General features: G+C 62.0%; 49 protein-coding genes and 1 pseudogene (1 of these 50 only partly in view). 27 read left to right on the plus strand and 23 right to left on the minus strand.

What is annotated here, in order from left to right:
* The 3 genes in view from lepB to RCO24_RS06465 are tightly spaced (at most 52 nt apart) and all read right to left on the minus strand, a layout consistent with a single transcriptional unit that may run on beyond the window.
* A protein-coding gene (gene lepB, locus RCO24_RS06455; protein WP_374990915.1) for a signal peptidase I crosses the window boundary here: on the minus strand, window positions 1-818 show its 5' portion. Its footprint begins 436 nt before the window's first position; only the first 818 of its 1,254 coding nucleotides appear in the window; it begins with the start codon at window positions 816-818; its stop codon lies beyond the left edge, outside the window.
* 40 nt (window positions 819-858) lie between these two features.
* Entirely contained in the window at window positions 859-1,302 is a 444-nt protein-coding gene (locus RCO24_RS06460) for a lipocalin family protein (RefSeq protein WP_308960772.1), read from the minus strand.
* A 52-nt stretch (window positions 1,303-1,354) separates the two neighbouring features.
* Window positions 1,355-2,206 carry a YihY/virulence factor BrkB family protein gene (locus RCO24_RS06465; protein WP_308960774.1) on the minus strand — a complete coding sequence of 284 codons (852 nt, stop codon included), beginning with the start codon at window positions 2,204-2,206 and terminating at the stop codon, window positions 1,355-1,357.
* 325 nt (window positions 2,207-2,531) lie between these two features.
* Between RCO24_RS06465 and RCO24_RS06470 the strand changes: the two genes are divergently transcribed.
* The 5 genes from RCO24_RS06470 (at window position 2,532) to RCO24_RS06490 (ending at window position 6,785) form a co-directional block, all read left to right on the plus strand.
* Window positions 2,532-4,211, plus strand: coding sequence for an acyl-CoA dehydrogenase family protein (locus tag RCO24_RS06470; RefSeq protein ID WP_308960776.1), 1,680 nt, complete (start codon window positions 2,532-2,534; stop codon window positions 4,209-4,211).
* A gap of 193 nt (window positions 4,212-4,404) precedes the next feature.
* Window positions 4,405-4,842, plus strand: coding sequence for a hypothetical protein (locus RCO24_RS06475; protein ID WP_308960778.1), 438 nt, complete (start codon window positions 4,405-4,407; stop codon window positions 4,840-4,842).
* A 62-nt stretch (window positions 4,843-4,904) separates the two neighbouring features.
* Complete coding sequence (locus tag RCO24_RS06480; RefSeq protein ID WP_308960780.1) at window positions 4,905-5,732, plus strand: SDR family NAD(P)-dependent oxidoreductase; 828 nt, start codon at window positions 4,905-4,907, stop codon at window positions 5,730-5,732.
* A gap of 195 nt (window positions 5,733-5,927) precedes the next feature.
* Window positions 5,928-6,251 carry a PilZ domain-containing protein gene (locus RCO24_RS06485; RefSeq protein WP_308960782.1) on the plus strand — a complete coding sequence of 108 codons (324 nt, stop codon included), beginning with the start codon at window positions 5,928-5,930 and terminating at the stop codon, window positions 6,249-6,251.
* Between the two features lie 249 nt (window positions 6,252-6,500).
* Complete coding sequence (locus RCO24_RS06490) at window positions 6,501-6,785, plus strand: hypothetical protein (RefSeq protein ID WP_308960784.1); 285 nt, start codon at window positions 6,501-6,503, stop codon at window positions 6,783-6,785.
* 60 nt (window positions 6,786-6,845) lie between these two features.
* Here the strand turns inward: RCO24_RS06490 and ychF are convergent, their stop codons facing one another.
* From ychF to RCO24_RS06515, 5 genes are all read right to left on the minus strand, one after another.
* Window positions 6,846-7,943 carry a redox-regulated ATPase YchF gene (gene ychF, locus RCO24_RS06495; protein ID WP_308960786.1) on the minus strand — a complete coding sequence of 366 codons (1,098 nt, stop codon included), beginning with the start codon at window positions 7,941-7,943 and terminating at the stop codon, window positions 6,846-6,848.
* Window positions 7,944-8,217: 274 nt separating this feature from the next.
* Window positions 8,218-8,799: an HdeA/HdeB family chaperone gene (locus RCO24_RS06500; RefSeq protein ID WP_308960788.1), complete on the minus strand. Its 582-nt coding sequence runs from the start codon at window positions 8,797-8,799 to the stop codon at window positions 8,218-8,220.
* Window positions 8,800-8,942: 143 nt separating this feature from the next.
* Window positions 8,943-9,776, minus strand: a complete 834-nt coding sequence (locus RCO24_RS06505) for a hypothetical protein (RefSeq protein WP_308960789.1) — start codon at window positions 9,774-9,776, stop codon at window positions 8,943-8,945.
* A 233-nt stretch (window positions 9,777-10,009) separates the two neighbouring features.
* Complete coding sequence (gene pth, locus RCO24_RS06510; RefSeq protein ID WP_308960791.1) at window positions 10,010-10,753, minus strand: aminoacyl-tRNA hydrolase; 744 nt, start codon at window positions 10,751-10,753, stop codon at window positions 10,010-10,012.
* A gap of 78 nt (window positions 10,754-10,831) precedes the next feature.
* The gene (locus RCO24_RS06515; RefSeq protein ID WP_308960792.1) at window positions 10,832-11,581 is read right to left on the minus strand and encodes a 50S ribosomal protein L25/general stress protein Ctc; all 750 of its coding nucleotides are present in this window, start codon (window positions 11,579-11,581) and stop codon (window positions 10,832-10,834) included.
* Between the two features lie 304 nt (window positions 11,582-11,885).
* Here RCO24_RS06515 and RCO24_RS06520 point away from each other — a divergent pair, with 304 nt between their 5' ends.
* Window positions 11,886-12,296, plus strand: a complete 411-nt coding sequence (locus RCO24_RS06520; RefSeq protein ID WP_308960794.1) for a Fur family transcriptional regulator — start codon at window positions 11,886-11,888, stop codon at window positions 12,294-12,296.
* A 323-nt stretch (window positions 12,297-12,619) separates the two neighbouring features.
* On the opposite strand, the gene speD is transcribed toward RCO24_RS06520, so the two are convergent.
* Together speD and RCO24_RS06530 are read right to left on the minus strand one after the other, a co-directional pair.
* Window positions 12,620-13,180, minus strand: a complete 561-nt coding sequence (gene speD / locus RCO24_RS06525; protein WP_308960796.1) for an adenosylmethionine decarboxylase — start codon at window positions 13,178-13,180, stop codon at window positions 12,620-12,622.
* Window positions 13,181-13,416: 236 nt separating this feature from the next.
* The gene (locus RCO24_RS06530; protein WP_308960797.1) at window positions 13,417-15,621 is read right to left on the minus strand and encodes an AsmA family protein; all 2,205 of its coding nucleotides are present in this window, start codon (window positions 15,619-15,621) and stop codon (window positions 13,417-13,419) included.
* 668 nt (window positions 15,622-16,289) lie between these two features.
* Between RCO24_RS06530 and RCO24_RS06535 the strand changes: the two genes are divergently transcribed.
* From RCO24_RS06535 to RCO24_RS06550, 4 genes are all read left to right on the plus strand, one after another.
* On the plus strand, window positions 16,290-17,003 hold the full coding sequence (locus RCO24_RS06535) for a thermonuclease family protein (protein ID WP_308960799.1): 714 nt from the start codon (window positions 16,290-16,292) through the stop codon (window positions 17,001-17,003).
* 209 nt (window positions 17,004-17,212) lie between these two features.
* Entirely contained in the window at window positions 17,213-18,052 is an 840-nt protein-coding gene (locus RCO24_RS06540) for a quinoprotein dehydrogenase-associated SoxYZ-like carrier (RefSeq protein WP_308960801.1), read from the plus strand.
* A 124-nt stretch (window positions 18,053-18,176) separates the two neighbouring features.
* Window positions 18,177-18,350: a DUF1328 domain-containing protein gene (locus RCO24_RS06545; RefSeq protein ID WP_020084680.1), complete on the plus strand. Its 174-nt coding sequence runs from the start codon at window positions 18,177-18,179 to the stop codon at window positions 18,348-18,350.
* A gap of 160 nt (window positions 18,351-18,510) precedes the next feature.
* A complete protein-coding gene (locus RCO24_RS06550) occupies window positions 18,511-18,708 on the plus strand; it encodes a CsbD family protein (protein ID WP_308960803.1) in 198 nt (65 codons plus the stop codon).
* A 92-nt stretch (window positions 18,709-18,800) separates the two neighbouring features.
* Here RCO24_RS06550 and RCO24_RS06555 read toward each other — a convergent pair whose 3' ends face one another.
* Entirely contained in the window at window positions 18,801-19,214 is a 414-nt protein-coding gene (locus tag RCO24_RS06555) for a hypothetical protein (protein ID WP_308960805.1), read from the minus strand.
* A gap of 185 nt (window positions 19,215-19,399) precedes the next feature.
* Here RCO24_RS06555 and RCO24_RS06560 point away from each other — a divergent pair, with 185 nt between their 5' ends.
* From RCO24_RS06560 to RCO24_RS06575, 4 genes are read left to right on the plus strand one after another with little or no spacing between them, the layout of a single operon-like run.
* Window positions 19,400-19,930, plus strand: coding sequence for an adenine phosphoribosyltransferase (locus RCO24_RS06560; protein ID WP_308960807.1), 531 nt, complete (start codon window positions 19,400-19,402; stop codon window positions 19,928-19,930).
* The gene (locus RCO24_RS06565) at window positions 19,931-20,173 is read left to right on the plus strand and encodes a hypothetical protein (protein WP_308960809.1); all 243 of its coding nucleotides are present in this window, start codon (window positions 19,931-19,933) and stop codon (window positions 20,171-20,173) included. It begins immediately after the preceding gene.
* A 37-nt stretch (window positions 20,174-20,210) separates the two neighbouring features.
* Window positions 20,211-21,314 carry an S-methyl-5-thioribose-1-phosphate isomerase gene (gene mtnA, locus RCO24_RS06570; RefSeq protein WP_308960810.1) on the plus strand — a complete coding sequence of 368 codons (1,104 nt, stop codon included), beginning with the start codon at window positions 20,211-20,213 and terminating at the stop codon, window positions 21,312-21,314.
* Window positions 21,311-22,021 (plus strand): class II aldolase/adducin family protein, encoded by a 711-nt coding sequence (locus tag RCO24_RS06575; protein WP_308960812.1) that lies wholly within the window; start codon window positions 21,311-21,313, stop codon window positions 22,019-22,021. The genes mtnA and RCO24_RS06575 overlap by 4 nt, the downstream gene beginning before the upstream one ends.
* A 24-nt stretch (window positions 22,022-22,045) precedes the next feature.
* On the opposite strand, the gene RCO24_RS06580 is transcribed toward RCO24_RS06575, so the two are convergent.
* Window positions 22,046-22,456, minus strand: a complete 411-nt coding sequence (locus RCO24_RS06580; RefSeq protein WP_308960813.1) for a thioredoxin family protein — start codon at window positions 22,454-22,456, stop codon at window positions 22,046-22,048.
* Window positions 22,457-22,877: 421 nt separating this feature from the next.
* Between RCO24_RS06580 and RCO24_RS06585 the strand changes: the two genes are divergently transcribed.
* The 3 genes from RCO24_RS06585 (at window position 22,878) to RCO24_RS06595 (ending at window position 24,065) form a co-directional block, all read left to right on the plus strand.
* On the plus strand, window positions 22,878-23,192 hold the full coding sequence (locus tag RCO24_RS06585; RefSeq protein WP_308960814.1) for a hypothetical protein: 315 nt from the start codon (window positions 22,878-22,880) through the stop codon (window positions 23,190-23,192).
* A gap of 180 nt (window positions 23,193-23,372) precedes the next feature.
* Window positions 23,373-23,573, plus strand: coding sequence for a hypothetical protein (locus RCO24_RS06590; RefSeq protein ID WP_308960816.1), 201 nt, complete (start codon window positions 23,373-23,375; stop codon window positions 23,571-23,573).
* 117 nt (window positions 23,574-23,690) lie between these two features.
* Window positions 23,691-24,065: a DUF962 domain-containing protein gene (locus RCO24_RS06595; RefSeq protein WP_308960817.1), complete on the plus strand. Its 375-nt coding sequence runs from the start codon at window positions 23,691-23,693 to the stop codon at window positions 24,063-24,065.
* A gap of 196 nt (window positions 24,066-24,261) precedes the next feature.
* Here RCO24_RS06595 and RCO24_RS06600 read toward each other — a convergent pair whose 3' ends face one another.
* From RCO24_RS06600 to RCO24_RS06610, 3 genes are all read right to left on the minus strand, one after another.
* Window positions 24,262-24,516 carry a hypothetical protein gene (locus tag RCO24_RS06600; protein ID WP_308960818.1) on the minus strand — a complete coding sequence of 85 codons (255 nt, stop codon included), beginning with the start codon at window positions 24,514-24,516 and terminating at the stop codon, window positions 24,262-24,264.
* A 189-nt stretch (window positions 24,517-24,705) separates the two neighbouring features.
* A complete protein-coding gene (locus RCO24_RS06605) occupies window positions 24,706-26,109 on the minus strand; it encodes an AtzE family amidohydrolase (RefSeq protein ID WP_308960820.1) in 1,404 nt (467 codons plus the stop codon).
* Window positions 26,106-26,315 carry a DUF4089 domain-containing protein gene (locus tag RCO24_RS06610; protein ID WP_308960821.1) on the minus strand — a complete coding sequence of 70 codons (210 nt, stop codon included), beginning with the start codon at window positions 26,313-26,315 and terminating at the stop codon, window positions 26,106-26,108. The genes RCO24_RS06605 and RCO24_RS06610 overlap by 4 nt, the downstream gene beginning before the upstream one ends.
* Window positions 26,316-26,519: 204 nt before the next feature.
* Between RCO24_RS06610 and RCO24_RS06615 the strand changes: the two genes are divergently transcribed.
* Window positions 26,520-26,984, plus strand: coding sequence for a hypothetical protein (locus tag RCO24_RS06615; protein WP_308960822.1), 465 nt, complete (start codon window positions 26,520-26,522; stop codon window positions 26,982-26,984).
* A 91-nt stretch (window positions 26,985-27,075) separates the two neighbouring features.
* On the opposite strand, the gene RCO24_RS06620 is transcribed toward RCO24_RS06615, so the two are convergent.
* A complete protein-coding gene (locus RCO24_RS06620; RefSeq protein ID WP_308960823.1) occupies window positions 27,076-27,456 on the minus strand; it encodes a LuxR C-terminal-related transcriptional regulator in 381 nt (126 codons plus the stop codon).
* A 335-nt stretch (window positions 27,457-27,791) separates the two neighbouring features.
* Window positions 27,792-29,105 carry a porin gene (locus RCO24_RS06625; RefSeq protein WP_308960824.1) on the minus strand — a complete coding sequence of 438 codons (1,314 nt, stop codon included), beginning with the start codon at window positions 29,103-29,105 and terminating at the stop codon, window positions 27,792-27,794.
* 1,003 nt (window positions 29,106-30,108) lie between these two features.
* On the opposite strand from RCO24_RS06625, the gene RCO24_RS06630 reads away from it, so the two are divergent.
* The 7 genes from RCO24_RS06630 (at window position 30,109) to RCO24_RS06660 (ending at window position 39,208) form a co-directional block, all read left to right on the plus strand.
* Complete coding sequence (locus RCO24_RS06630) at window positions 30,109-31,791, plus strand: PQQ-binding-like beta-propeller repeat protein (RefSeq protein ID WP_308960826.1); 1,683 nt, start codon at window positions 30,109-30,111, stop codon at window positions 31,789-31,791.
* Window positions 31,792-31,870: 79 nt separating this feature from the next.
* Window positions 31,871-32,248, plus strand: coding sequence for a cytochrome c (locus tag RCO24_RS06635; RefSeq protein ID WP_308960828.1), 378 nt, complete (start codon window positions 31,871-31,873; stop codon window positions 32,246-32,248).
* Window positions 32,249-32,521: 273 nt separating this feature from the next.
* Window positions 32,522-33,067 carry a Twin-arginine translocation pathway signal gene (locus tag RCO24_RS06640; protein ID WP_308960830.1) on the plus strand — a complete coding sequence of 182 codons (546 nt, stop codon included), beginning with the start codon at window positions 32,522-32,524 and terminating at the stop codon, window positions 33,065-33,067.
* Window positions 33,068-33,097: 30 nt separating this feature from the next.
* The gene (locus tag RCO24_RS06645; protein WP_308960832.1) at window positions 33,098-34,678 is read left to right on the plus strand and encodes a GMC family oxidoreductase; all 1,581 of its coding nucleotides are present in this window, start codon (window positions 33,098-33,100) and stop codon (window positions 34,676-34,678) included.
* 116 nt (window positions 34,679-34,794) lie between these two features.
* On the plus strand, window positions 34,795-36,249 hold the full coding sequence (lpdA, locus tag RCO24_RS06650) for a dihydrolipoyl dehydrogenase (protein WP_308960834.1): 1,455 nt from the start codon (window positions 34,795-34,797) through the stop codon (window positions 36,247-36,249).
* A 19-nt stretch (window positions 36,250-36,268) separates the two neighbouring features.
* Complete coding sequence (locus RCO24_RS06655; RefSeq protein ID WP_308960836.1) at window positions 36,269-36,850, plus strand: YbhB/YbcL family Raf kinase inhibitor-like protein; 582 nt, start codon at window positions 36,269-36,271, stop codon at window positions 36,848-36,850.
* Between the two features lie 411 nt (window positions 36,851-37,261).
* On the plus strand, window positions 37,262-39,208 hold the full coding sequence (locus RCO24_RS06660) for a sigma-54-dependent Fis family transcriptional regulator (protein ID WP_308960838.1): 1,947 nt from the start codon (window positions 37,262-37,264) through the stop codon (window positions 39,206-39,208).
* Here the strand turns inward: RCO24_RS06660 and RCO24_RS06665 are convergent.
* Genes RCO24_RS06665 through RCO24_RS06685 form a run of 5 tightly spaced genes read right to left on the minus strand, consistent with a single transcriptional unit; the run spans window position 39,192 to window position 43,000 of the window.
* Window positions 39,192-39,950, minus strand: coding sequence for a hypothetical protein (locus RCO24_RS06665; protein ID WP_308960840.1), 759 nt, complete (start codon window positions 39,948-39,950; stop codon window positions 39,192-39,194). The genes RCO24_RS06660 and RCO24_RS06665 overlap by 17 nt on opposite strands.
* Before the next feature lie 3 nt (window positions 39,951-39,953).
* Complete coding sequence (locus RCO24_RS06670) at window positions 39,954-40,667, minus strand: 2-oxo acid dehydrogenase subunit E2 (RefSeq protein ID WP_308960841.1); 714 nt, start codon at window positions 40,665-40,667, stop codon at window positions 39,954-39,956.
* Window positions 40,668-40,686: 19 nt separating this feature from the next.
* A complete protein-coding gene (locus RCO24_RS06675; protein ID WP_308960842.1) occupies window positions 40,687-40,920 on the minus strand; it encodes a lipoyl domain-containing protein in 234 nt (77 codons plus the stop codon).
* Window positions 40,905-41,957: an alpha-ketoacid dehydrogenase subunit beta gene (locus RCO24_RS06680; RefSeq protein ID WP_308960844.1), complete on the minus strand. Its 1,053-nt coding sequence runs from the start codon at window positions 41,955-41,957 to the stop codon at window positions 40,905-40,907. Before RCO24_RS06680 ends, RCO24_RS06675 begins: the two co-directional genes overlap by 16 nt.
* Before the next feature lie 56 nt (window positions 41,958-42,013).
* A complete protein-coding gene (locus RCO24_RS06685) occupies window positions 42,014-43,000 on the minus strand; it encodes a thiamine pyrophosphate-dependent dehydrogenase E1 component subunit alpha (protein WP_308960846.1) in 987 nt (328 codons plus the stop codon).
* Window positions 43,001-43,839: 839 nt separating this feature from the next.
* On the opposite strand from RCO24_RS06685, the gene RCO24_RS06690 reads away from it, so the two are divergent.
* Window positions 43,840-45,966, plus strand: a complete 2,127-nt coding sequence (locus tag RCO24_RS06690) for a PQQ-dependent dehydrogenase, methanol/ethanol family (RefSeq protein ID WP_308960849.1) — start codon at window positions 43,840-43,842, stop codon at window positions 45,964-45,966.
* Window positions 45,967-46,161: 195 nt separating this feature from the next.
* Window positions 46,162-47,130 carry a PQQ-dependent catabolism-associated beta-propeller protein gene (locus tag RCO24_RS06695; RefSeq protein WP_308960851.1) on the plus strand — a complete coding sequence of 323 codons (969 nt, stop codon included), beginning with the start codon at window positions 46,162-46,164 and terminating at the stop codon, window positions 47,128-47,130.
* A gap of 28 nt (window positions 47,131-47,158) precedes the next feature.
* Here RCO24_RS06695 and RCO24_RS06700 read toward each other — a convergent pair.
* Window positions 47,159-47,388, minus strand: a pseudogene (locus RCO24_RS06700) (phosphomethylpyrimidine synthase); the annotation flags it as partial.

The following is a 47,388-nucleotide window of genomic DNA, read 5'->3' on the forward strand; positions in this document are numbered from 1 at the left end:
CGCTTGATATAATCGAATTTTCGGTCGGTCGGCAGCTTGAAGACGACAATGTCGCCGCGCAGGGGTGCCGCCGCGCCGAAGCGCCCCTCGAAGCCTGCATCGAACGGGAAAGAGTAGCGGCTCAAGCCGTAGCTGCGCTTGTCTGCGAAAAAGTTATCGCCGACGCGTAGGGTCGGCTCCATCGAAGTCGATGGGACCGAGAAGGGCTGGAACAGAAAGATCCGGATCGCGGCCGCAACAGCCAGGATCACGACAAGGGATGCTGCGACGCTTGCCGTGGCGCGCAGGATGCCAAAACGCTGCACCGCGCCGATGGTGCGGATCCTCAGGAAAATTGCCCACAACGGCAGAAGCGCGGCAACCAGGGCCAAGGGAAGAAGTACTGGATCGTCCACACTCTCCGGTGCCGCGAAGGCGCGCAGAAAGTCCTGCCGAAAGACAGCGATCCCTCCCAGCATGATCAGCAAGGCTGCGATGTTCGGCAGCGCGGCCCAGGCAATGGCGGTGCGCAGCGTACTCTGACTTGCCGAACCTCCGAGCGGGCGGCCGATCCAGGATAAAAGAGCTCCGTCGATGTAAAGCGCGAGCAAGCCAGCTAGAGGACCAATCAGGAGCGCGACGACAACGACTGCAAGCCAATGGAGATTGGGGATCAGGGCGGCGAAGCCGATGACCGTCGCGACCCCCATCAATGCGGCCAGGAGCAGCGCGTACGATCTGCCCCCGCGCTGCACGACGGCGTCGATCGCCGCCTGCGGCTTCCACCAGATCGCAGTCCAGGGGTTCAATCTCGCAGGGGGCTGCGCTTCGGCATCCATGCGGTTTCCTTCACGATCGCATCAAACCGTATTGGCGCAGCTATTTCTTGCGGACGAGCTCGGCGCAACCAGCCGTCGCGTCCTCGCCGGATTCGACGTAGCAGGCGCCGATGCGATCAGGCCCCAGAATGCGGCCGTGATTGTAGCCTTTGCTGTTCGAGGCGACCCAGGTGAAGGATATGTTGTCCGGGTAGATCACGCCGAAGAAATTCTTGGTGCCGTCGGGATAGGTGAACGTGCCCCGAAACCGGCGATCCTGCTGCTCGGTAATCTGGACGGTCTTCTCACCCCAGATCTTGTATCCCTTCTTGTCGGATACGGTCCGGTTTTCACCCACCCAGGTTCCGACGAGATTGGGGATGTCCTTATCGTCTTGAGCAAATGCCGGATGCGCTGCTCCGGCGAAAAACAGGAGCGCCGCGCAGGCTGCTTTCGATGCGCAAATCGTGGGTCGTGAGCCTTGCGTGGTCGAGCGTTTGGACATCATCGTCTCCGTTCCCTGCCCTGTCCGAGGAACGGCGCGCCCGCACCCCGGATCAGTGATTGCCGTTGGTGAGTTTCTTCAATTCCATGATACCGCGGTTCAACTCGGCGCCGAGGAGGATGATGATTGCCGTCACCTGGAAGAAAATCATCGCCACCATCAGCTGCGAAAGACCGGCATAGAAGCGCGCATAGTTGCTGATCGAAAGGTAGTAGGAATAGAAGCCGGCGATCACGAGCCACAGCACGACGGACAAAGCGACACCCGGCCACACGTCGGCGAGGCGGCGCTTGCCGGCCGCAAGCCAGAGATGAAACGCGAGAAGCTGCGTGCCGATGACCGCTGCGCCGAGCGTGTAGCGCACGGCCGGCGCCAGCCAAGTCGAATCGAGGAGCGACCTGATCAAAGACGGCTCCACCCAGGAAGGCCCGAATTGGGCGGCGAACGCGGGACCGACGACCACCGCCCAGGTCAGCACGAGCATCGAAGCGCCGCTGATCAAGACGAGAAGCATGCTGAGCCCGAGACAAACCGGGTAGGAGCGGGTTTCGACCACGCGATAGGCGCCGTTGAGCGCGGCCCGCAGCGTTTCGACCGCGCTCGTCGCGAAGAACAGCGCGAGGAAGCCGCCGAAAGTCAGAAGATCGATGCGGGTCTGCCCCATGATGGCGTCGACCTGCGGCGCCAGCGCCTGGGCCACGGCCTGCGGCAGGTTGTGGAACAGCTGCGAGACGGCTTCCGCCGCCAGTTCCCGGCCACCGAACAGGCCCGCCAGTCCGCCTAGGAAGATGCAGAAGGGAAACAGCGACACGACGAACGCGAACGCCACGGCGCTCGCCATGGCGAAGCCCGAGTGCTCGTAGAGCCGGAAAATGGCAGACAGTAAAGTGCGGTAACGCTTCATTGGCGGGCAGTCTGGCGGCAGTTTGTGCGAATGTCGAGGCGGACCGTAGTCGATGGACTATGCCGAGGTCCATGCCTTACGCGCAACGCGCGACACGAAATGCCCCCCCGTGATTAACGATCGGGCCGGGCCGGCGGGAAACGCGCCCGCTCACCCCGCGGCCCCCCGTGCGTTGCTGTCGCTGGGGCGCGAGTTTGTCTTGACGGCAGGGCTCGGAAATTTGCAGATGGCGTCCTGAAATAGCGGGCCCCAAAGGGGGCCAAGGGACGCGGAGCATAATCAGGCTCCGGTGTCCCCATGCGCGGGTCAGGGAGGAGCCGAATTCATGTCGACTGTTGAGCTCAAGTCAGGGAACGACCTTCTCGCGGCAGGCCCGGAGCGCCTGATCGCCAGAACCGCCGAGGTCGTCGAGGCCGCCGATGTCGTGCTCGGCCTCGCCAAGACCGGCGTGCGTGCCCGGATCAAGGAGGTCGGCGGTGTCGACGAAGCCCAGCACGTCGCGCATGGCCTGGCCTGGCTCGCAACCACCGTCGAGGCACTTCGGCAGATGAACCTGTGGGCCGCACGGCTCCAGGCGGAAGGCGCGTTCGGCGAGTTCGAGCAGCTGCTCCTGATCGCGGCTTTCGGCGAATACGGCGCGCAGATCGCCGGCGGCATCCCGATGAGCCAGCTCGAGATCATCCGCCCTGAAGCGCTCGGCGTCTCGAAGGCCGAGATCCGCAAGTACGAGGATGCGGTTGCTGACGTCGTCGCGGCCGGCGGCTCCGAGGGCGTGAAGGCGAAGCTCGCCAAGCTGATCGAGCACGCGCAAGGCGCGACCACGTTCGGCAATTCCGGCCTCGACGAGACGATGGCCGCGATCCACGAGCAGATGCGCAGCTTCTCGGAAGCCGAGGTGGTGCCGCACGCTCATGAATGGCATCTCGCGAACGAATACATTCCGATCGAGATCATCCAGAAGGTCGCAGAGCTCGGCGTATTCGGACTCACGCTACCGGAGGAGTACGGCGGTCTCGGGCTCGGCAAGCTCGCGATGTGCGTCGTCTCGGAAGAGCTGTCGCGCGGATACATCGGCGTCGGATCGCTCGGCACACGCGCCGAGATCGCAGGCGAACTGATCCTGCACAACGGCACGCCCGAGCAGAAGGAAAAGTATCTGCCGAAGATTGCGACCGGCGAGATCCTGCCGACGGCCGTCTTTACCGAGCCGAACACGGGCTCGGATCTTGCCTCGCTCAAGACGCGCGCGGTCCGCGACGGCAACGTCTACAAGATCACCGGTCAGAAGACTTGGATCACGCATCCCGTGCGCGCCGACATCATGACCGTGCTGACGCGCACCAATCCGGACGAGAAGGGCTACAAGGGCCTCTCGATGCTCCTCGCCGAAAAGCCGCGCGGCAACGACGACGAGCCGTTCCCCGCCAAGGGCATGACCGGCGGCGAGATCGAGGTTCTCGGTTATCGCGGCATGAAGGAATACGACATCTCCTTCGACGGCTTCGAAGTGCCGGCCGAAAACCTGCTCGGCGGCGTCGAGGGGCAGGGCTTCAAGCAGCTCATGAACACGTTCGAGGGCGCGCGCATCCAGACGGCTGCCCGCGCCGTCGGCGTCGCGCAGTGCGCGATGGACCTCGCGCTCAAGTACGGCCTCGAGCGCGTGCAGTTCGGCAAGCCGATCTACTCGTTCCCGCGCGTTTACAACAAGGTCGTCATGATGGCGGTCGAGACCATGATCGCGCGCCAACTTTCCTATTTCGCCGCACGCGAAAAAGACGAGGGACATCGCTGCGACCTCGAAGCCGGCATGGCAAAGCTGCTCGGCGCGCGTGTTGCCTGGGCCAACGCCGACAACGCGCTGCAGATCCATGGCGGCAACGGCTTCGCGCTCGAATACCCGGTCTCCCGCGTGCTGTGCGACGCGCGCATCCTGAACATCTTCGAGGGTGCGGCCGAAATCCAGGCGCAGGTCATCGCCCGCCGCCTACTCGAAGAGAAAGCCTGATCCGGCTTATAAGGGCTTCGTTCCATGAGGGGTCGGATCTTTGGATCTGGCCCCTTTTTTCATTGGCGACACGCCTCGCGCCAAGGGCTCCCAAACAGTTGATTTTCTTTTGCCTAAGGGGTGCTTAGTGTCGCGAGCATCGGTTGCACGCCAGCTTTCCGTTCCATCCCGATCAACCAGGAAATTTCCGCCTATGCGTCGCTTTCTCTTCAGTCTCGTGGTCGCCCTGCCGTTTGCCGCTGCCTCTACCTTTGCTCAGGACATTCCCGGCAAGGATGCTTTCGAGGCGGGCTCGGGACGCGTGTGGTTCTCGGGCTGCCAGTTCGAAGCGGATCGCTACGTTACGTGCAAAAACGCAGCGCCGGGCATTCTCGAAGCGATCGCAAATCCTGGCGACGGCACGCCGGGCCTCGCGCTGCAAACCTACGTGAGTGATGTCTTCATCGAGAAGGGATGCGCATTCGAAGCTCCACCCGAGAGCTTCCGGGTCAATGGCGTGTTCCTGTCCTTCGATTCGAAAGCCGCGAGCCAGATCCGCTGCAAGGGCAAGCCGTCGAAGCTCGTCTTCGGGCCGGACGCCATCACGCTCCTCGACACGCTCTACTTCCTTGCCGGCGATCCGCCGCAATGAGAGACAATCGATAGAACGAGAAGCGGCTTCCAATTTTCATGAAGCCGGCTATTGATCGGCCGATGACGCAGAAATCCATTCTCATCACGGGGTGCTCATCCGGCATCGGGCTCGCCTCCGCCCGCCTGCTTCGCGGTCGTGGCTGGCGCGTGCTCGCGACCGCGCGCACCGAGCCGGATGCTGCTCGGCTGGTTCACGAGGTCGGCGTCGAAGCGCTCCATCTCGATCTCGCCGATCCCAAGTCGATCGCTGCCTGCGCCGAGGAAGCGCTGCGGCTGACCAATGGCCGTCTCGACGCCGTTTTCAACAACGGCGCCTACGGGCAGGTGGGCGCGGTAGAGGATCTCTCGCCGGAGGTTCTGCGCCGGCAATTCGAGGTGAACGTGATCGGCACGCACGATCTCACCCGGCGGCTCATTCCCTCGATGCGAGCCAATGGTCACGGGCGCATCGTGCAATGCTCCTCGGTGCTCGGCTTCGTGTCGGTGCCCTATCGCGGCGCTTACTGCGCCTCGAAGTACGCGCTCGAAGCGCTGAGTGATGCGATGCGCCACGAGCTTCGTGGAACCGGCATTCATATCTCGATCATCGAGCCGGGGCCGATCCGGACGCGCTTTGTCGAGCATGCGCTCGCGAACTTCCGCGCGACCATCGACATCGACGGCTCCGCTCACCGCGACACCTATCGCGCGCGCCTCGCGGCGATGGAGCAAGGCGGAAAGTCTACCTTCAAGCTCGAGCCGGAAGCGGTGGGCTGGAAGCTTGTCCATGCCGTCGAGAGCGCGAAACCGAAGCGCCGCTACATGGTGACGGTTCCGACGTATGTGGCCGCTGTCGGGCGGCGCGTGTTGCCGGCCTCGCTTGCAGATTGGCTCGCTCAACGGATCTGAAGGCTAAGCAAGGCCGAAAAGGCTCCGAGTAAGCAGTCGGTAACAACCGGTTCACCATTCTTCAATCTTCGACAGCTATCGTGTGTTCACTGACTTTCACGACGTGCCTATTTGCGAGGCACATTGAGCCATGCCTTGTTATGAGCGACGGGTTGGTTGCCGATGACATTTCTAAGTTCGATCACAAGCAGAATTATGAGCGCCGGGCGCGGTGCCGATAAGAAATTCGAGGATCTCCGCAACTTCGTGCGCGTTCCGCAACGGATGCGCAGCGGCTACCTGTGGCACGACAAGCTGATCTACCCGCGCCCCTGCATGATCAAGGACGTGTCCGTTTCCGGCGCGCGTGTCGAAATCATCGGCGATCCGGTCAAGCTCAGTCTTCTCGCTGACGGCGTGAAGCTTTATCTCGAGACTGAAAAGCACGAGATCATGACCAGCGTGCGGTGGGCCAAGGGAATGCAGCTCGGCCTACGCTTCGAAGGCCGCCCGCGCCCGCCGTCACGGAAGTACAAATAGTCCGAACTTCGAGATCGCGCGTCGTCAGGCCTGCGCTGCGTCGTTTCGGGCCGGAAGGTTTCCGTGCGCTTACATTTCCGTATTGTCTACGGCGCTCACCTTGTCGTGGCGCGGGCAAGCCAACACGTATGCCCGCATCGGCGACGGATAGCGACCCGCCCTCGACATCGGGGAACCCGGGCGCTCTTTCCGTTCAGGCCCTCTCCAAAATCGGCCTTCGCTGCTCACACTCGTCAAGGAGATGCAGCCATGATCCGTTCATTCAAAGCGATTGCCCTCACCGTCTCGTCTGTCGCCCTGCTCATGGGCGCAACTTCGATTTCTGCCAGCGCCACCTATCTCGGCTACGGCAACGGCGATCCAGGAAACTGGGATCTCTGGACCGAGCAAAACAATGGGATCAATCCGGATGACGCGCGGCCGCCACAGGTGCGGCAACCCATGCACCATCGGCATGCGGCAACGATCCACCATCACGTCCATGCGCGTCACCACGGCTATCGCGCACCGCAGCTACCCGGCGACCTGCCGTAACACGGCGGTCCGGATGCTTGGCGGGGCATTCGTTGGCCCCGCCTCGTCTTTCGACTGCGCCTAGTTCGCGAAGCGGAAGTGCATGATGTCGCCGTCCTTGACGACGTACTCCTTGCCTTCGAGACGCATCTTGCCGGCTTCCTTGGCGCCGACCTCGCCGTTACCCGCGACATAATCCTCGTAGGCGATGGTCTCGGCGCGAATGAAGCCCTTCTCGAAATCCGTGTGAATGACGCCCGCCGCCTGCGGAGCCTTGGTGCCGCGCGAAATGGTCCAGGCGCGCGCTTCCTTCGGACCGATGGTGAAGTAGGTCACGAGATCGAGCAGCTGATAGCCGGCGCGGATCAGACGGTTCAGGCCCGGCTCGGCAAGGCCCATTTCGGCCAGGAACTCGGCGCGATCCTCGTCCGGAAGACCAGCGAACTCCGCCTCGATCTTGGCCGAGATGATGACCGAGACCGCGCCTTCCGCCTTGGCGCGCTCTTGCACCTTCGCAGAGTGGGCGTTGCCGTTGGCGGCGGATGATTCCTCGACATTGCAGACGTAAACGACGGGCTTGGCGGTCATCAGCTGGAGTCCGGCGAACAGGGCCCGCTCCTCGGCCGTGACGTCGGCCACGCGGGCGGGCTTGCCTTCGCGCAACGGCGCGAGCGCCTTCTCCATCACCGCGAGCAGCGCCTTGGAGTCCTTGTCGCCGCTCTTTGCCTTCTTCTCGGTCGCGCTGATCCGCTTCTCGAGGCTTTCCATGTCGGCGAGCATCAGCTCGGTCTCGACCACCTCGGCATCCGCAAGCGGATCGATGCGGTTCTCGACATGCGTGATGTCGTCGTCCTCGAAGCAGCGCAGCACGTAGGCCACCGCATCGACCTCACGGATGTGAGAGAGGAACTTGTTGCCCAGGCCTTCGCCCTTCGACGCGCCGCGCACCAAGCCCGCGATATCGACGAAGGTGAGCCGCGTCGGAATGATCTGGCCCGACTTGGCGATGGCGGCGAGCTTATCGAGCCGCTCGTCCGGCACGCCGACCTCGCCCACGTTGGGCTCGATGGTGCAGAACGGGTAATTCGCCGCTTCGGCGGCGGCCGTCTGCGTCAGCGCATTGAAGAGGGTCGACTTGCCGACGTTCGGCAGGCCCACGATGCCGCACTTGAATCCCATGGAGACCTCGAAAGCGATTCAGTTGGCCCGACTTTTCACGCGCGAGGCGGATAGGACCTTGCTTGATCCTGGGCCGATTCTGGTCCGGCGATTCACGCGCGAGGCTGGTAGGGCCTCGCACGATCGTGGACCGTGTTCGAGGCTCGCCCTACACCGCCCGGGGGCGCCGATCAATCCCAAAGGGGCGAAAGGGCAGAGGTGTCGCGGCACCCCTGCCCCAAAAAACCGAGCGTTAACGGCGTTGGACGCTCAAACGGTCGTGGGCAGCAGATGACTACTCGTCGGCCGACATGAACTCTTCCGACGCGGTCAAAAGGCCGACATTGGGATGAGAGCCGCAGTATTCGCCGATCTTCTCCATCGCGGACACGAAGGCTTCGGTATCGAAGATCTTGGATTCCGTGTCGGAGGCGTGCCAGCCGGCGATCCACATTAGGATGAAGCCAAGCCCTTCCTCCTCGTCCTTGCTGGACTTCACGGCGGCTTCGCAGGTCATGGTGGCGAGATCGATCGCCTCACCGCCTTGAGCGGTGGAATTCTCGCCGAGCACCTTTCCGGCGACGGTCAACACTCCCACCTTGGGCTGAGCCTTGCAGCCTTCGAGCACCTTCTCGAAATCCTTGCCGAGCGCGTTGAAATCCACAACCGATCCCTGCTCATCGGTCGTGGAGTAGCCGGCGATCCAGTAGAGGATGCCGCCCATGCCCGACTTGTCGTTTTCGGTGCCGGAATCGATGGCAGAGATAAGCTGTCCGCACGTCACCGTCGAAATGTCGACCTTGTCGGCAAGCGCCGACGTGCTCAGGCCTCCGGCCTGCAAAAGTGCGATGGCAACGATGGAAAATAGGCGCCGCATATCTGATCCCCCCGATTCAACCCCTCTAGGCATGAGCGCGTGATCGCGTGATCGCACGCGCCCGGCCGCTCAGATTTTCCTATGACGGATCGCTTTTCCGAGCCTGACCAGTTCCGAAGGAGTTAGATCAAGTGCTTGGATCGTCAGCGAACTTTTGTCAGTTCGAAGACGGAATAGCTGGCCGGGCTCGGCAGCTTTTCCTTGCCGGTCATCGCATCGGCGAGGGCTTCGCCCAAGTTGGCCTCGGGCTCCAGTTCCTTGACGGCGATGACCATGAAGGGTCGCTGCCAGTTGGTCGCCGAGCCCGCATCCTCGGCCGGGCGCTTGCCGCTGTACTGGCCAAGATTCAAAGTGGAGATGGGGATGGAGGCGCCGATGGCGGCAGAGACGAGCTCGGCCGTGCGTGCAGCGCGCCGCGCCGCGCGAGCCCTCTCCTGGGCCGGATCACCTTCCTGGGAAGCCGTGCCGACGGCGATGATCTCGCGGGCGCTGGCGAGGCCGTCTCGCACCTCCTGATCGAGCACATCGCCGGTCAGCTCCGCGCCCGAAATGATCTTGCCATCCTTTTCCAGCTCTTCGGCGCTGCCGCGCACCCAGAGAAACTGCTTCTTGGCGACGACGACATCGAACGTGCCGCGCCGGCCGGCTTTATCCTGCCCTTCAATCTCGAAAATCAGCGTGCCCTTGGTCTGACGCACGGGCTCCGGCGCCACGAGCGGGGCAACCTCAGTCGGCACGTAGGGCGCGGCATAGGGATCGACGACAGCGTTGTGGACCACCACGGCGGTGGTGGTCAGAACCGCGGTGGTACCGAGGGCAGCCACGGCGCCGGCCTTGGTTTGCAGAAATGCCGAGATCCAGTTGTACCAGTCCTGCCAATTGCGAATGCGATCGAACCACTTGTAGGTGCTCCAGGCACGGCGCGCCTTCTTGGATTTCTGGAACTGCTCCTTGAGCTTGTCGGTTCCGAGCGACATGCGGTGCCTCCCCCATTCTTGTTCTCTCGCGAACGGAGACTAGAGCACGTTCCGATCCTAGGGAATCGGAGCCGCGCTCTAGATTCTTGTTTTGTCGGATTTTCTTGCGACGAACCGGTGTCCATCCCGGATCATGTCCGGGACAGGCTTCGTCGGAAAATCCTCCGGCGCAATTTCCGATCAGAAAAGAGACGAGCTTCAGTGGCGCGAGATCGTGCGCCAGCGCGCGGCGCTCACTCGCTCGGCTTACGGCCGGCGAGCCACTTTTTCAGATTTTCCGCGAGCGCGTTCGCGCTTTTTCCGGCGCGCTCGCCGGCCGGATGGCTCCGCGGTTTGGGCGCCGGGCGTGGCGGCGTTTCGGCGGCCGCTTCCTTCTTTTCCTTAGCGCGATCTTTCCGGGGATCGGGCGCTTCGCCCAAATCCTTGGCGACGTCGGTCAGGAAACGCGACTGGTCGTCCTTCAGGAGGCGCGGGGCGGCCTTTGCGATCGCATCGAGCAACGGCTCAAGCCAAGCCTGATCGGCCTTGGCGAAGTCGCTCAACACCCAGCGCGCAACAAGCTCCTTGGTGCCGGGATGACCGACGCCAATGCGAACGCGCACGTAGTCGTTGCCGAGATGGGCCGAGATCGACCGCAAGCCGTTGTGGCCTGCGTTGCCGCCACCGGTCTTGACCTTGAGCTTGCTGGGACCAAGATCGATCTCGTCGTAGAACACGACGATGTCGGCTTCGGGGATCTTGAGGAAACGCGCGGCCTCGCCCACCGAGCGGCCGCTCTCGTTCATGTAGGTGTCGGGCTTCAGCAGAAGCACCTTCTCGCCGGCGATTTCGCCGTCGGCGGCATGGCCTTGGAACTTGCGCTTCCAGGGACCGAAACGATGCGCGCGCGCGATCTGGTCGACAGCCATGAAACCGACGTTGTGACGGTTTCCAGCATACTCGCTGCCAGGATTTCCAAGGCCGACGAAAAGCTTCATCCGGATACCCGTCTGTCAAAACAAAAAAGGCCGGCACCCGTATAACGGGCCGCCGGCCTTTCCTGCAAATAGGACTTCTTACTTCTTGCCTGCGGGCTTCGCAGCGGGAGCGGCCTTGCCGGCAGCAGCCGGGGCAGCGCCCTTGGCGGGAGCAGCACCCTTGGCAGGAGCAGCGCCCTTGGCGGCGGCAGGAGCCGCAGCCTTGGCGTCGCCGCCAGCGGCATCGGCAGCGCCGGCCGTCGCAGAGGCTTCTTCGTCGTCCTTCTTGGCGCCTGCGATCGTCGCGACGGTGAAGTCGCGGTTGCCGATCACTGGCTTCACGCCTTCCGGCATGGTGACGGCCGAGATGTGGATCGACTTGCCGATCTCGAGGCCTTCAAGGTTGATCTCGAAGGACGCGGGGATGCGGTCGTAGGGGCAGAAGATCTCAACTTCGTGGCGCACGATGTTGAGAACGCCGCCACGCTTCAGACCGGGCGACAGCGCGTGGTTGGTGAACTGGATCGGCACCGAGACGCGGATGATGCCATCCTTGCCGATGCGCAGGAAGTCGACGTGGATCGGGTGATCCTTGACCGGATCGACCTGAACGTCGCGGGGAATGACGCGGATCTTGTTCGAACCGACAGCGATTTCGAACACAGACGAGGTGAAGTGTCCCTTGATGAACTGCTTCCAGAGGTCGTTGCCGTTGATGGCAATGATTTCGGCCGGCTGGCCTTCTCCGTAAATGACAGCGGGAACGTTTCCTTCGCGGCGAGCTTGACGTGCGGCCCCCTTGCCGGCACGACTGCGCGCCGTGGCCTTGATCTCAATGATCTCAGACATGGCATTTCTCCAATGAAAAAAGGGCCTTAGGATAGGCCCGTGGCTGCATCCGGCCTCCAAGGGTGCCGGGCAGGTCTCTCGCTTGTGCTTGAGATCGGCGGGTTATAGCCGCGACGGGCGGGAATGGCAATCGACGTTCGCCCAGCAAATACAGGGCTCAGCGCGGAAAAAGCGCCGAATTAACCCTTGCGGCCGCAAGCCACTCCAGGGCGCCCTGACCTGGGTTTGGGCGGCTGTGATATACTATTTTTAAGTCAGCCGTCCTCGTGGCCTTGGACCAAAGGATTTGGGACCAGAGAATTTGATGACACGCAAAGTGACCAAGCGCCGACCGGCGCAGGAGCAAGACAAGCTCATCTTCACGGCGCTCCGCGAATCAGGACGCCCCGTTTCGGCCTATGAGATCATCGACCAGCTTCGCGATCGGGCGACGCTTGCGCCGCAGACCGTCTATCGAGCCCTCGACCGGCTGATCGCCTCCGGCTCCGCCCACCGGCTGGAATCACTCAACGCGTTCGTCGCGTGCTGCCAAACCGGGCACCAGGGATCGGCCGTGTTCGCGATCTGCGAGGACTGCGGAACAGTGACGGAGTTTGCCGAAGCCCGCGCCGTCGACGCGCTTTCAAGCTGGGCCAAGAAGTCCAAGTTCGCCGTACGCGCGATGACGCTGGAATTGCGCGGGCGCTGTGGGGCCTGCGCGGCGCAGATGGCGTGACGACTAGGCAACTGACAGCAGGCAGGCGGCAGGGACACAGAGCCTAGTCGATAAGAAAATGGGCGCGTATCCGGTTGGGTCGGATACGCGCCCTTGTCTGTCTGCCGACTACCCTAGAGCGCGATTGCGTTGGCAATCCCGCTCTATCTTTGATGGGACCGATGATTCACGCTTCGGGCATTTCCTGCGCTGCCGATTCACGCCGCGCCCAATAGGGGCCGCGACGATCGGAGCGCGTGGGTCCGAAGCGATCATGGTCCGGCACAGCCTGGTTGCGCCGACCCTTTCAGGATCAGCCTGCCAAAGGTGGCGCAAAACCTTTTTCAGGCTGCCTTCGCTTTCCTGACGGCGCGGGGCCGTGCGGACGCAGCAGGCTTGGATGCCTTGCGGATCTGATCGCCGCTCTCCCCTGGCGCCGCGCCGCGATGATGCGTCGTAATCCGCACCTCGCCGCCGAACGCCTCCTGGAGAACAGGGATCGTTCGAGCAGGATCAGCCGTCCCGCTCATGAACACATCGAGCGCGGCGTAGCCGGATTCCGGCCAGCTGTGGATGGAGATGTGACTCTCCGCCAGCACCGCAACTCCCGTCACCCCGCCCGTAGGCTTCAGGGGGTGAAGATGCATGTGCAGCAGCGTCGCGCCTGCAGCTTCGACACACTTTTTCAGAGTCCGTTCCACGTGCTCGATATCATCGAGCTTGCGGGCACCAAACAGATCAACGATCAGGTGCCGGCCGGCATAACTGCCGACGCCGCGGTCCTCGGTCGTGTCCTCAAGAGCAGCGCGCGCACCCTGCGCAGACGCATGCAGATCTTCCTTTTGGGCGGGGCTTGAACGAGTCAAGTCCATCCCCAATTGGAAGAGGGTGTCATTAAAGGCCATATGACCCTCCCCAACCAGCAGACAGATTCAACCCGAACGCTCCTTACCTTGGGGGTGTGGGGATGGAAGTCCTTGACCTTAAGGGCAGGTGGACGAACGGAGATCGCTCATATGATGTAAGTCCCCCCCCTCCGCAAGAGAAAAATGACCCTGAAGGCTCAAAAACTTTCGCCGTAACGTCGCAGCGTTTCGACACCGCAATTCGTGACGGTTTCACGCTCGCGCGCGAGGGGCTCTCACTCCGGTTTCAGGAACTGATCGAGCAGCTTCTTGGCCTTCGCTTTCTTCTTCTCGGCCTTCTCTCCACCACCCAGCAAATCGTTCACGATCTCGTCGGTGTTTTTGCCTTCGAGCTGCTTGCCGACCTGCTTGATGGTGTCGATCGCCTTGGGATCTTTGAGGATGCCGGCGAGATCGGGCGTGTATTTCGGGTTCTCCCAAGGACCATGCACGCGTACCGGCACCTCGATGCCGTTGACATCCTGCGCGCCGCCCTGCCCGGACAGGCTCGCGACCAGCTTCGGACGCAGCATGTAGTCGACTTCACGCGTGGGAAGCGTGACGCGGCCGGAACCCGAGAGGCGCATCAGCGGGCTCAGGAGTTTCAGATCCTGATTTTCGGCGACGCCCTGGTTCACGGTCCAGGTCGAGGTCATCTCGCTGAAGTCGGTCTTGTCGGATGGGGCGGTGCCGAGCCCGCCGAACCTTCCTTTGCTGAGACCGCGCATCATCTCGGCGACGTTGATGCCGATGATGGCGCCGTCGGCGAAGGCAAACTCGAACTTGCCGTTCAACGTTTCTACGAGCTGGCGTTCGGTTGCTCCCTGCCCGGCCAGCGCGAGCGCCAGCCGGCCCTTGCCAGTCAGGCGATCCAGCTCTGCGGCATCTTTCAGGAACGGCTGGGCGGAGATGCCGTCGAGCGCAATGTTCGCGGTCAGGCTCGCGGAGTTGCCGGCGGTGCCGTCGAGCGTGATGGTGCCGTGGCCCTTGCCTTCGTAGAGGCGCACCTCGTCCAGCGTGGTCTTCATCACGCGGTTCTTGAGCGCGATCGTCAGATCGGATTGATCGAGCCGGATCGTGCGCACCGTGAGGCGCCCGACCGAAAGCTTGGCGTTGGCGTCGATGCGGCCGAGGCCATCGATATCGAGCGGCTCCTCGTCCCAGCCGTCGCGCTTGGTGTAGCCCTTCACGCGTGGACCAGCCGGCGCGCTTTCCTCGCCGCGACCCAAGAGGTCCTCGATCGACTGCGCGCCTCCCTGTTGTGCTTTCGGTGCGCCCGACGTCGACGAGGATGGGCTCGCGCTACCATGCGATCGATAGGTGTTGAGATCGAGCTCGGTGAGCCTGAGATTGGCCTTCACATAGGGCCGGGCGCCCCGGGTATCGAGACTGATTTCTCCGCGCGCCGTCGTCTGGTCGAGGACGATCTCGGCGGTCGAAAACATGTATTGATCCGGCTTGCCGCGGAACAACCCCTTGGCGGTCAGTGCGCCGAAGCCGTTAGACGGCGCGATCTCGGTTCCGAGCCAGCCTGCCAGCTCGCGCGCCGACGGCGACTTTGCCGACAGAATGCCTTCGGCGGTGAGATCCTTATCGAAGCTCGCCGAGCCATCGAACGTAGCATCGAGCGCATCGGTGCCAAGCGTCAGCTTGAGCTTGGCGGGGCGGTGATCCATGACCTCGGAGACGGAGGTCAGGGTGCTGTCGAAATTCACCGTCTTGCCCTTCCAGGCCAGATTGCCCTTGGCGAGCAGCGGCTCGGTCAACGCGGCCAGGCCAAGCTCGACATTGATGGCCGAGAACGTCGAACGGCTGCCGGTGCGCGCGTCGCCATAGTTCAACGTGCCGTTATCGATGCGTACGTCTTCGAGCTTTACGTCACCGACGCGCAAGCGCTGCCCGCTCCGGCCAGACGCATCGATCGGCGGCGCATCGGAGGTCGCCCCCCCGGCCTGGGCGAGCCGGATCCGATCGCGGCGTTCGTCCACTTCGGCAAAGTCCCACGAGCGGCGGCCGCTGCCATCCACCTCGAGATTGAAGACGGGGTCGCGCAGGTGCATGGTTTTCACGCGCACCTCACGCTGCAGCAACGGCAGCAGCGCCACGCTGACATCGAGCGATTGCATGGTGACGAGAGGTTTTGCACCTTCGAAACCCGGCGCGCCCGACAGCGAAACGTCGGCCAGGGAAATGCCGACGCCCGGATAGATCGTGAAGGACGAGGGACCGGAGATCACGAGATCGCGGCCGGTTTTTTCCTTGACGGCGGCGATCACGCGGTCGCGCACGAAATTCGCAGGCAGCGCCGTCAGCGCGAACGCCACCGCGCCGGCCGCCATCGCGATGACGCCAAGCGCGCCGTAGAACACCACCGATCCCAACCCGGAGCGCCCGCGCGGCGCTGCGGCGTAGCGGGTTTCGGGATGCTGGGGATATGGCATGGGTCCGCGCGGACCGGCGGCGAGCGGCGGTCCGTACTGATGAGGCACCCGCGCTCTTCCTGGCAGGCCTTGGGCGGGCTCGCCTTGCGGCGACGGCCGCTGGGGCGGCGGGTATCCAAGGTGCGGCTCCGGTCGCTGGTCCGGTCTGTGGCCGGCGCGATAATCGTCCGGTGCCGGCCTCTGCGGCGAACCGGTCCGCTCCTCGGATGGGCGATAGGTTTCCAGCCGGGGCGGCCTCCCCTGCGGCGGGGTTCTGTTCGTCATCGGTCTCCTGACCTCATGGGTCTGGTGGTATGGGGTCTGGTTCTATGGGGCTTCGATCTCAGGACCGGCCACATCTATCGGGGACGCACACATCATCCCGCAGACACAAGATCCCACGGATACGCAAGCTAAAGCTCGTAATCGGTAATTGTGTCAGGGCGCGGCCCAACGTGCGCGCCCGGCCGTACATTTATCCACGCTTTGGGGCGACACGGGCCGGACTGATGCCTCAGGCCCTATTCGCATCGAGATCCGATTCCGGATTCAACCTCAGAGGGTCAATCTCACCCTTCGTTAACGTTGTATTTACCATAATTTATCCTGCCATATTATTAACTTAAGCGGCATTATCGTGCCGTTATTGGGTCTGCATTTCGACACGCGACTCTGTCACTCTTCAACCTATGAGTGAGCATGTTCGTGTCGTCCGTCCGCTGCTTCCGGTGGCGTTTGCGCTGGCCACAGCGGTTTATCTTCTGGTTCCCTCCTCCGGCTCCGCGCGAGCCCCGGGCGGGGATATCCTCAGCGGCTCGGCGACCGTCATCGACGGCGATACGCTCGAGATCGCCGGAGAGCGGATTCGCCTCGAAGGCATCGATGCCCCGGAGACGGATCAAACCTGCGGAGGCGGCTGGTTCGGAAGCTGGAAATGCGGTCGCGCCGCCACGGCGCAACTGCGGTGGATGGTCGGCGGGCGGCGTGTCGATTGCCAATCCGCCGGGCGCGACAAGTACGGGCGTGTACTCGGCTGGTGCTCGGCCGACGGGCGAGACATCAACGCGGAGATGGTTCGCACCGGTCATGCCTGGGCTTTCGTGAAATACTCCACGAAATATCAAACCATTGAAGCCGAAGCCCGCAAGGCGAAGATCGGCATCTGGAAGGGCGAAGCCGAGCCGCCGTGGACATTCCGCGAGCATCGCTGGGACGTTGCGGAAACGGCGGCACCCGAAGGCTGCGCGATCAAGGGCAACATCACCGAGAACGGCCACATCTTTCATATGCCGTGGAGCCCCTGGTACGCGAAGGTGAAGGTGGAGCCTGAGAAAGGCGAGCGCTGGTTCTGCAGCGAGAGCGAGGCGGTCAAGGCCGGCTTCCGGCCGGCGGCGGGACCGTAAAGGGCGGCAGCAGGACGAGATAAAACAACGAAGGCGGGTCGGCGGAAAGCCGGCCCGTTTGATTTTCAATTGCCGGAAACCTTCCCATCGCGGCGCAAGATGGTTGGCAGATTGACTTCCCATAACGGAGGGAAGACATTCCCGAATATCTGCACGCGTCGCGTTTCGCTCCCAGCAGCGCCGGGTCTCAAAGAAGGGAAACGTCCCCCATGGTCCGCCGTCCGAAACACTCGTTCTTCGCTTTCTCGATCGCGACATTGGCCGCAGTTGCCGCCTGCCTGCCGGGCACCGCGCTCGCAAGCGACAGCTGGCCCGGCATCCATGCCGAGGCCTTCGCCGGGCGCGCCATCCAGGACGGCCGCGGGATGGTGAAGCTCACGGCGCCCTATCGACCGGACGACGTACGCAGCGTGCCGATCGAGGCCGACATCACGCTCGGGCACGATGCCTCCGACCAAGGCCGCAGTATCAAATCGGTCTCGTTCGTGGTGGATGAAAATCCTTCGCCGGTCGCCGCCGTGTTCCGGCTGGGCGAGGCGCGCACCCACGCGCATATCATCACCCACATCCGTCTCGATCAGCAGTCCGATGTGCGCGTCATCGTCGAAACCAGCGACGGCAAACTCTACATGGCCGAGCAACTGGTGAAGTTCGCAGGCGGGCAGGCGTCGTGTTCGGCGCCTCCTGTCGGCGATCCGGCCGAAATTGCCGCCAACATGGGTAAGATGGATTTTGCGGCCGTCGGCAATAAACCCAGCGGGTCGCACCAGATCGCGCGCGCACGCTACAGCCTCAACCATCCGAACCACACCGGCATGGTGCTGGATCCGGTGAGCCTGCTCTATATCCCGCTGTTGATGGTGGATCGGATCGAAGCGCGCCAGGGCGACGCGCTGGTGTTCGAAATGACCGGCTCGATCACGCTCGCACAGAACCCGATGGTGGAGTTCGACTACTTGACGAACGGCGCGGCGGAGATGTCCATCACTGCGCATGACACAAACGGGGCCGCCTGGACGCGGCACTTCCCGATCGGCCCCGCCGGCTGAACGTAATCAGCGCGGCACCATCCTGCGTGAACGTCGCTCATTCGCGATGCAACGGCCGCTGGAACCTATTTTCCGACCGAACGTTATGACGAGGTAACGAACTTCGAAACGCTCGGAGAGAATAATGGGCAATTTATTGCACTGGGCCGTTGTTTTCCTCGTGGTTGCACTTGTTGCGGCGTTTCTGGGCTTCGGCGGCGTAGCCGGTACAGCAATGGAAGGAGCTCGTCTCCTGTTCTGGGTGGCGATTGTTTTCCTCGTCATCTCGCTCGTACTCGGCCTCATACGTCGAGCCTAGGTGACGACGCGCGAGCATTGCCGCGAGGCGGTGTCCGTTTTTGATCGACATCCATCTCTAGTCATGACGCGAACGCGCGTGCCGACATAAGCGTCGGCACGACGAAGGAGTTGTGACTTGCGCTACTCACGACACTCTCAACAAACATAGGAGTTTTGCGATGAACTGGGATCGTATCGAAGGTAACTGGAAGCAGTTCTCCGGCCAGGTGAAGGAGAAGTGGGGCAAGCTCACCGACGACGACCTGACCACCATCAACGGCCGCCGCGAGCAGCTCGAAGGCAAGATCCAAGAGCGCTATGGATACGGCAAGGACCAGGTGAAGAAGGAACTCGACGACTGGTCGAACTCGCTCTAAGCGGGACGATCGCTCATTCGAGCAATAAAAAAATCCGTCGGCGAGCGATGCTCGCCGGCGGATTTTTCGTAGGTCGAAAAGAAACTGTGCGCTCAACCGCCCGGGAACGTAATCATGATCTTCATGCGCACGAGCTCCGGGAAATACGCTTCGAGCCCCTTGCCGGCGAAATAGAGAATGGTGCCGAGGAGAATCAGCGCCGGAATGGATGCCAACACCGCCTTCAGGAAAAACGCTACCAGGCGTAGAAACGGAACATCGAAGCGCTGAACGGACGCCGGAACGGGGTCATCGTTGTAGGCGGTCGGCGCCGGCCGGCCACGCGAGAGATAGGACGGGGGGTCTCCGAGAGAGGCGTCCATGCCGGAGCGGCCTTCGCGCTCCCGCTTGTCCCGTTGCTCGCGCTCCCTTGCCTCCCGTGCGCGGGCGTCGCGCTCACGTCGCAGGGTGCGGGGCAGATCGTCAAAATCGCTGTCCGCCGTCAGCGGAAAATTCGCATCCGTCATATCGTCACCATAACTCCACAAAAGGCGTGGTATCGCCCCTTAGACGAGACCGATGATTCACGCTTCGGACGGATAGGGCCCGAAGCGATCATGGTCTCCCGCAGCGTTTGCGCGGGCGCGCGCGCTGCTATCCTCGCGAAAAGGTTATTGCTAAGTTGCGCCACGAATTTGACCGGGAGGTGTTCTTGAACTCACTAAAAGACCTGATCCGTACCATTCCGGACTACCCCAAGCGCGGCATTATGTTCCGCGACGTGACCACCCTCCTCGGAGACGCACAGGGCTTCAAGGCGGCCATCGCGCAGATGGCCGAGCCCTACCGGACGCAGCCGATCGATGCCGTCGCCGGCATCGAGGCGCGCGGGTTCATCCTGGGCGGCGCCATCGCAGACCGCCTCGGCTGCGGCTTCATTCCGATCCGCAAAAAGGGCAAATTGCCCTGGAAAACCATCGGCCAGGAGTATTCGCTCGAATACGGCGTCGATGTCATCGAAATCCACGAGGACGCACTCGCGCCGGGTCAGCGGATCCTGATTGTTGACGACCTGATCGCAACCGGAGGCACGGCGGAAGCAGCCGCCAAGCTGATCAGACGCTCAGGCGGCACCATCGTGGGGGCGACCTTCATCATCGACCTTCCCGATCTCGGGGGCAGCAAGCTTCTGAAAAGCCACGATATCGCGTGTCATTCCCTTGTGGCATTCGAAGGACATTGAATGGGTCTTTCGGCGACGGCACTGGCAACTGCGCTCGAGACCATCCGCCGCTGGCGGGATGATCCCGAGACGCCGGTTGCCTGCCCAAGCTGCGGCAGAAGCGGCCTCGCCATCGCCGATCGCTCCGCCAGGCCTTACGCCGAGTGGTACCAGCTCTCCTGCGGGCTCTCGGACGGGGGATGCGGACTCGACGAAACGATCCATATTCCTTTAGGACCGCCGGTGATGGGCGGGCTCGACTGAGCAACGCACAACGCAAAACCGGGCTGCGGGGCATCCGATGAAGATCAACGGCAAATCCTTTCGCACGATCTGGCCCGAGGACGACGGGGCGTCGTTCGTCGTCATCGATCAGACCCGACTGCCGCACCGGTTCGAGACGGTGTCCATCCGCTCCGCGGAGGAGGCAGCCCGCGCGATCCTCACCATGCAGGTGCGCGGCGCTCCGCTGATCGGCGCGACGGCGGCTTACGGACTCGCACTCGCGCTTCGTCGTGACGCTTCGGACACCGTGCTCGCCGGTGCCATCGATTTGCTTGCGAAGCAGCGGCCCACGGCCGTGAACCTGCGTTGGGCGCTCGAGGAGATGCGCCGTGCCGTTCAGGACCTGCCCGCCAGCGCGCGCGCTGCGGCGGCATTCACGAAAGCGCAAGCCATCGCTGACGACGACGTGGAGACGTGCCGTCTCATCGGCGTGCACGGCCTGGAGCTGATCAAAGCGGCCGCCAAGACAAAGCCCAAGGGTGAACCCGTCAACATCCTGACCCACTGCAACGCGGGGTGGCTCGCCTGCGTCGACTGGGGGACCGCGACCTCGCCGATCTATCAGGCGCACGACGCCGGAATTCCCGTGCACGTATGGGTCGACGAAACACGCCCGCGCAATCAGGGCGCCTCGCTGACGGCGTTCGAGCTCGGCAGCCACGGCGTGCCGCATACCCTTGTCGTCGACAACGCGGGCGGACACCTGATGCAGCATGGCAAGGTGGACCTCTGCATTGTCGGCACGGATCGCGTTGCGGCGAACGGCGATGTCGCAAACAAGATTGGAACCTATCTCAAGGCGCTGGCCGCCCACGACACCAACGTGCCGTTTTATGTGGCGCTCCCCTATTCCACGATCGACTGGACGCTCGGGTCGGGACGCGGAATCCCGATCGAGGAACGCAGCGCCGACGAGGTGCTCAAGATGCAGGGCAGGCTCGAAGACGGCTCGGTCGTGACCGTGGACATCGCCGCACCCGGCTCTCCTGCCGCCAATCCCGCGTTCGACGTGACGCCCGCGCGCCTCGTAACAGGGTTCATCACCGAACGGGGCGTTGCGTCTGCCGACCGCAACGGGCTTCTCTCGCTTTATCCGGAGCGGAGAGAGAGCGCGGCATGACCAAGAGCGGCAAGGACAAGCGCGCCGGAGAGAAGAAGACGCAGAAGCCCAGCGCCTCCGGGGAAAGCCGGCTCAGGAGAGACGTGCTCGACACCGCGCTCGCCATGAGCCGCAGCGGTCTTTCGCCTTGCCGATCCGGAAACGTTTCGTGCCGCTTCGCAGACGGCATGCTGATCACGCCGACGGGCCTTGCCTACGAAGACATTGGCCCCAAAGACATCGTGTTCGTCGCCGCCGACGGAAGCGTGCCGGGCAAACAAAGGAAGCCGTCGTCGGAGTGGCAATTCCATTTCGCGGCCTACCAGGCGCGTCCCGACATGAATGCGGTCGTGCACACGCATTCCCTTCATGCCGTGGTGCTGGCCTCGGCGGGGCGATCGATCCCGGCTTTTCACTACATGGTCGCGGTGGCGGGCGGGGCCGATATTCCGCTCGTGCCGTATGCCCTGTTCGGCAGCGCGGAACTGGCCGAGCACGTCGCGCGCGGCCTTCAGGACCGCAAAGCCTGCCTGATGGCACATCACGGCGCTATTGCCATGGGCGAGACGCTCGCAAGCGCGCTCGAGCTCGCGCATGAGGTCGAGGTGCTCGCCGAGCAATACTACAAGCTCCTGCTGCTCGGCCCTCCGCGCCTGCTGACGGACGCGGAAATGCAGGAGGCGCTCGAACGTTTCAAGAGCTACGGCCAGAACGCGCAGGAGCGCTAGCGCGGCAGTGTCATCATGCTTAGCTCATTCGAGCGGGAGCATCGCATCCAACATGTGATGGACGTTGTCGCGGCCGAAATATCCGCTGATGCGGCCGATTTCGACACCATCGCGGACGAGAACGAGGGTCGGCACCATCGTGACCGGCGCCGAAAGCTGGAAGCTGTCCGCTGCCTCGTCATTCAAGTCGACAAAGCGCAGAGGGGCAGCCTTGCCGGCGCGCGAGGCAGCATAGGACGGCAGCACGTCACGGCGGAAAATCGGACAGTAGATGCAGCCTGGCGCTTCGAACGCAATCAGCTCGACGCCGGTCGGCATTCGGTGTCCGGCTCCAGGCTCCTGACCCGGCGCAGCCGCAACGGCGCCCGGACCGGCAGCCAACAGTCCCATTCCGAGACAACGAAGTAGCAGTTTCGCCGACGATCTCTTGTTCATGACCTGAAACTCTTGTTCATGAACGGCAAGTTGCAGCATCGATGCCAACGATCGTTTGCGGTCCGCCTGTTTCGGCCCTGGCGGCGATAAGGGTAAACGCGGCCGAGAAGGATCCGGGAAACGCACATCGGTCGCATAGGGACGTGGATTGCGTGTCTCATCGGGAGCACGCACGTGCAAGCTGCCTCCACGGCGGGTCACGGCGACGCTCATGATCATACTGCGCGGCGTCAGGCGCGAGATCCGCAATACCGAGATAAAAAAATCGCCGCGGCAGGAGGAAGCGACAGTCTCACCTGCACCCCCGACGCACCTAAGAAAGAACCCGTAAGGGGTTGATTAACTGGAACGCTTGCCTGGCTTCGATGTTACATTCATGACATTCTAAACTTGATCCCTGGCCGAATGTGATCTGGTGTTGATGGTGACAGAAGAGCTTATTGCAGCTGAAGAAACCGCGACCGGGCTGTCGTTGCTTCTCTCCGGTTCGACCCTCCTGATGGCGCTTGCCGCCTTTTACGTCGGGCGCTCGCTCTGGATCGCGCGGCGCGAGTGGCCGCACTGCCGGACTGATACGAAGGTGCTTTATCTTCTGGTCGCACCGGTCCTAACGCTTGCGGTGGACATTCTTTCGTTCACGGACAAGCTGTTCTGGAGCGGCAAGACCGTTCGGCCTCTGGCCAAGGCGAAACTGGTGCAGCTTCGTCCGAAGTCGGTGATGCGCTCAGACGGATAGTCCGTTTCGGCTCGCAAGCCTCTCCACTGCATTGCAGCAATTTTTCCGCGCCGGCCTTGCCTTTAGGCCGGGCGCCGGAGAGTACGTATTCAGACGTAGCTCGCCATCCTCCGACTCAGCGTATAATTTATTCACAGGAAAAGTTTGTTCGTTCATCCGCAACGGACGAAGGAACGCCACATGGCCACTGCTCCATCGCTGTCTCACTCTTTCAGCATCGCGAAAGACGGCAAGCATCACGACGCAACTTTCTGCGTCGAGGGCGATATCGTGTCCGTCATTTACTGGGCGCCTGGCGGCGTTACACTTCGGAGATGCACGGGCGCGGAAGAAACCAAGCCCGAAGTCGCAGCCCGGACGCTGCTCAAGGAAATGATCTGACGCGGATTCGCGGCGATCTCTCCTGAACCCGAAGAGCATTTCGATAACGGGGAACACGCGCCTTCGCTCGCGTATTGAGACGTAAGTGCTCGATAGGCAGCTTTCGAAGGGTCGCCCATGACAGACGTACATGCGAAAGAGCCTACCTCGTTCGAAGAGTTCTGGCCCGACTACATCAACGCCCATTCTGATCGCAGGACGCGACTGATGCATTTGGGCGGAACGGCAGTTGGTCTCGGCTGCGCCACGCTTTTTCTTGCGACATGGAAGCCGCAATGGCTGATCGGCGCGGTCGTATCGGCGTACGGCGCAGCTTGGGCCGGGCATGCCATTTTCGAGCGCAACACGCCCGCGACTTTCTCTCATCCGCTGTGGTCGTTGCGGGGGGACTTGCGGATGCTGCGGCTTGCTGCGACGGGCCGCCTCGATCAGGAAGCCGCCGCCCAGCGACAGGCGGCAAACGAGAAAAATCGCATTCCCGAAGGAACATGACGCCCAATACCGCGTTGTTCCTCCGGTGCGCCACTCAGGCCTTCGGTTTTGCCGTGCTTCCTATGGGATCACACTTTTCCGGAGCACTCAGGATGGCGCTGATTACTAGGGGCACTGGCTGGACTCAAACTCCGGCCGGTGCCCCATTGGCTTTTGCGAACGCGTAGTTTGAGAAGATTGGTTTGAGCGGCTTGCTTCAGAAAGTGCTCTGAGGCGGCGCTCGAGATGCGTTTTCGAGCGCATTCAGTTGGCCGATCACGCGCATGCGGATGACGTCACTATCGCATTCACCGGCGCGCGCGAAATCCATGACCAAGCTCGCGACGCGTTCTCTCAACGGGCCATGGTTGGCGCTGAGGTCGATGCCGAGCTCGCGGCATGCGGCCGCGTAAACGTTCTTGAGCTCAGACAGCTCGTCGTCGGTGAAATAGGAATGTGGATCGGGGAGCATGTGGCAACCTCCGTCGGTCACGACAGGCGGGAGCCCAATTGTGGGTGTCTCTCAGTCGGCAACGCCTAGATTTACTCTCCTGCCGATGCGGTAACCTTATCCGACGTGAGAGGATTTGTCGGTAAGAAAGATTACTCTCGATAGGGTGGCGATTGCTGCAGTGCCGCGTCGTTCTCGCTGCGACATACTTCAGTGTGCAGCGCACCACGCAAGACCTACAGCCTTCTCTTGTGTGGGAGCGAGGCGCGCCGCTTCAAGAACTGACGCGACCCGCAGGCACAGATCCTCCCGCCACGGCTTGGAGATGACCTGTACGCCATACGGCATGCGCCCGGCGTGGCGTACGGGAACCGCGGCCACCGGAAGCCCGATGAACGAGATCGGCTGGGTGAAAATACCGATGTTAGCGCGCAGCGGCACTTCGCGGCCGCCGAGCATCATTGTTTTCTGCCCGAGCAGAGGCGCGCTCATGGGCGTCGAGGGAGCGAGCAGGACATCGCACTCCTCGAAAACCTTGTGCATCGCCTCCTCGAACTGACGGCGAAATCGCTGGGCGGCGATGTACCAACTCGCCGGAAGTAGCGCGCCTGCCAGGAAGCGATCGCGCGTGTCGGGGTCGAAATCCTCTGCCTGACGGCGCAGGCGATCCAGATGAAAGGCGCTGCTCTCGGCATTGGTGATCAGGAAGGCCGATGCGCGCGCTCGCGCGCTATCTGGAATGTCGATTACGCGAGAAGTTCCCAACGCCTCGGCCGCGCGATCGACAGCCGCGAGCGCGTCCGGCTCGGCATCCTTACGAAAATAACCGCCGGCAACCGCGATCCTGAGGCCGTCCGCGCCCTTCGCAAGCTCCGGGACGGTCAGCGCGACTGGCCGCTTCGCGCATACCGGATCGCGGTCGTCGGTTCCCTGGACGGCATCGTAGCAGAGAGCGAGATCGCCCGCGGCGCGTGCGAACGGCCCGAGGTGATCGAGGCTTTCGCAGAACGGGAACGAGCCCGTTCGCGGCAGGCGGCCGTAGGTGGGCTTCAATCCATAGAGACCGCAGAATGCCGACGGAACGCGAATGGAGCCGTTGGTATCGGAGCCGAGCGAGACCGGCACGAAGCCGGCCGCGACCGCGGCGGCGGATCCGCCCGACATGCGGGTGGGATCAAGCGGATTGCGGGCGGGACCGTAGTGGGCGTTCTCACCGGTGAAGTCGTAGGCATATTCGCCCATGTTGAGCGCGCCGAGCAGGACAGCGCCCGCCGCGGTCATACGTTGGATCAGCACGGCATCGGCTGTGGCGGGCGGATGGGCCCGATTGATCTTCGATCCAGCGAGCGTGGGAATTCCTTCGACGTCGTAGAGGTTCTTTACGCCGAACGGTACGCCCGCCAATGGGCCTAGCGGCTCGCCGTTGCGGCGGCGCTTGTCGACGGCTTCAGCTTCCACGAGCGCGCGCTTGGCGGTGACCTCGGTGAAGGCGCCGATATGGGCGTCCTTCTCCGCAATGAGATCCAAGGCCCGGCGCGTGACCTCGACGGCCGAGATGTCTCCGTTGGTGACAGCGGTGGCGATCTCGCGGGCGGTTGTCGGCGGTGTCGTCATTCGGCGTCTCTGGGCTCGAACACCGGGGCCTGCTCGGAGTCCGTCAAGGCGCCGCTCGCGGCGACGAATGCGGCCATGTCCTTTGCGACAGCAAAGAAGCGGGCCACGTTTTCCATCCACTCGGGCTTGATGGTCAGGCCGAGCGTTTCGGCTGTCGCGGAGATGTAGGCCGCGTTTTCATCGGATGTTGGGTCGCCGGATGCCATGGAGCCTCGAACGCGTTTCCGTTTCGGCCGGAGCGTAGCCGCGCCGGATAAGTGGGCCAAGGGGTAACTGGACGCAGTGTCGTCATAGGCGGAGCTCGGACGGGCCCGGTTCGCATGCTCTTTGCTTCGCCGGTGGGCGACCGGGGCTGTGTTGCTGAAGCAAACCGTTTATGGATTATTCCGAGAATTCTCAGGAGGCGCGCGATGGTGGTCACGGAAGACGATTACATCTCCGAAATCAGAAAGGCCGCTGACGGAGAGATCCAAGGCGAGGTGATCTTCAAGGCACTGGCCGAGATCGCGGGCGAGGAACATCGTCACAAGCTCGATCTGCTGGCTGCGCTCGAGGCGCGAACGACTGCGGAACTCGAGGCCTTGATCGCGCGCTATGGAATTGCGCTCAGTGATACCAACGTGGCCGAGGGCGAGGCGTTCGCAAGGAAGTACGCCGGCAAGACGTATCGCGAAATTCTGGAGGACTGGGCGAAATGGATTCCCGATTACGTCGCCCTTTACGATCGCCTCGCCGACGGCGCGCGCCCTTCTGACAAGAAGGCGCTCGATTTCCTGGCTGCCCACGAGCGGGCGATAGATCGGTTCATCGGCCTCGAGCTTGCGGGCAAAACCGATGACGCAGTCGCGGTGCTGTCGTCGCTCCTCGAGAAATAGTATCGCGCCCTTCGATGTAGATTTTTGATCGTGACTTATTGAGCGTGACGGGCCGCGAGCCAAGCCGCGGCCCCGTTACCTCGGGACGGCTTCAGAAGGTCGAAGCGCCACTTCCCAAACGATAGCCCAGCTGTGAGAGCAGCGGGTTGCCGCCGAGAAAATCGATATCGATCTGGTGATCCGTCGGGATGCATTTATCCGCAGGCACGCGGCGGCGCCCGACGATGTCGTCGATCTTCAGCTGGTTCTGAAGGCACAAGGCGACGAGCGCGGCTTGCGTCCGATTGGTGCAGGACAGCGCACTGAGAATCTGGGTCATGTGAGACTTGATCGAGCTCTCGGTCAGGCCGAGAGCGGCGCCGATCACCTTGTTCTGATACCCGAGAGAGAGGAGGAACAAGATGCGCTTCTGCTGTGGGGTCAGGTTGCGCGCGGCGGTGAGAATTTCGCGATTTTGCTCAAGGTATGTCATTCAGTCTTCCTTTGTGGGCAGTGAGATCAACGGCTGCGGCGAACGCATTGCGAACCGCAGCCCAGACGGAGACACTCGGTGTCGGGGCTCATGTCGATGTCTGAAGCTCACGCTCTCGATCGCGTGCTTTCGGGGCCGAAACGGCGAGCAAAACTGCCCGACGGCACGGCGCCGCATTCCAGGAAAAACGGAGGGCAGCGCGATTGGGAAAGCGCTGCCCTTCGGTCGTCGCACCTTGGGTAGAAACGTGTCGGAGAAAAATGTGAGGGAACGTCAGGCTGCCTCTGGAAGAGGTTCATCATGCAGCCAAGCGCTCCCTCACGCTCCCCCAAACCTTAGAAGAACACCGCTGCACCGAGGGCATAGATGTGGAGGTCTTCGAAATCCTCCTTGCCCTTGACGCCATCGGCCGTGAAGTCGACATCCGCGCTGTAGTTCTTGTACTTGAGCCAAATCGCCATCGATGCGGCATCGATTTCCTGGACGACGCCGAAGCCGAACCGGCGGAACGTCGAGCCCGTCGGATCAACGGAAGCGGCGACACCGCAAGCCGTATCGATGTTGCCACCGGTGCCTGCGAAACCATCGCAGATATCGGTGACGCCGCTGAAGACCGCGCCGCCGGTAAGGCCGCTGAACATATCGTCGTCCTGGCCGTACTCACCGTAGAACACGGTCTTGCCGAGGCCGTTCAGCCCGGCGCGGACACCTGCCTTCAGATAGAGCTGGTTGGTCTCCTTGGCGCCCTCAGGGGTCTCGTGTCCCCAGTGGACGCTGCCGAACAGACCCGTGGGCTCATGCAGGAACGCGAAGTTGACCTGGAAAAGCTCGGAGTCCGTGGTCGTGTTGATGCGCTTGGACGTATTGTCCTGATAGGAGATGCCCGTTGCGGTCTTGAAAGAACCGAACTGGCCGGCGTGGCGGAGCGCGACGTCCCAGAAATCGTCCTCGCCCCATGAGGTCGAGAGCACGAACCCGTTCCAGGTCGGCGTATCGTAACGCACGCTGTTGGTGCGATCGCCGCCGCAGTCTGCGAAGATGCCGACGCCGACCGTGTAGCAGGTCGCGACATCACCCCAGCGGGCCTTCGCCCGCGTGCCTGTGCCCTCCGGGACGAGCTGGAAGTTCTGACCGTCGAAGATCACGAGGTTTGCGGCGAAGATGCTGCCGGCGCCGGAAAGATCAACCCAGGTATCGTCTGACGCCTGGCTTTGGCGACCTACCGAGACGCGGCCGAGACGCTCACTCTTCAGCCACCAATACGAGTTGAGGCTGCCCGGCGGGCCGCTTCCTCCGTTGGCGTTGTTGGCATCCTGAACGAAGCCGTTCGCTCCGGTAATGTCGAGACGCACGCTATAGCCAGCAGACCATTCCGCGTCGATCTTCGCGCTGCCGTCGAAATGCAAACGGTCGCCGAGATCGTTCAAGCTGGTGCCGACGTAGGCATCCGACTCGATGCTGTCATCCCATCCCATGACCTGCTGGGTCACCCAACCAGAGATCGTCAACGAGACCTTGCGGTTTCCCTTGCGAGCCGTCGTCGCCTCAAGCTCGGCAACGCGTTCCTCCAGGTCGGCGCAGCAATCTCCGCCGAGATCCGCCGATTTGGCGGTATCGATACCAAAGCACAACCCGGCTGATGCAATCAAAGCGCATAAAACCCGGTTTTTCACTCCCCCGTTCATCGTGTTAGGCCCTTTCCCGTCGTAGTCTTCTAGTTTCCTTATTGTTGTCTTTTCGATCGGACGCCAAAGGTTCAAAAACCCCCGTCTCACGCTTTGGCGCTCCCGCTTCGAAGACCTTTTACGCTTCTGTCCTTGGGCATTGGCTTGGTTGGCCAATTCCAGGTATGCCGGCACCCGATTTCATCCGGTCGCTGATGTTGTGAGCAAGGGCTGTGCCAATCGAGCACACCCCACGGTCCGGCGACCGTTCCGGGAATATCTCCCGCAACGATTCTGCATTCGGTGGCAACAAGAACTTGAGTTAAAACAATGGAGTGCGGCGCAACCCGGTGTCGCACCCGTTTCCGCGACCCGTCGCAAACCGTGGCCATCACGCAACACTGAACGCTGCACTCGACGGTTTACCGGCATGCCGGTAAGGACGTAGATCCCGCCCCGTTCGGACAAGCGAAAACCCCGTGCGACAATTGTCGCGCGACGCTTTCTGGCGTCGGCTCGCCGCCCTGCCCGGGCGGTTTTTTCGGCAGCGCCTAATGCGGCCTAATTAAATGGGCTGGAGTCGCATTTTGAATGGAAATTCCATTTCTTTCTATCAAAGCGCCCGAGCAGAAATTCCGAAGCGGCCGACCTGGCAGTTCGCAGGCTCTTCCGAGTCCCGATCTTTTCAGGAACTTCGTCTTTCTGTTTATTTTCCTCCGCCCGCAGATGTTCCTCACTGCGGACGCGCGCTGTACGCCTTTCGTCGTCGGAGTTCGACGTTCTGGCGGTGATTTCGCTTGAGCATGCGACAATAGTAACGCGTCACATGACGCATCTTCCTTCCCGTGTAGTTATGGAAATACTGTGTGGGAAAAGCAGAAATAAGGGGTAGGACAAACTCCCGGGTCTTGGCACAGAGCCTGCATCGATCGATGCCGTCAAGTCATGGCGAAGTGTTTGCCCGATGGCGGGCGACGGGGAGAGAAACATGCTCAAAAGAATGGAGCCGAAGCGCTCCTGGTCAAGCATCGTGGGCGGGGCAGCACTTGTCTTGCTGAGTGCTGGAGCCGCAAGCGCTGAAGGCAAAGGGCCCGGGTTCGACGATCCGAACAACTGGCCGCAGTATCACCGCAGTCCGAATGCCTGGCGGTTCAGCCCGCTGGACCAGATCAACAAGGACAACGTGAAGAAGCTGCACATCTCGTGGATCCATCAGCCCGGGGTGATCACGCATGGTCTTCAGGCGACGCCGATCGTCATCGACGGCGTGATGTACACGATCGCTGCCGACAACAACGTGTTCGCCTTGGATGCGGCGACCGGAGCGGTCATCTGGCGCTACACGGCGAAGCTCGATCCGATCGTCAAGCAGGTCTTCTACCAGTCCGCCAGCCGCGGCGTAACCGTCGGCAGGGGCAAGGTCTTCATCGGCTCGCTGGACGGCCGCTTCATCGCGCTGGACCAGAAGACCGGCAAGGAGCTTTGGTCGACCCAACTGACAAACATGAAGAACGAGTACGGCGCTCTGTTCTCGTCGCCGCCCCAGCTGGCCGGCGACATCCTGTTCGGAGGCACGACCGGCGGCGATCAGCCGATCATCGGCAAGATCTTTGCGGTCAACGCCGATACCGGCGAGCGAGCCTGGACCTTCGACATCCCGAAGGACGATCCCAAGAGCTGGCCGGGCGATAGCCGCAATGTGGGCGGCGGCTCAGCGTGGCTGCCGGGAACCTACGATCCTTCGACCGATACGATCTACATCGGCACGAGCAATGCTGCTCCCGACTTCAATCGCGAGGGGCGCGAAGGCGACAATCTCTACACGGCAACCGTGCTGGCGCTCGAGCCGAAGACGGGCAAGATCAAATGGCACCGGCAGGAAGTCCCCAACGATACCTGGGACTTCGACTCGGCCTACGAGGCGCTACTCGTACCCGATGGCAAGGGCTCGCAATCCCTCGTTCATCTCAACAAAAACGGCTTTGTCTACGTGATGAACAAGGACAACGGCGACATCAAGAACGTGTGGCAGTACACCGAGAACATGAACTGGGCGAAGGGCGTCGATCCGAAGACTGGTATCCCGATCGAGCCGAACTTCCCCGAGACCGACAAGACCAAGCTGCACTGCCCGAACTTGCTCGGCGCACGCAGCTGGAACCACGGCTCGTATAACCCGGGTACGAAACTCTGGTACTCGCACGGCATGGAGGTCTGCAATCACGTCACCAGCGCCAAGCAGGAAAAGCCTGCCGGCGTGGGATCGCTTTCGCTCGGACTTGCGGACATCAAGCTGACGGACCCGCCGGGTAAGAAGGCCGACGGCTGGCTCGCCGCATTCGATCCGCTGACCGGCAAGGAATCCTGGAAGGTTCGCTTCGACATGCCGCCGCTGAGCTCGGTTCTCTCGACCGCAGGTGGCTTGGTGTTCACGGGCGACATGTACGGCAATCTCTACGCCTACGACGCGGATAACGGCAAGGAGCTGTGGAAGTTCAATGCCGGCTCGGGCGCGCGTGGCGGGCCGGTGAGCTACGCGGTCAATGGCAAGCAGTACATCGCCATTCCGACCGGACTCGGCTCTCACGCACCCGGCTTCCTCAGCGGCGCATTCCCGAAGATCAAGGATCTTCCGGGCGGCGCAGCACTGCTCGTATTCACGGTGGACTAACACCTGCTAGCATCTGACGGCCGCCGAGACATAAGCCTTGGCGGCCGTTTCCATTTCTTAGTCTGGGGATCACGGATAGATGAACCGTCAAGGCCTGCGCTTCGCACTGATCTGCATGATGACCTCGGTGTTTCTGGATCATTCGGCGTTTGCAGATGATGCCGGCGCGATCACCGCTCCTTTCGACCTGTCCGATCCGGCGAGAATTGAAACCGGCAAGAAGCGCTTCGGGGCGAACTGCGCTGCGTACTGCCACGGCTCCGAGGGCGAAGGCGGCAAGACGCCGAGCTTCAAGGGCAACACCCATTTCACTCCGGCGGACGCGCACAAGACAATCACCGAGGGACGTACCGGATCGGATGTGATGCCGCCTTGGGGCGAAACCTTCACACCAGAGCAGATCTGGGAGCTTGTCGCTTATCTGAACTATTTGTCCAAGCAGCCCGCTTCCCACTGAAGCGTTTGCATGCGTCCGTGCCAGGCTCACGTCACAGCCCCGGCCGGACCTGATCTCCGAGCTCCTAAATCTTCTCCGGTGTCCGGCAGGATGCGACAGGTGCCGCATCGGCAGCGCGGATGTCGCGCACCGATGAGATGACGGCGCCCCGAAAACCGGGGTCTTCCGCGGTTTCAGATTTTCTTCCGTTGGCACGCAATTTGCGGAACTTACGTCAGCCGTCACAAGAGCCTCGGTTCAGAGGCCAACAACCGACGGCATCGGGAGGACACTATGTACAATCCACCAATGCAGGTCGGAGCGTCTGCGGCCGCGAGGACTGAAGTCACGCGCCGTCGTCTGCTCCAATCGATGATGCTCGTCACCGCCGCACTAGCCCTTCCGGCGCTTCCGCCGGGCGCTCTCGCGGCTCCGCTGAATGCGGACCAGAAAACAACCTTGCTCCGCGTTGCGCGCGACATCTACCCCCACGATGACCTTCTGGACGATGCACCTTATCAGGCGGTGCTCGACGCCATCCTCGTCGAAGCGGAAAGCTCGCCCGAGGTCGCGGATCTTCTGAGTAAGGGCCTCGCGGATCTCGAGCAGCGCGCGCAGCACATCTACAAAGCCAACTACATCGCGATTTCCAAACCGGAGGAGAGAGAAGGCGTTCTCCGAACCATCGAGCTCACGGACTTCTTCCAGAAGATCAAGGGCGGCCTGCTGATGGGGCTCTACAATAACAAAACCCTGTGGCCGAAGTTCGGATACGACGGGTCGTCCTGGGAGACCGGCGGCTTCATCGACAAGGGCTTCGACAAAATCGACTGGTTCTAACGCCGGCTCAATCTCCTCGGGGGGAAACTCATGACTGCTAAATTCGATCTCAACGACGACAGCCTCGTCGTCATCGTCGGCTCCGGCGCGGGCGGCGGTACGATGGCCAACGAACTTGCCCAGAAGGGCGTGAAATGCGTCGTGCTGGAAGCAGGCAACAAGCTCAGCCTGGACGACATCGAGAACGACGAATGGGCGATGTTCTCCAAGATCTCGTGGCTCGACAAACGCTTCTCCGCCGGCGGCTGGCATGGCGCGCGGAACCATCCCAACCTCCCCGCCTGGATCGTAAAAGGTCTTGGCGGCTCGACAGTGCACTGGGCCGGCGTTTCGATCCGCTTCCAGGAGCACGAGTTCAAGATGAAGACGACCAACGGAGAGGTCGTCGGGGCGAACGTCATCGATTGGCCGATTACGCTGGCGGAACTCTCGCCCTACTACGACAAGGCCGAGCTGAAGATGGGCACCACCGGAGAGGTAACCGGAATGCCCCACCTTCCCTGGAGCGCGGACTTCAAGGTGCTGGCCGAAGGCGCGCGCCGGATCGGCTACTCGAAAATCACCGCGGGCCCGATGTCGATCAACTCGGTTGAGCGAGACGATCGCCCGGCCTGCCAGCAGATCGGGTTCTGCATGCAGGGCTGCAAGCTCGGTGCGAAGTGGTCGACGCTCTACACCGAATTGCCCAAGGCGCAGGCGACCGGCAACTGCGAAGTCCGCACCAACTGCATGGTGCTGATGATCGAGCACGACAAGACCGGCAAGGTGACCGGCGTGGTGTACGCGGACGCCGAGGGCAAAACGCAGAGACAGAAAGCCAGGGTCGTCTGCGTGGCGGGCAACTCCATCGAGTCGCCCCGGCTGCTCCTGAACTCGGCTTCGAACATGTTTCCGAACGGGCTTGCCAACTCGTCGGGGCAAGTGGGCCGGAACTACATGACGCACATGACAGCGGGCGTTTACGCGGTCATGCCCGGCGAAGTTCACATGAACCGCGGCACGGCGGTCGCCGGCATCGTCCGAGATGAAGCGCACAACGATCCGAAGCGAGGTTTCGTTGCCGGCTACACGATCGAGAAGCTGGCTCTCGGGCTCGGGTTCCTCTCGGCGTTTCTGGTCCCTGGCCCGACTGGCTGGGGGCGCAAAGTGTCGGGCGCGCTCGAGAAGTACAAGTACATGTCGGGGGTGTGGATCTGCGGCGAGGACCTGGCGCAGGAGCAGAACCGCATCGAGCTGCATCCGACCGAGAAGGATCAGTACGGATTGCCTGCGCCTGTCGTTTACAAGACCGACCACCCGAACGACACCAACATGCGCAACCACTCCTATCAGCAGATGGAAAAGATCTACAACGCGCTCGGGTCGACGGAGATCTATAACCTGCCTGCCTATCCGGCGAGCCACAACATGGGCACCAATCGCATGAGCGAAAAGCCGCGCGATGGTGTCTTGAACAAGTGGGGCCAATCCCACGACATCAAGAACCTCTTCGTTTCTGACGGTAGCCAGTTCACGGGCAGCGGCTCGCCGAACCCGACGTTGACGATTGTCGCGTTGGCCATCCGTCAGGCCGAGTATCTCGCTGGAGAAATGCAGCGCGGTCACGTCTGATCCCTTCCGCCGTCGATCATCCGCGGTGCCTCCTCGTGGGGCCCGCCATTTCTCCAGAGAGGAGCCTCGCGGCGGCCATTCCGCGAGGCTCGTAATTTCCCACCAAAAAGGACACGATGGACAACGCAGTCTACGATGTAATCGTCATTGGCGCCGGACCTGGAGGCTACGTGACGGCGATACGCGGCGCGCAGCTCGGGCTCAAGTGCGCGATCGTCGAGCGGGAGCACCTCGGCGGCATCTGCCTCAACTGGGGCTGTATTCCGACCAAGGCGTTGCTCCGCACGGCGGAAGTTTTCCATCTCGCCTCCCGCGCCAAGGATTTCGGCCTCAAGGCGGACGGGCTCAGCTACGATCCGGCCGCCGTCATTCAACGCTCGCGATCGATCTCGGCGCAGCTCAACACGGGCGTCGGCTTTCTGCTCAAGAAGAACAAGGTGGATGTCATCTGGGGAGAGGCCTCGGTCACGCGGGCGCCCAGCGCCGTTGCGGGCGAAGTTACAGTCCACCCGACCGCGAAACCGGCCGTTCAGCCGCAACATCCCGCACCCAAGGCCGTCCTCGGGCCCGGCACCTATCAAGCGCGCCACATCATCGTCGCGACCGGCGCACGGCCACGCGTGCTGCCTGGCCTCGAACCGGACGGCGATCGCATCTGGACCTATTTCGAGGCGTTGAACCCACCGTCCATTCCGAAATCCATGATCGTCGTCGGATCGGGCGCGATCGGAATCGAGTTCGCCAGCTTTTATCGGACACTCGGTGTCGACGTCACGGTGGTCGAGGTGCTGCCGCAGATTTTGCCGGCCGAAGACGCGGAGATCGCCGCATTTGCCCGCAAGCAGTTCGAAAAATCCGGGATCAAGATCCTGACCGATGCGCGCGTCGCCTCGGTTGCGAAGGACCCGGACGGGATACGCGCGACGGTGATCAACAAAGATGCCACGCAGGAGCTTTCTGCGGAGCGGCTGCTTTCGGCTGTCGGCGTCGTCGGCAACACGGAGAACCTTGGCCTCGAAGCTCTCGGAATCGAACTCAGGAACGGAACGATCGCCACGCAGGCGCTCGGGCGCACCAATGTTCCCGGTATTTACGCCATCGGTGATGTGGCCGGTCCACCCATGCTCGCTCACAAGGCGGAGCATGAAGGTGTCGCCTGCATCGAGGCGATTGCCGGGCGTCCGGCTCATGCGATTGCGAAGGACAGAATTCCGGGCTGCACCTACTGCCATCCGCAGATCGCCAGTGTCGGCTTGACGGAAGCGCGCGCACGAGAGGCCGGTATCGAGATTCTGGTTGGCCGCTTCCCGTTTCGAGGGAACGGGAAGGCCATCGCGTTGGGCGAGACCGAGGGTCTCGTCAAGACGATCTTCGATGCCGGGAACGGACGTTTGATCGGCGCGCACATGTGCGGCGCGGAGGTGACGGAGCTAATCCAGGGTTTTGTGATCGCCATGCAGTGCGGCGCGACGCAACGCGACCTGGGCTGGACGATCTTTCCGCATCCGACCTTGTCGGAAATGATGCACGAAAGCGCGCTGTCCGCGGCCGGTCAGGCCATCCACATCTAGCCATCCACGGAGAACACCTATGATCAATTTCAAAGCGACAGCGCTGGCGGCGGCGTTCTTGGCAACGAGTGGTTTCATCGCCACCGCTGTCAGCGTGCCACTGGTTGCACCGCCGACCGGCACCGATAAGCCGCTCGCGCTTGACAGCCCGACGTTCAAGGAAGGCGAGCCGATCAGCAACGACCACTTCTGGAACAACTTCGGATGCAGCGGCGGCAACAAGCTGCCGGATCTCGCTTGGGACGCGGGGCCGGAGGGAACGCAAAGCTATGCGATCACCTTCTACGACCATGACGCCCCGACCGGCAGCGGCTTTTGGCATTGGGTCGTCTACAACATTCCATCCGACGTAAGATCGATCAAGGGAGGCGTCTTGCCTGCCGGTACGGTCGAAGGGAATACCGATCTCGGAAAGCCCGGCTTCTTCGGTCCCTGCCCGCCCAAAGGCAGAAAGCACCGCTACACCTTCACCGTGCATGCGCTGAAAACGCCGAAGCTCGATATCGACAAGAGCGCCACAGCCGCGCTGGCCGGCTTCTTCATCTATCAGAACACGCTGGCGACGGGCGAGCTCAACGGCTACGGCGGACCACGAGAGTAGCTTTCACAAAGCTCAGCTCTTTCGAGATCTGTTACGGCCGGCATGATCAAACCCGGACATGCCGGCCGGCTTGCCGTTAACCCAGCCGCGCTTTTTTTCGAGGAGTGGCTGCCCAGTGACGTTGCGTGTCGGCCCGCGATGGTTGCCGCTCTAGCTGTCGCGACGTGCCCTTCTAGAATGGATGCTTGTCATCTCACTCTAGCAAATCGAATTTCCGACAAGCCATTTCGGACTAGGACTGACGATATCCAAGCGACGTCGCGCGCGCCGCTCTGCGGAGGCTGCGAACTGCTTAATCTTGCGCTCGTAATGTCATCGATCTGCGACAAACTCGCCTTGCTTGTCTGCATGACTAATGGCAAGCTCCGTGCCAGGAAACGCTTAAAGAACAACCAATAGAGATATCTGGCGATGTCCCAGAATCCGTCGCGGTTTGCCGGGCAGCCGCCTGGTGGCGAGGTCATCCAAGCTTCCTGGAACCGTTGTGTCCAGGAGTATGGTCTTGACGCGACCATGCGTCGGGATGTCGAGCGCGTCACGGATCAGAATATCCGTGAGCTGCGTTCGCGGATGGAAGAGATCATCTTCGAATCCGATGCAACCGTCGCACACTTGAGGCATGTCGCACGTGACGCCGACTACTGCCTGCTGCTCAGCGACGCGACCGGTATCGTTATCCAAGGCTACGCCGACTCGTCCGCCAGCCGTGAGCTGGTTCATGAGGGCCTCGCGACAGGTTCGCGATGGAACGAGAACATGGTCGGCACCAACGGCATCGGTACGTGCATCGTGTCACGTCGGCCAGTTACTGTCGCTGGTGCGGCTCACTACAATCAGTCCTTGAGAGGGTTCACCTGCACGGCAGCGCCGATCTTCGCGCCCGATGGCCGCGTCGCTGCGGTTCTGGATTTCTCCGGGCGGTCCGTTGCCAATAGTTCGGAGTGCTCGTTCGCGCACCACATCGTGCGCGAGGCCGCCGCGAGCATCAGCACAACGCTCTTCCGGAAGTGCCACCAGAACAGCTGCATCGTTGCGCTTTCGCGCGAGCCGGAGTCGATGCCACTGGCATTGAATGCGCTCATTGCAACCGATGAATCAGGCCGCTTGCTGGGAGCTACGCAAGAGGCGCTTTCCTTTCTAGGCGTGGCCGAGCTTTCCGATTTGGGCGGACTGCACATCCAGGATCTTTGGCGCGTTTCGCTTGACGACCTCAAGCCTCTGGCTTCGCACAACGTCAAGTTCAACGGCACCGACGGCACCGACCTCTACGTGACGACCTTCCTTCCGAAGAAGAAGGCGCTGCGTTCCGGCCCTGCCGTTTCGAGCCAGCAAACGGCGAAGTCGCGCGGCAGCGGAAAATCCGTGCCGCTCGCGCTCGACCGCGTCGCAGGCAGCGATCCGAAGATGCGCCACAACGTGGATCTTTGCAGAAAGCTTCTGGACCGCGACATCTCGCTTCTGCTGCTCGGCGAGACGGGCGTCGGCAAGGACACCTTTGCCAAGGCTATTCACCTCGAGAGCAACCGGGCCGCCAAACCCTACGTTGCCGTCAACTGCGCCGCGATCCCCGAAACGCTGCTCGCGAGCGAGCTGTTCGGCTACGCGCCCGGCACCTTCACCGGAGGCCTGAAGGCGGGCCGCGTCGGAAAGATCGTCGCCAGCAACGGGGGAACGCTGTTCCTGGACGAGATCGGCGACATGCCGACCGACCTACAGGCTCATCTCCTCCGCGTACTCGAGGAGCGTGAGGTTTCCCCGCTCGGCGCGACCGAGCCAATCTCCGTGGATGTGAGAATCATTTGCGCGACCCATCGCGACCTGCCGCACCTCGTCGAGGCCGGGCGGTTTCGGCGAGATCTTTACTACCGCATCAAAGGCGCGCAGATCGTTATCTCTCCGTTGCGGGAGCGGGCCGACATTCTCGAACTGGTGGCGCGGATCCTCGAGGACGAACTTGGCTCCGACGCCGAGAAGATCAACCTATCGGCGGAGGTGCAGGATCTTTTTCGCAAGTACCGCTGGCCGGGCAATCTGCGCGAATTGAAGAACGTGATCCGCTGGATCCTATCGGTTCACAACGATCACGAGATCACAGTCGACCACATTCCTGAAGAGCTGCTGACCTCGACCTCCGCGAAGGCCGACGCCTCGCGTTACATGGGACAGATCGCGAGCGCTCCTCCGAGCGCGACCTTGGAGCTCGCTTACGAACGCGTCGAACAAGAGAAAATCATGGACGCTCTCAAGGCGACCAAATGGTGCATCACTACCGCCGCGCAGGGGCTCGGCATCAGCCGGGCGACCTTGCACCGGAAGATCCGCAAGTACGGGATCGTCTCTCCTAACCAGCAGGACTAAGTGCGGGCGTTGATTGCTGCGCGAGATAATCGCTCAGGCGCTGCGAGAGGCCGTGCGCGCTTGTTTGCGCTGTCTTCAGAAGCATAGCCAACGACGTATGCCGGGCCGTGTCCACCTCGCGGGACTCTCCGCAGAGACGATAGAACAGGTTCGTCGCGGCTATGCTGCGATCGATGTCCGGATCCGCTAGGATTGCCGCATGTGCCAACACGGCAACGGCCGGATCGCCGTCACAGGTGCGCGTGAGCCGCCAACGCTGCGCCGTCCCCGCCAGCTTCCGGCCACCGACCACGATGTTGAAAGCGCCATCACAGAAAGCACCCGGCACGCTCGACAAATAGGCGTCGATGCCGACCGTGCGCAGGAATGCGACGAGCGGCTCGCAGAACTGCTGGTAGGTGGCGCGAATGCTCAGATCGGCCGTGCGAGGGAGCACGAATGCGGCCGACGCGTTGATGATGCCCGGTGATTGGGGTGTCACGTCGCCGCCGGTGTCGCGGACGTAGACCGGCCATCCGCGGGCCAACATCTCACGGGACGCCACATGAAAACCCGCCGCATTCGCGGTTTGCGACGGGACGATGAGCGCCTGATGCGTTCTCCAGACGGCCCAGTCGCAGCCAAATCCGCGCAAGGCCGCCGCGTCGAGCAGCCGCCTTTCGAGGGACTGCGCGGTGGTGAAATCCAGGAGCGGAGCCTCAGGCTCCGCTGCCAACACCGGATCCTCGAAACTGGCTAGCACGGACTACTCGATCTTGAACTGTTCGATGGCCTGGCAAAGATCGGTCAGGAAGTTTGCGGCGGGGGCGCCGTTGACGGCGCGGTGATCGAACGTGAGCGAAAGTCCCATCACCGGACGGGCCTCAATGCGTCCTTCACCGACGACCCAGGGGCGCAATCCTGCCTCGCCGATGCCCAGGATCGCGACCTGCGGCATGTTCAGGATTGGCGTGAAGTAGCGCACACGTGACAGGCCGATATTGGACAGGGTGAAGGTGCCGGCCGTCATCTCCTTCACCGATAGCTTGTTGATACGCGCGCGCTCGACGAGATCGCGGCGGGCGACGATTCTCTCCTCCAACGACATCCGATCCGCATTCAAGATCGTGGGCGCCACAAGGAGATCGCCGGGCAACGCGATCGCGCAAGAGATATTCATCGCGGACTTCACCCGGATGGCGTTCTCTTCGAGCGTCGCATTGAGGCTCGGGTGTTTGCGCAGCGAAGAGACAACGGCGTGAACCAAAAGATCCTCGACGGACGCCTTCAGGCCCCGCTCCGCCAGTTGTGCCTTCGCCGCGTTGAGGGCCGTCGCATCGCATTCGGCGATGTGGGTCAACTGAGCCGAGGTCGAAATGCTTTCCTTCATTTTCGACGCGATCATCCCTCTCATCCCGGTGAGCGGAATGATGCGGTCGGGGATCTCCGCGTCGGCGCGAGGTTGTATTTCAGTCGTCACGGCTCAGTTCCTCGTCGAATTATGAGATTGTTGCGATCGAGCCGCCCTTTGCGACGACGGCTTCCACCGGAAGCCCTATCTTGATGGTGCCGGCGCCCGGAGAACGGATCTCGTACTGGACCTTTTCGACCATGATCTCCGCGATCAACTGGCCCTCCGAGACGTTGGCGCCGTCGGAGACGAGCCAGCTCGTGATGGCAGCCTCTGCGTCCTCTTCCCAAAGATCAGTTGGGATCTTTACATCCACCGCCATCCGCGACGTCCTTTCATTTTTTCGTAGGCTTCGATGATCTTCTCGGGGTTCGGCAGAGCGAACTGCTCCATCGGCCGAGTGAACGGAATTGGAATATCCGGATAGGCGACGCGCTGAGGCGCGGCTTTGAGAACGGAAAGATCGCGTTCGACAATGCTGGCGATGATCTCGCCGGTCATGCCGTAGCTCTGATAGTCCTCGTCGACGACGATCAGCTTGCCGGTCTTGGCGACCGACGCGAACACGGTCTCGCGATCGAGAGGGACGAGCGTCCGCAGGTCCACGACCTCGGCGCTCACGCCCTGGGTCGCCAGCTTCTCGGCAGCCTTGAGCGCATTGTGGACGCCCATCGCCACGCCGACGATGGTGACGTCCTTGCCTTCACGCACGATCGCCGCCTTGCCGAACGGAATCGTGTAGCTTTCTTCCGGAACATTGACCGTGGCCGCGGGCTCGGTGCCGAGCCAGCCCATACCCTGAAGCCCCTTGTGGTACATGTAGATCACGGGGTTTTCGTCGCGGATCGCCGTGGTCATGAGACCCTTGGCGTCGTAGGCGTTGCTCGGGGCTACGACCTTCATTCCGGGAAGATGCGCGAAGGTTCCGTAGAGGCATTGGGAGTGCTGTCCGGCATCCGAATAGCCGCCGCCCGTCGAGGTCATGAGCACCACGGGCACCTTGACCGTGCCACCCGAGAAGTAGGTGTTCTTAGCCATCGAGTTGTAAATCGCGTCGAAGCAGACGCCGAAGAAGTCGACGAACATCAGCTCGACGATGGGGCGCATGCCGTCGGACGCGGCGCCAACGGCTGCGCCCATGAATGCCGTTTCCGAAATCGGCGTATCGCGCACGCGCTCGGCGCCGAACTCATCGAACAGGCCGCGGGTGTTGCCGAACACGCCGCCGAGCGGTCCGACGTCCTCGCCCATTACGAAGACCCGCGGATCGATCCGCATCTCCTGGGCAATCGATTCAGCCATAGCGCGCGCGATCGTCAGCCGGCGCTCGTTGACCGCAGCAGCAGCTACGGAAGACATGGGCGTTCTCCTGTAATTTTTTGGTTACGTCGTTTCTGAACCAGCTGGCGCGCTCGTCAGGCGAACACCTTGTCCAGCGCTTCTTCCGGCGCCGGGTAATCGCTTTCGCGTGCAAACTTGATCGCCTCGTCCACCCTGCCGCGGGCCCTCGCCATGATCGCGCCGTTGTCGTCATCGCTCAGGCCATCCTCGGCTTGCAGACGCCGGGCAAGCGCGGGGATCGGATCCCTGGCTCGCAAGGCGTCGAGCTCGCCTTTCGGACGGTACGCCTCGGCGTCGCCCATGAAGTGCCCGGCGAGACGATCGGTTTCGATATCCAGGAGCGTCGGTCCCCCGCCGCTTCTGGCGCGTGCAATGGCCTCACCCGCGGCGGAGTAGATCGCGATGGGATCGTTTCCGGGGATCAGATGACCGGGCATGCCGTAGGCCTGGGCCCGCATGGCGTTGTTCGGCACCGCGGTGGACGTCGCCTTGGCGACGGAAATGCCCCATGCGTTATCTTCGACGACGAAGATCACCGGGAGCTTCCATACCGCGGCCAGATTGAGCGCTTCGTGGAAAGCGCCCTGATTGGCGGCGCCCTCACCGATATAGGCGACCGCAACGCCTTCCTTGCCTTGCAGCTTGCGCGAGAGCGCGGCGCCGACCGCCGGTCCCATGCCCTGCCCGATGATGCCCGAGCAGCTGAAGTTCACATCGGGATCGAAGATGTGCATGTGGCCGCCGCGGCCACCGCTCAAACCGGTTTTCTTTCCGAAGATCTCCGCCGCCATCCTCTTCAGATCGACGCCCTTGGCGATGGCGACGTGGTGAGGGCGATGGGTGGAGGTGACGACATCCTTCGGTGTCAGGTGCGCGCACACGCCGACGGCACAAGGCTCCTGTCCGTTGGAGAGATGCATCTCTCCCGGAATCGGTCCCTTGGCCATATTGAAAACCGGCTTCTTGCCCTCAAGATAAATCGCTTCAATTGTTTCTTCGAAGTATCGGCTGACGAGCATGGTCTCGTACATCCATACTTTTTGATCGCGTGTCGGAAGCAAGTTTATCCTCCCCGAAAACTATTTTTTATTCGCGCGACAATCGCGGCTTGGATCTCTGTCAGCCTGTCTCTCGCGTGCAGATGTGTAGACGCATTGTTCGTGCCAGAGCATTGCGCGGGGACTAAAGCCTTGACGGACGGCGGGAAACGTCGGCGCCATTGGGCAATCCGGGGCGCGGCACGTCTCGTCCTTGCGACATGCGTCGCATGCGCGGCGCGACAAAGGGGCGACTGAAAATCAGTGAAACGACGCGGCGGGAAATAAGAGACTCCGCGCCGAAAAACTTTCCTGTGCCGCGTTGATTGAGCTCTCTTTCCGGCGCGCGACGCGGTATCTCAATCTCGAAACGACATCTCTCGCGATGGTGCGATGCATCATGCGCGCGGCGTGCGAAATGCGCATCGGAGTGCGTTCGCAACATGTGGAGCAGCACCGCGACAAATGCTTGCTGCGTGATCGCCGGATTCGCACGGAAACGCTCTAGTTCGTGTTTGGCATGAGCCTTGCCCCGATAATCCCGGCAACGAGAGAACGGGCCGCCCTAACAGGCGAGCCTGCATGCTGGAGGAAACGAGATGAGGCACTACGTGCCGCGACTGCTCAGACCCCTGCCTATCGAAGGCAGCGGGGGTTTCGCCGTTGGATGCGATCCGGGCCTGATACGATCTGGCCAAAGGTAATTCGCATGGGGGCGGTTCCACGCTGCTCGCAGGGCCTCGCATATCCTGGCGATCGGATGGAGTGGTCAGGACTCGCGGCTGCGCCAGTAACGAGACCTCCCCAATAAAAAACGGAACGAAAAGTCTTAGGACAGGAAACACCCTGAGGAGGGGACAAGGATGAAGGCGGACAGATTGAGGCGTATTGCCGGTACAGCGATGATGCTGGCCGTGGCCAGTACGTTCTCCGGTTTTTGGAACGACGCTTCGGCCGATACCGTGGTCGATGACGCTGCGCTGGCCGATCCGGCGCAGAAAGACAATTGGCTGGCCTATGGACGCGATCATAGCGAGCAGAGGTTCAGCCCGCTCGACCAGATCAATGCCGAAAACGTCGGAAAGACGGGTCTGGCCTGGTCGCTTCCGCTGCCGGAAGATCGTGCGCTCGTGGGAACTCCTCTCGTCGTCGATGGTGTCCTGTATTTCACCGGTAGCTACAGCGTCGCACGCGCGGTCGACGCGAAGACAGGAAAGCTGATCTGGGAATACGACCCCGAGACGCTGAAGCATGCCGGCGACCGCGCCCGCATGATGTGGGGCTGGAGCCGAGGCCTGACGTTCTATAAAGGCAAGGTGATCATCGCGACGGCCGACGGCCGCCTCATCGCGCTGGACGCGAAAACCGGCTCGCCGGTCTGGACCACGCAGACATTCGATCCGAAGCTGCCGCTTCATATCAGTGGCGCTCCGAAGGCGTTCCGCGATCTGGTGATCATCGGCAACGGCGGTTCCGAGCAAGGTGGCGGGCGCGGCTTCATCACCGCTTATCACGTCGACACCGGCAAGGAGGCCTGGAAGTTCTATGTCGTTCCCGGCAACCCTGCCGACGGCTTCGAGGACAAAGCACAGGAGATGGCGGCCAAGACCTGGACCGGCGAGTGGTGGAAGATCGGCGGCGGCGGCCAGACCTGGAACGCGTTCACCTATGACGCAGAGTACGATCAAATTCTGATCGGAACCGGCAACGGCGGTCCCTGGAACCAGAAACTCCGCAGCCCGCAAGGCGGCGACAACCTCTTCCTCTGCTCGATCGTCGCTCTCGATGCGAAGACCGGATCGTACAAGTGGCACTATCAGACAACGCCGGGAGAGACCTGGGATTATACCTCCACGATGGACATCGTCCTCGCGGACCTCGAGCTGAAGGCCGGCGAGGGCAAAAAGAAAGTGCTGATGCACGCGCCCAAGAACGGCTTCTTCTACGTTCTTGACCGCAAGGACGGAAAGCTGCTCTCGGCGGAGCCTATCGCAAAAGTCACCTGGGCGACCGGCATCGACATGAAAACCGGCCGACCGATCGAGGCGGAAGGCGCACGCTACGAGGGCAAGCCCGTCACGATCTACCCGAGCGTGTTCGGTGCCCATTCGTGGCATGCGATGTCGTACAATCCGAACACCGGGCTGGTCTACATTCCGAAGATGGAATTGGCGACCCGTTGGGACGACTCGACCATCGACTTCAATTCCTGGAAGAAGCCGTCGTTTCAGATCGACGTCGGCGTGGATGTGGGCCTCGGCAACGACATTCCGAAGGACGCCGGCACCAGCTCTTTGCTCGCCTGGGATCCGGTGAAGCAGAAGAAGGCCTGGGAGATCCCGCAACCCAACTACTGGAACGCGGGCACGCTGACCACGGCGGGAAATCTCGTGTTCCAAGGCCAGATCGACGGCAAGTTCGCAGCCTATGACGCGCGTGACGGCAAGGAGCTCTGGGCGGTCAACGCGGGGAGCGGCATCAGCGCGCCTCCGATCACCTATTCCGTCGATGGGACCCAGTACGTTTCGGTCCTGGTCGGGTTCGGCGGTGCTGCTGTCGCGTACGGCGGCGGAAGCTCGATGGCTCAATACGGATGGGGATACCGCGCGCAACAGCGTCAGCTGCTGACGTTTGCCGTCGGTGCCGACAAGCCCATGCCCGTGGTTGGCGAGCGCACCTTCGCGAAGGTTCTGACGCCCACCGACTTCACGCCCGACGACAAGCTGGTCGACAAGGGACAGCATGTCTACAAGGCGTCCTGCGCGTGGTGCCATGGCGCCGGTGCGGTCTCGGGCGGTTACACGCCTGACCTTCGTGCGTCCGAGGCTGTCGTGCATACCGAGCAGTTCAAGACCATCGTCCAGGGCGGTGCTCTCTCGACCAACGGTATGCCGAGGTTCAAGAACCTCTCCGACGACGACCTGACGGCGTTGCAAAACTTCATCAGAAAGCGGGCGCTGGAGGCTGCGCAACAGCCGCCAAGCAACTGATCGCTACGCCCGATCGGCTCAAGACGTTGTGCAAGCGCTGACTAGCGCTTGCACACCTCCGATGGCGAGAAGCAGCGCACATCTTCGCGCCTCCCGGCGTAGAGAATCCGTTTTCGTGAATCGGTTTCGCGATGCGGACGGCAGTCGCGCGCCTCTCGCCACCTCATTCACAGCCCAATTCGAATGGACTGGAACATGCGGATCCAAGCCGGACTTGTCGCCCTCGGGCTCCTGACGTGTGCGCCTTCAACGATCAAAGCCCACGAAGTTTTCGTGAGCAACGAGCAGGACAACACCATCTCCGTTATCAATATCGACAAGATGGAGGTTGTGCATACCTTGCGCGTGGGGCAGCGCCCGCGCGGCCTCAAACTTTCTCCCGACGGGAAAAAGCTCTTTCTTTGCGCGAGCGACAGCAACGCCATTCAGGAGTTCGACGCGCATACCTACGAACACGTCCGCGATTTCGACAACATCGACGATCCGGAGCAACTGGCTGTCGCAAGCGATGGCCTCCGCCTTTACACGGCAAACGAGGACAGTGCGGCCGTGACGGCCATAGACGTGCAAACCCGCGAGGTTCTGGGGCGTGTGGACGTCGGCGTCGAGCCTGAAGGCATTGCCGTATCGCCGGACGGAAAAATTGTTGCGGTGACCTCAGAGACTAGCAACATGGTGCATCTCATCGATGCCGCGACGCTCAAGATCGCCGACAACGTCCTTGTCGGCGCGCGTCCGCGTCATGCAGAATTTTCCGCCGACGGCAAGAAGCTCTGGGTTTCATCCGAGATTGCGGGAACGGTTTCCGTCATCGACGTTGCGACACGCGCGATCGAGAGAACGGTCACCTTCGAGGTGCCCGGCGTCACCAAAAATCTCATAACGCCGGTCGGAATTCGCCTCACGAAGGATGGGAAAAACGCATTCGTCGCATTGGGGTCTGCCAATCGCGTCGCGGTCGTGGATGCACAGTCCGGCGTGGTCAAGAAATATATTTTGGTGGGCATCCGGGTTTGGCATCTCGAACTCACCCGAGACGACAAACTGCTGGTCACGACAAATGGCGGCTCCAACGACGTCACCATGATCGATGTGGCGTCGCTGTCTGCCGTCAAATCCATTCGGGTCGGACGATACCCCTGGGGCGCCGCCGCCCGACCCTAGTCGGCTGCGCTTCCAGCGCGTATGCCGATCAGGGTTTGTCGATGTAGATCTGGTTGCCCAGTTCGCGGAATTTTTCGCTCATCTCACGCATGCCCGCTTCGCGGACGGGGGCGTCCTTGCCGGCTTGCGGGTCGGAATTAGGATCTATCCGCGTCGTCTCCTCGGCGAACTCAACGGCCGCTTCATTCAGCCTCGAGGCGTAGTCGCGGACTTCGCGGGTGATCTCCATCGAGCAGAACTTCGGCCCGCACATCGAGC

The sequence above is a fragment of the Hyphomicrobium sp. LHD-15 genome (genome assembly GCF_031157355.1).
Lineage (GTDB): Bacteria > Pseudomonadota > Alphaproteobacteria > Rhizobiales > Hyphomicrobiaceae > Hyphomicrobium_C.

What these genes read in the sequence shown, in the direction of transcription:
- RCO24_RS06640 (WP_308960830.1), top strand. Translation starts at nt 32,522, where the DNA reads ATGTACAATCCACCAATGCAGGTCGGAGCGTCTGCGGCCGCGAGGACT.
- RCO24_RS06500 (WP_308960788.1), bottom strand. Translation starts at nt 8,799, where the DNA reads ATGCGGCGCCTATTTTCCATCGTTGCCATCGCACTTTTGCAGGCCGGA.
- ychF (WP_308960786.1), bottom strand. Translation starts at nt 7,943, where the DNA reads ATGGGATTCAAGTGCGGCATCGTGGGCCTGCCGAACGTCGGCAAGTCG.
- RCO24_RS06635 (WP_308960828.1), top strand. Translation starts at nt 31,871, where the DNA reads ATGAACCGTCAAGGCCTGCGCTTCGCACTGATCTGCATGATGACCTCG.
- RCO24_RS06595 (WP_308960817.1), top strand. Translation starts at nt 23,691, where the DNA reads ATGACAGACGTACATGCGAAAGAGCCTACCTCGTTCGAAGAGTTCTGG.
- RCO24_RS06655 (WP_308960836.1), top strand. Translation starts at nt 36,269, where the DNA reads ATGATCAATTTCAAAGCGACAGCGCTGGCGGCGGCGTTCTTGGCAACG.
- RCO24_RS06620 (WP_308960823.1), bottom strand. Translation starts at nt 27,456, where the DNA reads ATGACATACCTTGAGCAAAATCGCGAAATTCTCACCGCCGCGCGCAAC.
- RCO24_RS06590 (WP_308960816.1), top strand. Translation starts at nt 23,373, where the DNA reads ATGGCCACTGCTCCATCGCTGTCTCACTCTTTCAGCATCGCGAAAGAC.
- RCO24_RS06485 (WP_308960782.1), top strand. Translation starts at nt 5,928, where the DNA reads ATGAGCGCCGGGCGCGGTGCCGATAAGAAATTCGAGGATCTCCGCAAC.
- RCO24_RS06565 (WP_308960809.1), top strand. Translation starts at nt 19,931, where the DNA reads ATGGGTCTTTCGGCGACGGCACTGGCAACTGCGCTCGAGACCATCCGC.
- mtnA (WP_308960810.1), top strand. Translation starts at nt 20,211, where the DNA reads ATGAAGATCAACGGCAAATCCTTTCGCACGATCTGGCCCGAGGACGAC.
- RCO24_RS06615 (WP_308960822.1), top strand. Translation starts at nt 26,520, where the DNA reads ATGGTGGTCACGGAAGACGATTACATCTCCGAAATCAGAAAGGCCGCT.
- RCO24_RS06470 (WP_308960776.1), top strand. Translation starts at nt 2,532, where the DNA reads ATGTCGACTGTTGAGCTCAAGTCAGGGAACGACCTTCTCGCGGCAGGC.
- RCO24_RS06460 (WP_308960772.1), bottom strand. Translation starts at nt 1,302, where the DNA reads ATGTCCAAACGCTCGACCACGCAAGGCTCACGACCCACGATTTGCGCA.
- RCO24_RS06585 (WP_308960814.1), top strand. Translation starts at nt 22,878, where the DNA reads ATGGTGACAGAAGAGCTTATTGCAGCTGAAGAAACCGCGACCGGGCTG.
- RCO24_RS06605 (WP_308960820.1), bottom strand. Translation starts at nt 26,109, where the DNA reads ATGACGACACCGCCGACAACCGCCCGCGAGATCGCCACCGCTGTCACC.
- RCO24_RS06465 (WP_308960774.1), bottom strand. Translation starts at nt 2,206, where the DNA reads ATGAAGCGTTACCGCACTTTACTGTCTGCCATTTTCCGGCTCTACGAG.
- RCO24_RS06675 (WP_308960842.1), bottom strand. Translation starts at nt 40,920, where the DNA reads ATGGCGGTGGATGTAAAGATCCCAACTGATCTTTGGGAAGAGGACGCA.
- RCO24_RS06580 (WP_308960813.1), bottom strand. Translation starts at nt 22,456, where the DNA reads ATGAACAAGAGATCGTCGGCGAAACTGCTACTTCGTTGTCTCGGAATG.
- RCO24_RS06550 (WP_308960803.1), top strand. Translation starts at nt 18,511, where the DNA reads ATGAACTGGGATCGTATCGAAGGTAACTGGAAGCAGTTCTCCGGCCAG.
- RCO24_RS06660 (WP_308960838.1), top strand. Translation starts at nt 37,262, where the DNA reads ATGTCCCAGAATCCGTCGCGGTTTGCCGGGCAGCCGCCTGGTGGCGAG.
- RCO24_RS06555 (WP_308960805.1), bottom strand. Translation starts at nt 19,214, where the DNA reads ATGACGGATGCGAATTTTCCGCTGACGGCGGACAGCGATTTTGACGAT.
- RCO24_RS06610 (WP_308960821.1), bottom strand. Translation starts at nt 26,315, where the DNA reads ATGGCATCCGGCGACCCAACATCCGATGAAAACGCGGCCTACATCTCC.
- RCO24_RS06690 (WP_308960849.1), top strand. Translation starts at nt 43,840, where the DNA reads ATGAAGGCGGACAGATTGAGGCGTATTGCCGGTACAGCGATGATGCTG.
- RCO24_RS06645 (WP_308960832.1), top strand. Translation starts at nt 33,098, where the DNA reads ATGACTGCTAAATTCGATCTCAACGACGACAGCCTCGTCGTCATCGTC.
- RCO24_RS06695 (WP_308960851.1), top strand. Translation starts at nt 46,162, where the DNA reads ATGCGGATCCAAGCCGGACTTGTCGCCCTCGGGCTCCTGACGTGTGCG.
- RCO24_RS06480 (WP_308960780.1), top strand. Translation starts at nt 4,905, where the DNA reads ATGACGCAGAAATCCATTCTCATCACGGGGTGCTCATCCGGCATCGGG.
- RCO24_RS06630 (WP_308960826.1), top strand. Translation starts at nt 30,109, where the DNA reads ATGCTCAAAAGAATGGAGCCGAAGCGCTCCTGGTCAAGCATCGTGGGC.
- speD (WP_308960796.1), bottom strand. Translation starts at nt 13,180, where the DNA reads ATGGCCTTTAATGACACCCTCTTCCAATTGGGGATGGACTTGACTCGT.
- pth (WP_308960791.1), bottom strand. Translation starts at nt 10,753, where the DNA reads ATGAAGCTTTTCGTCGGCCTTGGAAATCCTGGCAGCGAGTATGCTGGA.
- RCO24_RS06680 (WP_308960844.1), bottom strand. Translation starts at nt 41,957, where the DNA reads ATGTCTTCCGTAGCTGCTGCTGCGGTCAACGAGCGCCGGCTGACGATC.
- RCO24_RS06475 (WP_308960778.1), top strand. Translation starts at nt 4,405, where the DNA reads ATGCGTCGCTTTCTCTTCAGTCTCGTGGTCGCCCTGCCGTTTGCCGCT.
- RCO24_RS06535 (WP_308960799.1), top strand. Translation starts at nt 16,290, where the DNA reads ATGAGTGAGCATGTTCGTGTCGTCCGTCCGCTGCTTCCGGTGGCGTTT.
- RCO24_RS06515 (WP_308960792.1), bottom strand. Translation starts at nt 11,581, where the DNA reads ATGTCTGAGATCATTGAGATCAAGGCCACGGCGCGCAGTCGTGCCGGC.
- lpdA (WP_308960834.1), top strand. Translation starts at nt 34,795, where the DNA reads ATGGACAACGCAGTCTACGATGTAATCGTCATTGGCGCCGGACCTGGA.
- RCO24_RS06600 (WP_308960818.1), bottom strand. Translation starts at nt 24,516, where the DNA reads ATGCTCCCCGATCCACATTCCTATTTCACCGACGACGAGCTGTCTGAG.
- RCO24_RS06520 (WP_308960794.1), top strand. Translation starts at nt 11,886, where the DNA reads ATGACACGCAAAGTGACCAAGCGCCGACCGGCGCAGGAGCAAGACAAG.
- RCO24_RS06545 (WP_020084680.1), top strand. Translation starts at nt 18,177, where the DNA reads ATGGGCAATTTATTGCACTGGGCCGTTGTTTTCCTCGTGGTTGCACTT.
- RCO24_RS06575 (WP_308960812.1), top strand. Translation starts at nt 21,311, where the DNA reads ATGACCAAGAGCGGCAAGGACAAGCGCGCCGGAGAGAAGAAGACGCAG.
- RCO24_RS06540 (WP_308960801.1), top strand. Translation starts at nt 17,213, where the DNA reads ATGGTCCGCCGTCCGAAACACTCGTTCTTCGCTTTCTCGATCGCGACA.
- RCO24_RS06490 (WP_308960784.1), top strand. Translation starts at nt 6,501, where the DNA reads ATGATCCGTTCATTCAAAGCGATTGCCCTCACCGTCTCGTCTGTCGCC.
- RCO24_RS06530 (WP_308960797.1), bottom strand. Translation starts at nt 15,621, where the DNA reads ATGCCATATCCCCAGCATCCCGAAACCCGCTACGCCGCAGCGCCGCGC.
- RCO24_RS06505 (WP_308960789.1), bottom strand. Translation starts at nt 9,776, where the DNA reads ATGTCGCTCGGAACCGACAAGCTCAAGGAGCAGTTCCAGAAATCCAAG.